Origin of the sequence: Lentzea sp. NPDC004782 (genome assembly GCF_040609115.1) — a bacterium.
Taxonomy (GTDB): Bacteria; Actinomycetota; Actinomycetes; order Mycobacteriales; family Pseudonocardiaceae; genus Lentzea.
The window spans coordinates 109,723-165,773 of record NZ_JBEXJN010000014.1 but is presented as its reverse complement, the minus strand read 5'-3'; the positions used below and the strand labels follow the sequence as shown (position 1 = coordinate 165,773).

Annotated in this window: 62 protein-coding genes (2 of these 62 only partly in view); 10 read left to right on the top strand and 52 right to left on the bottom strand. The window is 69.3% G+C overall.

What is annotated here, in order from left to right; all coding sequences use genetic code 11:
• The 14 genes from ABZV40_RS16085 to ABZV40_RS16020 form a co-directional block, all read right to left on the bottom strand.
• Positions 1–1,019 carry the 5' portion of an NADH-quinone oxidoreductase subunit M gene (locus ABZV40_RS16085; protein ID WP_355441075.1) on the bottom strand. 550 nt of this gene lie to the left of the window's left edge, so 1,019 of the gene's 1,569 nt are visible here — the first part of the coding sequence; its start codon is at positions 1,017–1,019; the stop codon falls past the left edge of the window.
• Complete coding sequence (gene nuoL, locus ABZV40_RS16080) at positions 1,016–2,953, bottom strand: NADH-quinone oxidoreductase subunit L (protein WP_355441072.1); 1,938 nt, start codon at positions 2,951–2,953, stop codon at positions 1,016–1,018. Before nuoL ends, ABZV40_RS16085 begins: the two co-directional genes overlap by 4 nt.
• Positions 2,954–2,963: 10 nt before the next feature.
• The gene (nuoK, locus tag ABZV40_RS16075; RefSeq protein WP_030473209.1) at positions 2,964–3,263 is read right to left on the bottom strand and encodes an NADH-quinone oxidoreductase subunit NuoK; all 300 of its coding nucleotides are present in this window, start codon (positions 3,261–3,263) and stop codon (positions 2,964–2,966) included.
• Positions 3,260–4,090 carry an NADH-quinone oxidoreductase subunit J gene (locus ABZV40_RS16070; RefSeq protein ID WP_355441114.1) on the bottom strand — a complete coding sequence of 277 codons (831 nt, stop codon included), beginning with the start codon at positions 4,088–4,090 and terminating at the stop codon, positions 3,260–3,262. Before ABZV40_RS16070 ends, nuoK begins: the two co-directional genes overlap by 4 nt.
• A gap of 17 nt (positions 4,091–4,107) precedes the next feature.
• Entirely contained in the window at positions 4,108–4,623 is a 516-nt protein-coding gene (nuoI, locus tag ABZV40_RS16065; protein ID WP_355441069.1) for an NADH-quinone oxidoreductase subunit NuoI, read from the bottom strand.
• Between the two features lie 2 nt (positions 4,624–4,625).
• Entirely contained in the window at positions 4,626–5,921 is a 1,296-nt protein-coding gene (gene nuoH / locus ABZV40_RS16060) for an NADH-quinone oxidoreductase subunit NuoH (RefSeq protein ID WP_355441111.1), read from the bottom strand.
• 23 nt (positions 5,922–5,944) lie between these two features.
• The gene (locus ABZV40_RS16055; protein ID WP_355441066.1) at positions 5,945–8,392 is read right to left on the bottom strand and encodes an NADH-quinone oxidoreductase subunit G; all 2,448 of its coding nucleotides are present in this window, start codon (positions 8,390–8,392) and stop codon (positions 5,945–5,947) included.
• Complete coding sequence (gene nuoF / locus ABZV40_RS16050; protein ID WP_355441063.1) at positions 8,389–9,669, bottom strand: NADH-quinone oxidoreductase subunit NuoF; 1,281 nt, start codon at positions 9,667–9,669, stop codon at positions 8,389–8,391. The genes ABZV40_RS16055 and nuoF overlap by 4 nt, the downstream gene beginning before the upstream one ends.
• Positions 9,670–9,679: 10 nt before the next feature.
• Entirely contained in the window at positions 9,680–10,399 is a 720-nt protein-coding gene (gene nuoE, locus ABZV40_RS16045) for an NADH-quinone oxidoreductase subunit NuoE (RefSeq protein WP_355441060.1), read from the bottom strand.
• Positions 10,396–11,778, bottom strand: coding sequence for an NADH-quinone oxidoreductase subunit D (locus ABZV40_RS16040; protein WP_355441057.1), 1,383 nt, complete (start codon positions 11,776–11,778; stop codon positions 10,396–10,398). The genes nuoE and ABZV40_RS16040 overlap by 4 nt, the downstream gene beginning before the upstream one ends.
• The gene (locus tag ABZV40_RS16035; RefSeq protein ID WP_355441054.1) at positions 11,775–12,518 is read right to left on the bottom strand and encodes an NADH-quinone oxidoreductase subunit C; all 744 of its coding nucleotides are present in this window, start codon (positions 12,516–12,518) and stop codon (positions 11,775–11,777) included. Before ABZV40_RS16035 ends, ABZV40_RS16040 begins: the two co-directional genes overlap by 4 nt.
• Positions 12,515–13,066 carry an NADH-quinone oxidoreductase subunit B gene (locus ABZV40_RS16030; RefSeq protein ID WP_030473218.1) on the bottom strand — a complete coding sequence of 184 codons (552 nt, stop codon included), beginning with the start codon at positions 13,064–13,066 and terminating at the stop codon, positions 12,515–12,517. Before ABZV40_RS16030 ends, ABZV40_RS16035 begins: the two co-directional genes overlap by 4 nt.
• 7 nt (positions 13,067–13,073) lie before the next feature.
• Positions 13,074–13,439, bottom strand: coding sequence for an NADH-quinone oxidoreductase subunit A (locus ABZV40_RS16025; protein ID WP_045309716.1), 366 nt, complete (start codon positions 13,437–13,439; stop codon positions 13,074–13,076).
• Between the two features lie 266 nt (positions 13,440–13,705).
• Entirely contained in the window at positions 13,706–14,971 is a 1,266-nt protein-coding gene (locus ABZV40_RS16020; RefSeq protein WP_355441050.1) for a geranylgeranyl reductase family protein, read from the bottom strand.
• 137 nt (positions 14,972–15,108) lie between these two features.
• On the opposite strand from ABZV40_RS16020, the gene ABZV40_RS16015 reads away from it, so the two are divergent.
• Positions 15,109–16,152, top strand: a complete 1,044-nt coding sequence (locus ABZV40_RS16015) for a hypothetical protein (RefSeq protein WP_355441047.1) — start codon at positions 15,109–15,111, stop codon at positions 16,150–16,152.
• An 85-nt stretch (positions 16,153–16,237) separates the two neighbouring features.
• On the opposite strand, the gene ABZV40_RS16010 is transcribed toward ABZV40_RS16015, so the two are convergent.
• From ABZV40_RS16010 to ABZV40_RS16000, 3 genes are read right to left on the bottom strand one after another with little or no spacing between them, the layout of a single operon-like run.
• Entirely contained in the window at positions 16,238–16,957 is a 720-nt protein-coding gene (locus ABZV40_RS16010) for a demethylmenaquinone methyltransferase (RefSeq protein WP_355441044.1), read from the bottom strand.
• A gap of 35 nt (positions 16,958–16,992) precedes the next feature.
• A complete protein-coding gene (locus tag ABZV40_RS16005; RefSeq protein WP_355441041.1) occupies positions 16,993–18,090 on the bottom strand; it encodes a glycosyltransferase in 1,098 nt (365 codons plus the stop codon).
• Positions 18,087–19,160 (bottom strand): glycosyltransferase family 1 protein, encoded by a 1,074-nt coding sequence (locus ABZV40_RS16000; RefSeq protein ID WP_355441038.1) that lies wholly within the window; start codon positions 19,158–19,160, stop codon positions 18,087–18,089. The genes ABZV40_RS16005 and ABZV40_RS16000 overlap by 4 nt, the downstream gene beginning before the upstream one ends.
• Positions 19,161–19,305: 145 nt before the next feature.
• Here ABZV40_RS16000 and ABZV40_RS15995 point away from each other — a divergent pair, with 145 nt between their 5' ends.
• Complete coding sequence (locus ABZV40_RS15995; RefSeq protein WP_355441035.1) at positions 19,306–20,139, top strand: inositol monophosphatase; 834 nt, start codon at positions 19,306–19,308, stop codon at positions 20,137–20,139.
• On the opposite strand, the gene ABZV40_RS15990 is transcribed toward ABZV40_RS15995, so the two are convergent.
• From ABZV40_RS15990 to ABZV40_RS15960, 7 genes are all read right to left on the bottom strand, one after another.
• Positions 20,124–20,744: a hypothetical protein gene (locus ABZV40_RS15990; protein WP_355441033.1), complete on the bottom strand. Its 621-nt coding sequence runs from the start codon at positions 20,742–20,744 to the stop codon at positions 20,124–20,126. The two genes, ABZV40_RS15995 and ABZV40_RS15990, sit on opposite strands and share 16 nt — an antisense overlap.
• A 122-nt stretch (positions 20,745–20,866) precedes the next feature.
• Positions 20,867–21,907, bottom strand: coding sequence for a 1,2-phenylacetyl-CoA epoxidase subunit PaaE (gene paaE, locus ABZV40_RS15985; protein WP_355441030.1), 1,041 nt, complete (start codon positions 21,905–21,907; stop codon positions 20,867–20,869).
• Positions 21,908–22,399: a 1,2-phenylacetyl-CoA epoxidase subunit PaaD gene (paaD, locus tag ABZV40_RS15980; protein ID WP_355441028.1), complete on the bottom strand. Its 492-nt coding sequence runs from the start codon at positions 22,397–22,399 to the stop codon at positions 21,908–21,910.
• Positions 22,396–23,280 (bottom strand): 1,2-phenylacetyl-CoA epoxidase subunit PaaC, encoded by an 885-nt coding sequence (paaC, locus tag ABZV40_RS15975; RefSeq protein WP_355441025.1) that lies wholly within the window; start codon positions 23,278–23,280, stop codon positions 22,396–22,398. Before paaC ends, paaD begins: the two co-directional genes overlap by 4 nt.
• Positions 23,277–23,561 carry a 1,2-phenylacetyl-CoA epoxidase subunit PaaB gene (gene paaB, locus ABZV40_RS15970; protein WP_030473230.1) on the bottom strand — a complete coding sequence of 95 codons (285 nt, stop codon included), beginning with the start codon at positions 23,559–23,561 and terminating at the stop codon, positions 23,277–23,279. The genes paaC and paaB overlap by 4 nt, the downstream gene beginning before the upstream one ends.
• Positions 23,558–24,496: a 1,2-phenylacetyl-CoA epoxidase subunit PaaA gene (paaA, locus tag ABZV40_RS15965; protein WP_355441022.1), complete on the bottom strand. Its 939-nt coding sequence runs from the start codon at positions 24,494–24,496 to the stop codon at positions 23,558–23,560. Before paaA ends, paaB begins: the two co-directional genes overlap by 4 nt.
• Before the next feature lie 9 nt (positions 24,497–24,505).
• The gene (locus tag ABZV40_RS15960; protein ID WP_355441109.1) at positions 24,506–24,898 is read right to left on the bottom strand and encodes a DUF3592 domain-containing protein; all 393 of its coding nucleotides are present in this window, start codon (positions 24,896–24,898) and stop codon (positions 24,506–24,508) included.
• A 117-nt stretch (positions 24,899–25,015) separates the two neighbouring features.
• Between ABZV40_RS15960 and ABZV40_RS15955 the strand changes: the two genes are divergently transcribed.
• The gene (locus ABZV40_RS15955) at positions 25,016–26,248 is read left to right on the top strand and encodes an isochorismate synthase (RefSeq protein WP_355441018.1); all 1,233 of its coding nucleotides are present in this window, start codon (positions 25,016–25,018) and stop codon (positions 26,246–26,248) included.
• Here the strand turns inward: ABZV40_RS15955 and ABZV40_RS15950 are convergent.
• From ABZV40_RS15950 to menD, 4 genes are all read right to left on the bottom strand, one after another.
• Positions 26,234–26,764, bottom strand: coding sequence for a GrpB family protein (locus ABZV40_RS15950; protein WP_355441015.1), 531 nt, complete (start codon positions 26,762–26,764; stop codon positions 26,234–26,236). The two genes, ABZV40_RS15955 and ABZV40_RS15950, sit on opposite strands and share 15 nt — an antisense overlap.
• A 25-nt stretch (positions 26,765–26,789) precedes the next feature.
• Positions 26,790–26,978, bottom strand: coding sequence for a DUF397 domain-containing protein (locus ABZV40_RS15945; protein ID WP_355441012.1), 189 nt, complete (start codon positions 26,976–26,978; stop codon positions 26,790–26,792).
• Positions 26,979–27,182: 204 nt separating this feature from the next.
• Positions 27,183–28,697: a M1 family metallopeptidase gene (locus ABZV40_RS15940; RefSeq protein ID WP_355441009.1), complete on the bottom strand. Its 1,515-nt coding sequence runs from the start codon at positions 28,695–28,697 to the stop codon at positions 27,183–27,185.
• Positions 28,698–28,752: 55 nt separating this feature from the next.
• On the bottom strand, positions 28,753–30,324 hold the full coding sequence (gene menD, locus ABZV40_RS15935) for a 2-succinyl-5-enolpyruvyl-6-hydroxy-3-cyclohexene-1-carboxylic-acid synthase (protein ID WP_355441007.1): 1,572 nt from the start codon (positions 30,322–30,324) through the stop codon (positions 28,753–28,755).
• Here menD and ABZV40_RS15930 point away from each other — a divergent pair.
• From ABZV40_RS15930 to ABZV40_RS15915, 4 genes are all read left to right on the top strand, one after another.
• On the top strand, positions 30,323–31,246 hold the full coding sequence (locus tag ABZV40_RS15930; RefSeq protein ID WP_355441004.1) for a 1,4-dihydroxy-2-naphthoyl-CoA synthase: 924 nt from the start codon (positions 30,323–30,325) through the stop codon (positions 31,244–31,246). The genes menD and ABZV40_RS15930 overlap by 2 nt on opposite strands.
• On the top strand, positions 31,246–32,277 hold the full coding sequence (gene menE, locus ABZV40_RS15925) for an o-succinylbenzoate--CoA ligase (RefSeq protein ID WP_355441001.1): 1,032 nt from the start codon (positions 31,246–31,248) through the stop codon (positions 32,275–32,277). The genes ABZV40_RS15930 and menE overlap by 1 nt, the downstream gene beginning before the upstream one ends.
• Positions 32,278–32,353: 76 nt before the next feature.
• Entirely contained in the window at positions 32,354–33,442 is a 1,089-nt protein-coding gene (locus ABZV40_RS15920; protein ID WP_355440999.1) for an SH3 domain-containing protein, read from the top strand.
• Positions 33,443–33,488: 46 nt separating this feature from the next.
• Positions 33,489–34,361, top strand: a complete 873-nt coding sequence (locus tag ABZV40_RS15915) for a 1,4-dihydroxy-2-naphthoate polyprenyltransferase (RefSeq protein WP_355440996.1) — start codon at positions 33,489–33,491, stop codon at positions 34,359–34,361.
• Between the two features lie 6 nt (positions 34,362–34,367).
• Here ABZV40_RS15915 and ABZV40_RS15910 read toward each other — a convergent pair whose 3' ends face one another.
• From ABZV40_RS15910 to ABZV40_RS15870, 9 genes are all read right to left on the bottom strand, one after another.
• Positions 34,368–34,769 (bottom strand): hypothetical protein, encoded by a 402-nt coding sequence (locus ABZV40_RS15910; protein ID WP_355440994.1) that lies wholly within the window; start codon positions 34,767–34,769, stop codon positions 34,368–34,370.
• Positions 34,769–35,218, bottom strand: coding sequence for a hypothetical protein (locus tag ABZV40_RS15905; RefSeq protein ID WP_355440992.1), 450 nt, complete (start codon positions 35,216–35,218; stop codon positions 34,769–34,771). Before ABZV40_RS15905 ends, ABZV40_RS15910 begins: the two co-directional genes overlap by 1 nt.
• A gap of 10 nt (positions 35,219–35,228) precedes the next feature.
• The gene (locus ABZV40_RS15900; protein ID WP_355440990.1) at positions 35,229–36,197 is read right to left on the bottom strand and encodes a hypothetical protein; all 969 of its coding nucleotides are present in this window, start codon (positions 36,195–36,197) and stop codon (positions 35,229–35,231) included.
• Positions 36,194–36,613, bottom strand: a complete 420-nt coding sequence (locus ABZV40_RS15895) for a hypothetical protein (protein ID WP_355440987.1) — start codon at positions 36,611–36,613, stop codon at positions 36,194–36,196. Before ABZV40_RS15895 ends, ABZV40_RS15900 begins: the two co-directional genes overlap by 4 nt.
• Entirely contained in the window at positions 36,589–39,564 is a 2,976-nt protein-coding gene (locus tag ABZV40_RS15890) for a hypothetical protein (RefSeq protein ID WP_355440983.1), read from the bottom strand. The genes ABZV40_RS15895 and ABZV40_RS15890 overlap by 25 nt, the downstream gene beginning before the upstream one ends.
• Positions 39,561–39,866, bottom strand: coding sequence for a hypothetical protein (locus ABZV40_RS15885; RefSeq protein ID WP_355440980.1), 306 nt, complete (start codon positions 39,864–39,866; stop codon positions 39,561–39,563). The genes ABZV40_RS15890 and ABZV40_RS15885 overlap by 4 nt, the downstream gene beginning before the upstream one ends.
• Positions 39,867–39,919: 53 nt before the next feature.
• Entirely contained in the window at positions 39,920–40,963 is a 1,044-nt protein-coding gene (locus ABZV40_RS15880; protein ID WP_355440977.1) for a PLP-dependent cysteine synthase family protein, read from the bottom strand.
• Between the two features lie 71 nt (positions 40,964–41,034).
• The gene (locus ABZV40_RS15875; protein WP_355440974.1) at positions 41,035–41,304 is read right to left on the bottom strand and encodes a DUF4229 domain-containing protein; all 270 of its coding nucleotides are present in this window, start codon (positions 41,302–41,304) and stop codon (positions 41,035–41,037) included.
• A 4-nt stretch (positions 41,305–41,308) separates the two neighbouring features.
• Entirely contained in the window at positions 41,309–41,773 is a 465-nt protein-coding gene (locus tag ABZV40_RS15870; protein ID WP_355440971.1) for an Lrp/AsnC family transcriptional regulator, read from the bottom strand.
• 197 nt (positions 41,774–41,970) lie between these two features.
• Between ABZV40_RS15870 and ABZV40_RS15865 the strand changes: the two genes are divergently transcribed.
• Together ABZV40_RS15865 and ABZV40_RS15860 are read left to right on the top strand one after the other, a co-directional pair.
• Positions 41,971–42,177: a BldC family transcriptional regulator gene (locus tag ABZV40_RS15865; RefSeq protein ID WP_030473853.1), complete on the top strand. Its 207-nt coding sequence runs from the start codon at positions 41,971–41,973 to the stop codon at positions 42,175–42,177.
• A 58-nt stretch (positions 42,178–42,235) separates the two neighbouring features.
• Positions 42,236–42,403 (top strand): hypothetical protein, encoded by a 168-nt coding sequence (locus ABZV40_RS15860; RefSeq protein WP_355440968.1) that lies wholly within the window; start codon positions 42,236–42,238, stop codon positions 42,401–42,403.
• Positions 42,404–42,465: 62 nt separating this feature from the next.
• Here the strand turns inward: ABZV40_RS15860 and ABZV40_RS15855 are convergent, their stop codons facing one another.
• The 4 genes from ABZV40_RS15855 to ABZV40_RS15840 form a co-directional block, all read right to left on the bottom strand.
• Complete coding sequence (locus tag ABZV40_RS15855; RefSeq protein WP_355441106.1) at positions 42,466–43,698, bottom strand: MinD/ParA family protein; 1,233 nt, start codon at positions 43,696–43,698, stop codon at positions 42,466–42,468.
• A gap of 205 nt (positions 43,699–43,903) precedes the next feature.
• Positions 43,904–44,836, bottom strand: coding sequence for a c-type cytochrome biogenesis protein CcsB (ccsB, locus tag ABZV40_RS15850; RefSeq protein WP_355440966.1), 933 nt, complete (start codon positions 44,834–44,836; stop codon positions 43,904–43,906).
• Positions 44,836–46,326: a cytochrome c biogenesis protein ResB gene (locus ABZV40_RS15845; RefSeq protein WP_355441103.1), complete on the bottom strand. Its 1,491-nt coding sequence runs from the start codon at positions 46,324–46,326 to the stop codon at positions 44,836–44,838. The genes ccsB and ABZV40_RS15845 overlap by 1 nt, the downstream gene beginning before the upstream one ends.
• A 41-nt stretch (positions 46,327–46,367) precedes the next feature.
• Positions 46,368–47,144 carry a cytochrome c biogenesis CcdA family protein gene (locus tag ABZV40_RS15840; RefSeq protein ID WP_355440963.1) on the bottom strand — a complete coding sequence of 259 codons (777 nt, stop codon included), beginning with the start codon at positions 47,142–47,144 and terminating at the stop codon, positions 46,368–46,370.
• Positions 47,145–47,273: 129 nt separating this feature from the next.
• Here ABZV40_RS15840 and ABZV40_RS15835 point away from each other — a divergent pair, with 129 nt between their 5' ends.
• Positions 47,274–48,272, top strand: coding sequence for a M64 family metallopeptidase (locus tag ABZV40_RS15835; protein WP_355440960.1), 999 nt, complete (start codon positions 47,274–47,276; stop codon positions 48,270–48,272).
• A gap of 75 nt (positions 48,273–48,347) precedes the next feature.
• On the opposite strand, the gene ABZV40_RS15830 is transcribed toward ABZV40_RS15835, so the two are convergent.
• The 11 genes from ABZV40_RS15830 to ABZV40_RS15780 form a co-directional block, all read right to left on the bottom strand.
• Positions 48,348–48,905 (bottom strand): TlpA disulfide reductase family protein, encoded by a 558-nt coding sequence (locus tag ABZV40_RS15830; RefSeq protein WP_355440957.1) that lies wholly within the window; start codon positions 48,903–48,905, stop codon positions 48,348–48,350.
• Complete coding sequence (locus ABZV40_RS15825) at positions 48,902–49,531, bottom strand: histidine phosphatase family protein (protein WP_355440954.1); 630 nt, start codon at positions 49,529–49,531, stop codon at positions 48,902–48,904. Before ABZV40_RS15825 ends, ABZV40_RS15830 begins: the two co-directional genes overlap by 4 nt.
• Entirely contained in the window at positions 49,528–50,823 is a 1,296-nt protein-coding gene (gene hemL / locus ABZV40_RS15820; RefSeq protein ID WP_355440951.1) for a glutamate-1-semialdehyde 2,1-aminomutase, read from the bottom strand. Before hemL ends, ABZV40_RS15825 begins: the two co-directional genes overlap by 4 nt.
• Positions 50,824–50,834: 11 nt before the next feature.
• Positions 50,835–51,188, bottom strand: a complete 354-nt coding sequence (locus ABZV40_RS15815) for a hypothetical protein (RefSeq protein ID WP_355440948.1) — start codon at positions 51,186–51,188, stop codon at positions 50,835–50,837.
• 5 nt (positions 51,189–51,193) lie between these two features.
• The gene (locus ABZV40_RS15810) at positions 51,194–51,613 is read right to left on the bottom strand and encodes a DUF3093 family protein (RefSeq protein ID WP_355440945.1); all 420 of its coding nucleotides are present in this window, start codon (positions 51,611–51,613) and stop codon (positions 51,194–51,196) included.
• The gene (locus ABZV40_RS15805; RefSeq protein WP_355440943.1) at positions 51,613–52,254 is read right to left on the bottom strand and encodes a hypothetical protein; all 642 of its coding nucleotides are present in this window, start codon (positions 52,252–52,254) and stop codon (positions 51,613–51,615) included. The genes ABZV40_RS15810 and ABZV40_RS15805 overlap by 1 nt, the downstream gene beginning before the upstream one ends.
• The gene (locus ABZV40_RS15800; protein WP_355440940.1) at positions 52,251–52,649 is read right to left on the bottom strand and encodes a hypothetical protein; all 399 of its coding nucleotides are present in this window, start codon (positions 52,647–52,649) and stop codon (positions 52,251–52,253) included. Before ABZV40_RS15800 ends, ABZV40_RS15805 begins: the two co-directional genes overlap by 4 nt.
• Positions 52,646–53,089: a hypothetical protein gene (locus ABZV40_RS15795; protein WP_355440937.1), complete on the bottom strand. Its 444-nt coding sequence runs from the start codon at positions 53,087–53,089 to the stop codon at positions 52,646–52,648. The genes ABZV40_RS15800 and ABZV40_RS15795 overlap by 4 nt, the downstream gene beginning before the upstream one ends.
• A 9-nt stretch (positions 53,090–53,098) precedes the next feature.
• Positions 53,099–53,611 (bottom strand): hypothetical protein, encoded by a 513-nt coding sequence (locus tag ABZV40_RS15790; RefSeq protein ID WP_355440935.1) that lies wholly within the window; start codon positions 53,609–53,611, stop codon positions 53,099–53,101.
• Positions 53,596–54,570, bottom strand: a complete 975-nt coding sequence (gene hemB / locus ABZV40_RS15785; protein ID WP_355440932.1) for a porphobilinogen synthase — start codon at positions 54,568–54,570, stop codon at positions 53,596–53,598. The genes ABZV40_RS15790 and hemB overlap by 16 nt, the downstream gene beginning before the upstream one ends.
• 76 nt (positions 54,571–54,646) lie before the next feature.
• Positions 54,647–56,051: the 3' portion of a bifunctional uroporphyrinogen-III C-methyltransferase/uroporphyrinogen-III synthase gene (locus tag ABZV40_RS15780; protein ID WP_355440929.1), read on the bottom strand. 128 nt of this gene lie beyond the right edge of the window; only the last 1,405 of its 1,533 coding nucleotides appear in the window; its start codon lies off the right edge, out of view; the stop codon is at positions 54,647–54,649.

The window sequence follows — 56,051 nt, the reverse complement described above, 5'->3', positions numbered from 1 at the left end:
ATGTACGACACCGAGCCCACGCCCGCCTGCGACGTGAACGAGAAGATGCCGAGCGCGATGAAGCCGAAGTGGGCGATCGACACGTAGGCGAGGAACCGCTTCATGTCCCGCTGCCCCGTGGCGAGCAACGATCCGTAGAGGACACCGGCGACCGCGAGCACGAGCACCAGCGGCGCGAGGTTCTTCGACGCCGTCGGGAACATCGGCAGCAGGTAGCGCAGCATGCCGAACGTGCCGACCTTGTCCAGGATGCCGACGACGATCACCGTGACGCCGATGGGCGCCTCGGCGGCCGCGTCGGGCAGCCAGGTGTGGAACGGCACGAGCGGCGCCTTGATCGCGAACGCCAGGAAGAAGCCGAGGAACAGCCAGGTCTGCGTCGTCGCGTCGGCGTCGCTGACCACCTTCACCAGCGTCGCCCAGTCGAACGTGCCCTTGCCCAGCTCGTCCGACGCCATCGCGTAGGCGCCGATCGCGGAGGCCAGCATGATCAGGCCGCCGAGGAACGAGTAGAGGAAGAACTTGACCGCCGCGTACTGCCTGCGCGCGCCGCCGTAGCCGCCGATCAGGAAGTACATCGGGATCAGCATGACCTCGAACAGCACGTAGAACAGGAAGACGTCGGTGGCGGCGAACACCGCGACCGTCACGGCCTCCTGCACCAGGATCAGCGCGAGGTACCCGCCCTGGGAACGGCCGGCGGGCAGCTTCTCCGTCCAGCCGGCCCCGATCACCAGCGGGATCAGCAGCGCGATCACCGCGATCATCACCAGCGCGATGCCGTCGATGCCGAACGACAGCCGCACGCCGAACGCGGCGATCCAGTCCACGCCCGCGGCGAGCTGGATGCGGTCGCCGCCCGGCTTGTACGCGGTCCACAGCAGAACCGCGAGCACGAGCTCGACGAGCGAGAACGCCAGGGCGACGAGCTTGGCCTTCGAGTCGTCCTTGCGCAGGAACGTCACCACCAGCGCGCCGACGAGCGGCACGACCAGCAGCGCGATCAGAACCCAGGTCACGAGAACCTCACCACCAGGAGCGCCCCGAGCACGAAGATCGAGCCCAGCAGCATGGACAGTGCGTAGGAGCGGACGAACCCGGTCTGCAGCCTGCGCAACCGGCCGGAGCTACCGCCGAGCAGCGCCGCGGTGCCGTTCACCAGACCGTCGACGCCCTTCAGGTCGAGGAACACCAGCGCACGGGTGAGCCAGGTGCCCGGCCGCGCGAAGAGTGCCTCGTTCAGTGCGTTGCCGTAGAGGTCCGCACGGGCCGCGCGCACCGGGAACGACACCCGCTCCGGCCGCTCGACCGGCTGCGTGCCGCGGCCGAAGAGCAGGAACGCGATCGCCGCACCGAGCACCGCGAGCACGACGGTCAGGATCCCGACCATGCCGTGCGAGAGCACGCCGTGCTCTTCCTTGAGCTCGCCCAGCGAGGGCTCCAGCCAGCCGGACAGACGTCCGCCGGACGAGAGGAACCAGCCACCGCCGACCGAGCCGACCGCGAGGATGATCATCGGGATGGTCATCGTCAGCGGGGACTCGTGCGGGTGGTACTCGCGGCCGTCGTCGGACTTCAGTTCCTTCCAACGGGGCTGGCCGAGGAACACGAGGATCAGCAGGCGGGTCATGTAGAACGCGGTCAGCCCGGCACCGAGCAGCGCCACCCCGCCGAAGACGTACCCGCGCCAGCCCTCCCCGGTGAACGCCGCCGCGATGATGGCGTCCTTGGAGAAGTAGCCGGCGAACGGCGGGATGCCGATCAGCGCGAGGTAACCGAGCGTCCAGGTGACGAACGTGATCGGCAGGTACTTCGCCAGTCCGCCCATCCGCCGGATGTTGCCCTCGTCGTTCATGCCGTGCATGACCGAACCGGCACCGAGGAACAGGCCCGCCTTGAAGAAGCCGTGCGTCAGCAGGTGCATGATGCCCAGCGCGTAACCGACCGGGCCGAGACCCACCGCCAGGATCATGTAACCGATCTGCGAAACCGTCGAGTACGCCAGGACTTTCTTGAAGTCGTCGTAGGCGCAACCGATGATGCAACCGATCAGCAGCGTGACGCCACCGATGATCATCACGACCAGGCGGCCGTCGGCGGACAGGTCGTAGATCGGGTGCGAGCGGGCGATCAGGTACACACCCGCGGTGACCATCGTCGCCGCGTGGATCAGGGCGGACACCGGGGTCGGGCCGGCCATGGCGTCCGGCAACCAGGCCTGCAGCGGGAACTGACCCGACTTGCCGCAGGCGCCGAGGAGCAGCAGCAGCGTGATCGCGAGGATCTCGGCGCTGGAGAACTCCTTCACCCGGCTGAAGACCTCGGTGTACTGGGTGGTCCCGAGCCGGTTGAACATCAGGAAGATCGCGATCGCGAGCCCGAGGTCACCGACGCGGTTCATCAGGAAGGCCTTCTTGGCCGCCGACGCCGCTTCCGGCTTGTACTGGTACCAGCCGATCAGCAGGTACGAGGCGAGACCGACGCCCTCCCAGCCGAAGTACAGGGTCACGAAACCGTTGCCCAGCACCAGCAGGAGCATCGCGGCGACGAAGAGGTTCAGGTAGGCGAAGAACTTCCGCCTGCCTTCCTCGTGCGCCATGTAGCCGATCGAGTAGATGTGGATCAGCGAACCCACGCCGGTGATCAGCAGCACGAACGTGAGCGACAGCGGGTCGAGCCGCAGTCCGAAGTCGACGGTCAGCGCGTTGATGTGCACCCAGTCGAACAGGTGCAGGTTCTGCACCCGCTGCTCCGGGTTCTCGATGCCGACCGTGGAGAAGAACAGCGCGAGCCCGTAGCCGAACGCGCCGAGGATCGTGGCGCAGCCGAGCAGATGACCCCACTTGTCGGTGCGCTTGCCACCGACCAGCAGCACCGCCGCGCCGAACGCGGGCAGCGCCAACAGAAGCCAGGCGAGAGAAGCGATCCCGCTGGCGGCAACTGGTTCCGTCACCGGTGACCCCTCAGTACTTCAGCAGGTTCGAGTCGTCGACCGAGGCCGAGCGACGCGTCCGGAAGATGGACATGATGATCGCGAGGCCGACGACGACCTCCGCCGCGGCGACGACCATCACGAAGAACGCCATCACCTGACCGTCGAGCGAGCCGTTGATCCGCGCGAACGTCACGAGGCTCAGGTTGACCGCGTTGAGCATGAGCTCGACGCACATGAAGACCACGATGGCGTTGCGGCGCACGAGCACACCGACGGCGCCGATGCTGAACAGCAGTGCCGACAGCAGCAGGTAGTACGTGGGAGTCACGACTCACTTCCCTTGAGCGCGTGCGGGTCCGGCTGGTGACCGGTGCCCGCGACCTCGGCGACGTCGTCCGTCAGCGCGGACTTGTCGGTCGCCTCGATGAGCTCGAACAGCGACTCCTCCGCCACGCTGCCGTCGGGCAGCAGTGCGGGGGTGGCCACCGAGTTCGCGGTGGCGAAGACACCGGGACCGGGGATGGACCCGACCCGCTTGCCGGACTGGAAGCGCTCCTCGACGAGTTCCTTCTGCGTCTTGCGGGCGGGCTTCCCGTCGCGGCCGACGAACGCCAGGATCATCGCGCCGAGCGCCGCGGTGATCAGCAGCGCCGAGGTGAGCTCGAACGGGAACAGGTAGTCCGTGAAGAGCTTCTGGCCGATGTTGCCGACGTTGCCGCCGTTGGTGGTGTTCGCCTCCTTCAGGCCGATGGCGTCGACCGAGGTGAGCGCGCGGGCCACGGAACCGACCATCAGCACGGCGAACCCGATGCCGAGCAACGCGGCCGCGAGCCGTTGTCCGCGAAGGACCTCGACCACGGAGTCCGAACTGTCGCGGCCGACCATCATGAGCACGAACAGGAACAGCATCATGATCGCGCCGGTGTAGACGATGATCTGCACGAAGCCGAGGAACGGCGCCTGCTGGACCATGTACAGCACACCGAGGCTGAGCATCGTCACCACGAGCCACAGCGCGGAGTGAACGGCGTTGCGCGCGAAGAGCATGCCGAGCGCACCGGCCAGCGCGAGCGGGCCGAGGACCCAGAACGCGATGGCCTCGCCGGTGGTGACCTTGTCGACCACCTGCTGCACGGGCTCCGGCTGCTGGGCCAGGAGGCTGACGAGGAAACTCACTTCTGAGCCTCCTTCGCGAGCTGCGGGCCGTTCACGTAGTAGTCCTGCTCGTTGTCGCCCAACCGCATCGGGTGCGGCGGCTGCTCCATGCCGGGCAGCAGCGGCGCCAGCAGGTCCTCCTTGGTGAAGATGAGGTCCTGGCGGTTGTCGTCGGCGAGCTCGTACTCGTTCGTCATCGTGAGCGAACGGGTCGGGCACGCCTCGATGCACAGGCCGCAGCCGATGCACCGCAGGTAGTTGATCTGGTAGTCCTTGCCGTAGCGCTCACCGGGCGAGTAGCGCTCGTCCTCGGTGTTGTCGCCACCCTCGACGAAGATCGCGTCCGCCGGGCAGGCCCACGCGCACAGCTCGCAGCCGACGCACTTCTCCAGCCCGTCCGGGTGCCGGTTCAGCTGGTGACGGCCGTGGAACCGCGGCGCGGTCACCTTCTTGACCTCGGGGTACTCCTCCGTCACCACCTTCTTGAACATGGTGCCGAAGGTGACGCCGAAGCCTTTGAGGGACTCGAACATCCCTACTCAGCCTCCTTACCGGTGGTGACGGCTGCCTTGTCCCTGGGGATGTTGGCGACCTTGACCTTGCGCTTGGGCGCTGACTTGGGGACCGCGAGGTCGAGCGGCGGCACCGGGAAGCCGGAACCCGCGAGCGGAACTCCCTTGGTGTCCTGGACCTTCTTGTCCGGCAGCAGGAACGAGACCAGCAGCACGAGGCCGACGACCACGCCGAGCGCGATGAGCCGCTGCCCCGTGGAGAGCTGCTGGATCGCACCGGTGCGGATGACCGCGACGGCCATGATCCAGACGAGGCTGGTCGGGACCAGCACCTTCCAGCCGAGCTTCATGAACTGGTCGTAGCGCAGGCGGGGAAGCGTGCCGCGCAGCCAGATGAAGAGGAAGAGGAACGCCAGCGTCTTGATGATGAACCAGAGCAGGCCCCACCAGCCGGTGTTCATGAACTCGCCGCTCCACGGGGCGTGGTAGCCGCCGAGGAAGAGCGTGGTCGCGAGCGCCGAGACGGTGACCATGTTGACGTACTCGGCGAGGAAGAACAGCGCGAACTTGAGCGAGCTGTACTCGGTGTGGAAACCACCGACCAGCTCCGACTCGGCCTCGGGGAGGTCGAACGGCGCGCGGTTGGTCTCGCCGACCATCGACACCACGTAGATCACGAAGCTGGGGAACAGCAGGAAGCCGAACCAGCCGGGGAACGCGCCGAGGACCGTGCTCGCCTGCGCGTTGACGATGTCACCGGTCGACATCGAACCGGTGAACATGATCACCGCGACGATCGACAGGCCCATCGCGATCTCGTAGGAGATCACCTGCGCGGCACTGCGCAGGGCACCCAGCAGCGGGTACGGCGAGCCGGAGGCCCAGCCGGACAGCACGATGCCGTAGACGCCGAGCGAGGAGCAGGCCAGCACCACCAGCACGCCGACCGGGAGGTCGACGAGCTGCAGCGCGGTCTGCTGGCCGAACAGGTTGACCTCGCCGGCGAGCGGGATCACCGAGAACGCGAGGAACGCGGGGATGCAGGAGATCACCGGCGCGAGGAAGAAGACCCACTTGTCCGCGAGGACCGGGCGGATGTCCTCCTTGAACGCGAGCTTCAGACCGTCCGCCAGCGACTGCAGCCAGCCGTTGGGGCCCACGCGGTTGGGGCCGGGACGGTGCTGCATGCGTGCGACGACCTTGCGCTCCCAGTTGATCATGAACAGGGTCATGACCACGAGGAACGCGAAGATCCCGACGACCTTGATCAGGACCAGCCAGATCGGGTCGTCCGCCAGGAGCTTGGCGGTGTCGCCGATCTCCGCTGCGACGAACTGCTGGGTCATGACTTCCCTCCGCTGACGGAGACGATCGAGCCGTGGCCCGCGCCGAGCGTGGCCCGGACGGTCACGTCACCCGAGTTGGTGGGCAGCCAGATGACGCCCTCGGGCAGGTCGTCGGTCTCGACCGGCAGCGTGATCGCGCCGCGGTCGGTGGAGACCGTCACGTAGCCTCCGGTCTCCAGACCGAACTGCCTCGCGGTGGCCTCCGCGACCTTCGCGACGACCGGGCGGGCCGTGCCGGCCAGGTGCGGTTCGTCGACCTGCAGCGAGCCGTTGCCGATCAGCCGGTGCCACGTGGCGAGGACCGCCTTGCCGGGGCCGGCCGGGGACTGCAGCGGCGCGGCGACGTCGAGCGAGGAACCGCTCGACGCGCCCTCGCCGAGGCGGGCCAGGTCGGCGGCCGCGGCGGCGGGCGTCTGCGTGAACAGGTCCGCGTCCATCTCCACCGCGAGGGTGTCGAGCACGCGGCAGTCCGGCAGCGCGCCGGTGCCCTCCAGCGTGGTGCCGAACTCGCGGCGGCGGCCCTCCCAGTTGAGGTAGCTGCCGGACTTCTCGACCGCGGGGGCGATCGGGAGCACGACGTCGGCGTGCGCGGTGACCGCGCTGGGACGCAGCTCCAGGCTCACGACGAAGCCGACCATGCCCAGCGCCCGTTCCGCGAGCGCGGGGTCCGGCAGGTCGAACGGGTCGACGCCGCCGATCACCAGGCCGGACAGACCACCGCTGGCGGCCGCGATGAGGATTCCGTTGGTGTCACGGCCCGGCGTCGCGGGCAGCGAGCCCTCCTCGACGCCCCAGGTCCGTTCGACCTCGGTGCGCGCCGCCGCGTTCGCGACGTGGCGTCCACCGGGCAGCAGGTTCGGGACGGCGCCGACGGCGAGCGCACCGCGCTCACCGGCACGGCGCGGGATCCACGCGACCTTGGCTCCGGTGCGCTCGGCCAGCTTCGCGACCGCGGTGAACGCGCCGGGGATCTCGGCGGCGCGCTCGCCGACCAGGATCACCGCGCCGGGCTTGCTCAGCAGCTCGACGACGTCGGAAGCGTGCTCCGGCAACGCGTTCAGCGCGTTCGCCTCGGCACCGGGCACGCAGGCGAGCAGCGTGCCGAACGTCTTCTCCACGGCCGGGGTGGTGAACTGGCCGAGGTGGAAGACCTTCGTGGTGCCCTTGCGCGCGGCCTTGCGCAGGCGCAGGAAGACGATCGGCGCTTCCTCCTCCGGCTCGAACGCGACCAGCAGCGCGGCCGGTGCTTTCTCGATGCCCTGGAAGGTGACGCCGTTGTCCGGGTTGGTGAACACCGTCGTGCCGGACAGGAACTCCAGCTCCTCGGCGCTGTGCGGCCGGGCGCGGAAGTCGATGTCGTTGGTGCGCAACGCGATCCGGGCGAACTTCGAGTACGCGTAGGCGTCCTCGACGGTCAGGCGGCCACCGGTCAGCACACCGACGCCGTTCGCGTCCCGCGCCGCCGTCAGACCCTCGGCCGCGACCTGGAGCGCCTCGGTCCACGAGGACTCGCGCAGCTCACCGGTCTCGGTGTCGCGGACCAACGGCCGCGTGATGCGGTCGTCGGTCGTGGCGTAGCGGAAGGCGAACCTGCCCTTGTCGCAGATCCACTCCTCGTTGACCTGCGGGTCGTCGCCGGCGAGCTTGCGCTGCACCTTGCCGCGCCGCCAGTCGGTGCGCTCGGCGCAGCCGGACGAGCAGTGCTCGCAGATGCTCGGCGTCGACACGAGGTCGAACGGCCGGGCGCGGAACCGGTAGGCGGCTGACGTGAGCGCACCGACCGGGCAGATCTGGATGGTGTTGCCGGAGAAGTACGACTGGAACGGCTTCTCCTTCGCCACACCGATCTGCTGCTGCGCGCCGCGTTCCAGCAGCTCGATGAACGGGTCGCCGGCGATCTGCGCGGAGAACCGGGTGCAGCGCTGGCAGAGCACGCAGCGTTCGCGGTCGAGCAGCACCTGCGTGGAGATGTTGATCGGCTTCGGGAACGTCCGCTTGTGCTCGTGGAAGCGGGAGTCGCTGCGGCCGTGGGCGATCGCCTGGTTCTGCAGCGGGCACTCGCCGCCCTTGTCGCAGATCGGGCAGTCCAGCGGGTGGTTGATGAGCAGCAGCTCCATCACACCCTGCTGGGCCTTGTCCGCGACCGGCGAGGTCAGCTGGGTCTTCACGACCATGCCGTCCGCGACCGTCATCGTGCAGGAGGCCTGCGGCTTCGGCATCGGCCGGCCGCCCATCTCGACCTCGACGAGGCACTGGCGGCAGGCGCCCGCGGGCTCCAGCAGCGGGTGGTCGCAGAAGCGCGGGATGACCGTGCCGAGGCGCTCGGCCGTGCGGATCAGCAGCTCACCCTTGGGCGCGATGACCTCGACGCCGTCGATGATGAGCTTGACGTGCCCCTCGGGGACCGCGACCTCTGCGGTGGACTTGTCAGGCGCGATGGTCATGCGTTCGCTCCAGCCAGGACCTTCGAGTTCTGGTCGCACAGGGCGAGGAACTCGTCCTTGAAGTACTTGATGCCACTGGTGATCGGGCTGACGGCGCCGTCACCGAGCGCGCAGAACGAGCGGCCGAGGATGTTGTCGCAGACGTCGAGCAACGTGTCGATGTCGCTCGCCGTGCCGTTGCCCGCCACCATCCGCTGCAGGATCTGCACGAGCCAGTACGTGCCCTCGCGGCACGGCGTGCACTTGCCGCACGACTCGTGCTTGTAGAACTCCGTCCACTTCATGACGGCCCACGGCACGGACACGGTCTCGTTGAAGATCTGCAACGCCGTCGTGCCGAGCATCGAACCGGCCTCGGCGGCACCCTCGAAGTCCAGCGGCACGTCGAGGTGCTCCGCGGTGAACAGCGGCGTGGACGAACCACCCGGCGTCCAGAACTTCAGCGGGATGCCGTCCTTCATGCCACCGGCCATGTCCAGCAGCTGCCGCAGCGTGGTGCCCATCGGCGCCTCGTACTGGCCGGGGTTCGTGACGTGGCCCGACAGCGAGTAGATCTTCGGACCCGGCGAGCGGTCGCGGCCCATCTCGCGGAACCAGTCCGAGCCGCCGTTCACGATGAACGGCACGGACGCGATCGTCTCGACGTTGTTCACCACGGTCGGCGACGCGTAGAGGCCCGAGGTCGCGGGGAACGGCGGCTTGAGCCGGGGCTGGCCGCGACGGCCCTCCAGCGAGTCGAGCAGTGCCGTTTCCTCACCGCAGATGTACGCGCCGGCACCGGCGTGCACCACGACGTCGAGGTCGAACCCGCTGCCGAGGATGTCCTTGCCCAGGTAGCCCTTGGCGTACGCCTCGCGCACGGCCGCGTTGAGGCGGCGGATGCAGTGCAGGACCTCGCCGCGGACGTAGATCGCCGCGAAGTTCGCGCGGATCGCGTACGACGTGATGATCACGCCCTCGATCAGCGAGTGCGGGTCCGCCATCATCAGCGGGATGTCCTTGCAGGTGCCCGGTTCGCCCTCGTCGGCGTTGATGACGAGGTAGTGCGGCTTGCCGTCGCCCTGCGGGATGAAGCCCCACTTCATGCCGGTGGGGAAGCCCGCGCCGCCGCGGCCGCGCAGCCCGGAGTCCTTGCACTGCTGGATGAGCTGGTCCGGGTGGGCCTTCAACGCCTTGGGCAGGGCGGTGTAGCCACCGGTGCGCTCGTAGGTCTCGATGGTCCAGGACCTGGGCTCGGTCCAGCGCTTGGTGAGAACGGGAGTCAGCGGGTCAACCATTGGTGTTCCCCTACTTCTTTTCCGGCAGGGCAGGGAACTCGACGCTGGACGGCACCTGCGGTGCGTCCCAGCCGCGTTCCTGCGCGATCTTGGCTCCGCGCAACGTCTCCGGCGCCGCCGACGGGCCGTCGAGATCGGCCTCGCGGCCCTCGAAGAACCCGGCGAGCTGGAGCTCGGCCTGCTTGAAGTCGGTCAGCGGGGCACCGCGGGTCGGGGCCGGCTTCTCCCCGTTCTGCAGCGCCTTCACCAGGCCCAGCGCCTTCTCCGGCGTCTGGTTGTCGTAGAACTCGTAGTTCACCTGGAGAACCGGGCCGAGGTCGCACGCGGCGAGGCACTCGGCGTGCTCCAGCGTGATCGAGCCCGGCGTGCCCGGCTCGCCCGCGGTCTCCTCGTGGCCCACGCCGAGGTGGCTCTTGAGCGTCGAGTAGATGTCGTCGCCACCCAGCGCCGCGCACAGCGTGTTCGTGCAGACGCTCACGAGGTGCTCACCGCACGGGCGGCGCTTGTACATCGTGTAGAACGTCGCGACCGCGCTGACCTCGGCCTCGGTCAGGTCGAGCTGCCCGGCGCAGAACCGGATCCCGTCCTGGCTGACGTACCCCTCGACCGACTGCACCAGGTGCAGCATCGGCAGCAGCGCACTGCGGGACTGCGGGTAGCGGGCGATGATCGCCTGCGCGCGGTCCGCGGTGGACTGGTCGAAAGCGGTGTTCTCTGGAGCCTGAGTCATCGGTCGCAACCACCCATCACCGGGTCGATCGAGGCGACGGCGGCGATCACGTCGGCGACCATGCCGCCCTCGCACATCGCGGGCATCGACTGGAGGTTCACGAAGCTTGGTTCGCGGACGTGCACGCGCATCGGCCTCGTGCCGCCGTCGGAGACGAGGTGGTAGCCCAGCTCGCCGCGCGGCGACTCGACCGGCACGTACACCTGGCCCGCCGGCACCTTGAAGCCCTCGGTCACCAGCTTGAAGTGGTGGATCAGGGACTCCATGGACTGGCCCATGATCTTGCGGACGTGCTCGAGCGAGTTGCCCATGCCGTCGCTGCCGATCGTGAGCTGCGCCGGCCACGCGATCTTGGCGTCCTCGACCATGACCGGACCCGTCGGCAGGCTCTTCACGACCTGCTTGATGATCTTCAGCGACTGGTGCATCTCCTCGAGACGCAGCAGGTACCGCGCGAAGCAGTCCGCCGCGTTCGAGGTCGGCACGTCGAACTCGTAGTTCTCGTAGCCGCTGTACGGGTCGATCTTGCGCAGGTCCCAGGCGAGGCCGGCGGACCGCAGGATCGGACCGGTGATGCCGAGCGCGAGGCACGCGTCGACGGGCAGGTAGCCCACGTTCGCGAGGCGGTTGCGCCAGATCGGCTGACCGGTGAGCAGCTTGTCGTAGTCCGGCAGCCGCTTTTCCATGATCTTGACGAACGCGTTGACCTTCTCGACCGCGTCGGCCGGCAGGTCCTGCGCGAGACCGCCGGGGCGGATGAACGCGTGGTTCATGCGCAGGCCGGTGAGGTGCTCCAGCAGGTGCAGCACTTCCTCGCGCTCGCGGAAGCCGGAGGTCATGCCCGTCAGCGCGCCGAGCTCCATGCCGCCGGTGGCGAGCGCGACGAGGTGCGAGCTGATCCGGTTGAGCTCCATCAGCAGCACGCGGATGGCCTGCGCCTTGTCCGGGACCGTGATGCCGAGCAGCTTCTCGACACCCATGCAGTACGCCGCTTCGTGGTGCAGCGGCGCCAGGTAGTCGGTGCGCGTGATGAACGTGACGCCCTGGACCCAGGTCCGGTACTCGCAGTTCTTCTCGATCCCCGTGTGCAGGTAACCGATGACGCTGCGGGCGTGCGTGACGGTCTCGCCCTCGAGCTCCAGCACCAGGCGGAGCACGCCGTGCGTCGACGGGTGCTGCGGGCCGAGGTTCATGACGATGCGCTCGTCGTGGACCGCGTCCGCGAGCACCTCGTCCCAGTCGCCGCCGGTCACCGTGTAGACGGTGCCCTCGGTGGTCTGCCTGCTCGGCGCGACTTCGGTGTGCGTGTCGTCCGTGCTGTCGCTGCCGGTCGCGCTGGTGTCGGTCCCGGTGGTGACGTCGGAAAGCCGCTCGGTCATGAGTACGACCGCCTCTGGTCCGGCGGAGGAATCTCCGCGCCCTTGTACTCGACGGGGATGCCGCCCAGCGGGTAGTCCTTGCGCTGCGGGTGACCGTCCCAGTCGTCCGGCATGAGGATCCGGGTCAGTCCGGGGTGACCGTCGTAGACGATCCCGAACATGTCCCAGGCCTCGCGCTCCTGCCAGTCCGCCGTCGGGTAGACCTCGACGAGGCTCGGCACGTGCGGGTGCTCGACGTCGACCGCGACCTCCAGCCGGATGCGGCGGCGGTACGTCATCGACGTGAGGTGGGTGACCGAGTGAAGGCGCTGCGGCACGTCCGCGCCGTAGTCCACACCGGACACCGAGCTGCAGAGCTCGAAGCGCAGCGACGGCGTGTCGCGGCAGATGCGCGCGACCTCCAGCAACGTCTCCGGCTTGAGGTAGAAGGTGATCTCACCGCGGTCGACGGTCACCTGCTGCACCGTGTCGGCGGGCAGGCCCTTGTCGCTGATCGCGGCGAACAGCTCGTCGGCGACCTCGTCGAACCAGCCGCCGAACGGGCGCTCGGACGGAGCGGCCACGTGGGCGGGCAGGCGCAGGCCACCGAAGCCGGACGTGTCACCGGAGCCGGTGACGCCGAAGAGGCCCTTGCGCTCCTTGCCCGCGAAGATCGGCGCTTTCGCTTCGGCGCCGTTGGTCTTTTCGAGGCCCTCCCCCGCGCGGTCGGCGCTGGAGTGCTCTCCCCCTGGCTCGGTCACTTCTTCCTCGCAAAACGCTCGGACGACGGGATGAGATCGGTGCGGTAGCCCGAGTCGGCGAGTGCCTTGGCGCGCACGGCGTTCAGCGGCTCGTCCATGATCTTGGCGTGGATCTTGAGGATCGCGTCCATCAGCATCTCCGGCCGCGGCGGGCAGCCCGGCAGGTACATGTCGACGGGCACGACGTGGTCGACGCCCTGCACCACCGCGTAGTTGTTGAACATGCCGCCGCTGCTGGCGCACACGCCCATCGCCAGCACCCAGCGCGGTTCGGGCATCTGGTCGTAGATCTGCCGCAGCACCGGCGCCATCTTGTTGGTGACGCGGCCCGCGACGATCATCAGGTCGGCCTGGCGCGGTGACGCGCGGAAGACCTCCATGCCGAAGCGGGCGAGGTCGTAGCGCGGACCACCCGTCGTCATCATCTCGATGGCGCAGCAGGCCAGGCCGAAGGTGGCAGGCCACAGCGAGGACTTGCGGGTCCAGTTGACCAGCTTCTCGACGCTGGTCAGCAGGATGCCGTTCGGGAGCTTCTCCTCGAGACCCATGACTTCCTCAGTTCCAGTCGAGGCCGCCGCGACGCCACACGTAGACGTACGCGAAGCCGAGCGTGGCGACGAACAGGACGATCTCCACCAGCCCGAACAGCCCGAGCTTGTCGGCAGCGACGGCGAACGGGTAGAGGAAGACCATTTCGATGTCGAACAAGATGAAGAGCATCGCCGTCAGGTAGTAGGCGACGGGCATGCGCCCACCACCCACGACCGGCTGCGGGCTCGGCTCGATGCCGCACTCGTACGCGTCGAGCTTGGCGCGGTTGTAGCGGCGGGGTCCGATGTAGGGCGCTGCGGTCACCGAGAACAGCGCGAACGCCCCGGCGAGCGCGAACATCAATACGAGGGGGAGGTAAGGGTCAAGCACGCTCCGTCGTCCTTTCCTCGCGGTCGAGGCGCACCCTATGGGTGTTCTTGCACTGCCCGTTTGTTAGGCGGACCTAACAAACGCTTGTGAAACAGTTCACAAGCCTGTTCAGACTGTTGTGAAGTGATTCACAAGGTCGATCGCCAGTGTAAACCGCCTGTAAATGACCTAGGTCACAGGGTCTGACCTGGGGCTTTAACGCACCGGACACAAACGAAACGGCACCGGCTCGTATTGAGCCGGTGCCGTCACCTATTCGGAGTAATTTACGCCGTTGGGGCTAGCTTCGTAGCGGCCACGATCAGGCGGTCCATTGCGTCGCCGTCCTTGGGGTCGTAGAGGCCCGCAAGCAGCTTGAGCACGAGTTTCATCAGACGCTTTCGCGGCATTCCGTACTTCGTTGCGGTCCGCATGACCGCCGGGTTCCCGATGAGCTTCGAGAAGACGTTCCCGAGCCGGTAGTAACTGCCGAGCGCCTGTTCGATCCGAACGGGGTAACCGTGCAGCGCGTGTTCACGGTTGACGCCGGTCCGCGCAAGCGCCTGGACGACACTTTCGGACGCGATCCTGGCCGACTCCATGGCGTAGCCGATGCCCTCGCCGTTGAACGGGTTGACCATGCCACCGGCGTCGCCGACGAGCACGAGACCGCTCTTGTAGTGCGGCTTGCGGTTGAGCCCCATCGGCAGCGCGGCCCCGCCGATGCGGCTGGTCGCGTTCTCCTCCCGGAAGCCCCACTCCTCCGGCGTGCCGTCGAGCCAGCTGCGCAGAAGTGCCCGGTAGTCCGTGGTGCCGTAGGCCTTCGAGGTGCTGAGGATGCCGAGGCCGACGTTCACGCTGCCGTCACCCATGCCGAAGATCCAGCCGTAACCGGGCAGCAGCTGGCCGTCCGGCGCCCACAGCTCCAGGTGCGACTCCAGGTAGTCGTCCTTGGTGCGCGGGCTCGCGTAGTAACGCCGGACCGCGACGCCCATGGGCTTGTTGTCGTCCTTCTGCAAGCCTGCCGACAGCGCGAGTCGCGCTGACACGCCGTCGCACGCGATGGTGATGGGTGCCTTGTACGTGACCGGGTTCTTCTCCGGCCCCTGCTTGGCCTCGACGCCGACGACCCGGCCGTTCTCGATGACGGCCTTGGTGACCGTGGTGTTCTCGTGCATGCGCGCGCCGGCCGCCTTCGCCGTGTTCGCGAGCATCTCGTCGAAGTCCATGCGCGGCCGCACCACGCCGTAGTTGGGGAACGTGGCCAGCTCGGGCCAGTCGAGCTCCAGCGTGACGCCACCGCCGACGACCCGCAGCCCCTTGTTGTGCAGCCAGCCGTTCTCCTCGCGGGTGTCGATGCCCAGGTCGATCAGCTGCTTGACGCCGCGCGGGGTGAGCCCGTCGCCGCAGACCTTCTCCCTCGGGAAGGAGCTCTTCTCCAGCAGCAGCACGTCGAGGCCCGCCCTGGCGAGGTAGGTCGCCGCGGTCGAGCCCGCCGGTCCCGCCCCCACCACGATGACGTCGGCGTCCTCGTTGATCCCGCGCCTGCTCATCCAGACTCCCTACGCATGTACCCGTCAGCCTCTCCGCGACTCTAACCGCCTCCCCCTGAGACCCACCCCGCCAACTCCTGCTGCCGGACGGCACGCGGGGCCCTTTCGCACGCTCCATGCGAACGAAAGCTCCCCGCGTGCACTCGAAGATCGCGAGTTGTCCACATGTCGATCAGTGGCTGGTTGATCGCAGACGCCGGATGCTGATGATTGGTCGAATGACAAAGGTCCGCTCGATCGACTACGGGCTGCTCGCCGAGGCGTTCGAGGACGGGGTTGCTGTCCGAAGGCACCTTCTCGAACTCGGGTTCAGCAGCGCCACCTTGGCCAAGAAGTGCCGACCAGGGGGTGGCTGGACGCGGCTGTTCCTCGGTGTCTACCTGCTCACCGGCGGGTTGCCGAGCCGACGGCAACTGGTCAGAGGAGCACTGCTCCGCGCAGGCCCCCTGACGTTCCTCACCGGCATAGAGGCTGCCCGCAGGCACGGCGTACGTCGGCTACCAGCCGATGCGCGAATCCACGTCCTGGTGCCTCACGGACGCCGTATCGCCAGCCAGGGCACCATGCTCGTCGAGCGAACCAACCGGCCGTGGACCGGCACGCTGATCGACGGGTTTCCCGTGGTGACGCTTGCACGTGCACTTATCGACGCGGCTCGTAAGGAGAGCGGTCTCGATGTGATACGCGCGTTCATCGCGGACGCCGTGCAGCGGCAGCTTTGCAGTCCCGAAGCGCTCGTCGAGGAGCTCAAGAATCTGCGGCTCGGCGGCACGTCGCTACCGAGGCGGGTGCTGGCCGAGGTCAGTGAGGGTGTCCGCTCGGCCGCTGAAGCGTGGTCGCGTTCGTTGATCCACCGGTCTTCGCTGCCAGCACCACAGTGGAACGTGCTCATCAGAGCTGCGTCCGGCGAACAGCTCGCTGTCGTGGACGGCTGGTGGGACGAGGTGGGACTCGCATGGCAGATCGACTCGTTGGAGTTCCACCTTGCGCCGGATGACTACGCACGGACAATGGCGCAGCACTCCGCACTCTTGGCCAACGGTGTGATGACCGTCCACACCGTTCCATCACGGTTGAAGAAGGATCCGGCGAGCGTCATCAACGAACTGCAGGGCGCCTACCGTGCCGCAGCGCAACGTTCCAGGCCTCGTGTCTCAGCGACGCTGTGGCGGCCGATTTGAGTGCACGCGGGGAGCTTTCGTTCGCGAGAAGCGCACGAGAGGGCCCCGCGTGCTGTCCAGCAGCAGGGTGGAAGGTTGGTGCGGGTCAGGGGCGTGGCTCGGTGGGCTCGGTGTTTGGGGTGGGCTTGGTCGCGCGGTGCAGGGCCACCATGCCGCCGGTCAGGTTGAACCAGGCCACGTCCTCCCAGCCGGCCTTGGCGATGAGCTCGCCGAGCGCGCGCTGGTCGGGCCACGTGGCCATGGATTCGGCCAGGTAGGAGTAGGCGGCCGGGTTCGACGACACGAACTTCGCGATGAACGGCAGCAGCTTGAGCAGGTACCGCATGTAGACGAAGCGGAACGGCTTCCAGACCGGCGTGGAGACCTCGCAGATCACCATCCGGCCGCCCGGCTTGGTGACGCGGGCCATCTCCCGCAGGGCCAGGACCGTGTCGTTGAAGTTGCGGATGCCGAAGGACACCGTCACCGCGTCGAAGGAGTTGTCCTTGAACGGCAGGCGCAGCGCGTCGGCGGCCACCTTCGGGACCCGGCGGTGGGCGCCGGAGGCCAGCATGCCCACCGAGAAGTCGGCCGCCACGCACCAGGCGCCGGACGCGGCGTACTCGACGGTGGAGACGGCGGTGCCCGCGGCGAGGTCGAGGACCTTCTCGCCGGGGCGGGCGTCGAGGACGCGCCTGCTCCACTCCCGCCAGCGGCGGTCGAAGCCCAGCGTCATGACCGAGTTCGTGCGGTCGTAGCCCTTGGCCACGCCGTCGAACATCTCGGCGACCTCGCGGGGGTTCTTGTCCAAACCGGCTCGCGACATGCCATGAGACTAGGTCAGCGACGCTGAGATCATCTTCAGGGCACCTTCAGCGCAGTCAGCATGCCGTCGACGGCGGCCTGCCAGGGGTACTCCTCCGCCCTCGCCCGCGCGGCCTCGCGGGAGCCCGACGCGAGCAGGTGCCGGGCGGCCGCGGCGAAGGCCGTGGCGTGGTCGTCGACCGCCGCGCCGCACGACGGCTGGACGATCTCCTTCAGGGCACTGCTCTGGCTGACGACGACCGGTGTGCCGCTCGCCAGCGCTTCCAGGGCGGCCAGTCCGAACGTCTCGTGCGGGCCCGGCGCGAGCGACAGGTCGGCCGACGCCAGCAGCGAGGCGACCTCCAGACGTGACTTCACGAAGCCCAGGAACGTCACCGGCAGGCCGGACGCGCGCTTCTCCAGGAACGAGCGGCGCGGGCCGTCGCCGGCGATCACCAGACGCGCGGAGTGGCCCTGCTCGTGCAGCTCGGCCAGCGTGTCGACGGAGCGTTCCACGTGCTTCTCGGGCGAGAGCCGTCCACAGTGGATGAGCAGGTTCTCCTCGCCCTGCAACAGATCCCGGCGCAGGTCGGCCGAGTGGCGGCGCGGGGTGAACGTGGTCAGGTCGACGCCGAGCGGCACCTGGGTGACGTTGCGGGCGCCGATGCGGTCGAACTCCTCGCGCGCGAACGCCGTCGTGCAGACCACCGTGTCGTACGACGCGGCCATGCGGCGGTTCGCCCAGTCCGCGCCGCGCACGGCCGGACCGGAAGGCAGCACGAACTGCAGCAGCCGGTCGAGGCGTTCGTGGGAGATCACGACGTTCGGGATGTCGCGTTCACTCGCCCAGGCGCCCATTCCGCGCAACGTCAGCCGGTCCGACACCTCCAGCCGGTCGGGCCTGAGGTGGTCCATCAGGGACTTGACCCGCCACGGGTCCACGACGCGGTAACCACCGGTGTACGGGATCTTCACCGCGGGCAGGGTGATGCGCCGGACACCTCCCGGCAGGACCTCGTCGGCACGGTGGTCGCCCGGCACGACGAGCACCACCTCGTGGCCCGCCTGCACGTAGCCGGTGCCGAGGTGGTGCAGTGCCGTGCGGAGCCCGCCCGACTTCGGTCCGTAGAAGTTGGCCAGCTGGACGATCCTCAAGCGGCCGCCTGGTGGGTGAGTCCCATCACCGCAGCGTAGTGGCCCATCAGCTCGTCGCAGATCGCAGGCCAGGTGCGGGTGAGCACCGACTTGCGGGCTGCCAGCCCGAACCGCTTGCGCCGCAGCGGGTCGCGCAGAAGTTCGACGTACTGCGCGATGTCGTCCTCGAAGAGATACCCGGTCCGGCCGTGCGCGACCAGGTCGCGCGGGCCGCCGGCGTTCGGCGCGAGCACCGGCAGGCCGGTCGCGAGCGCCTCCTGCACGGCCTGGCAGAAGGTCTCGTGCGGTCCGGTGTGGACGAAGACGTCCAACGACGCGTAGGCCTCGGCGAGCGCCTCACCGGTGCGGAACCCGAGGAACTCGGCACGCGGCAGGTCCCGTTCGAGCTGCTCGCGATCAGGGCCGTCACCGACGATCCGCAGCTTCACGCCCGGCAGGTCGTGGATCTCCTTGAGCCGGTGCACCTGTTTCTCCGGCGCGAGACGTCCGACGTAGCCCACGGTGAGCTCGTCGTTGTGCTTGTGGCGCGGGTGGAAGAGGTCGATGTCGACGCCGCGGCCCCAACGGTGCACGCGCGGCACCCCGTGCTGCTCCAGCGCCTCGACCGCCGAGCTCGACGGCGCCAGCGTGCGGTCGGCCAGCGTGTGCAGCCGCTTGGTCCACCGCCAGGCCGCCCGCTTGGTCAGCCCGAGGCCGTAGTTGCCGGCGAACCCGGCGACGTCGGTCTGGTAGACCGCGACCGTCGGCACGTCGATCTTGCGCGCGGCTCTGAGCCCGTACGCGCCCAGCACGAACGGCGACGCGAGGTGCACGACGTCGGGCCGGAAGCCGGCCAGTTCGTGCAGCACTCGGGGGCTCGGGACCCCGATCGGCAGGCTGGTCACCATGGGCACGTCGACGGCGGAGACTCTGACGACGGGCGTGCCGTGGTGTTCGTCGGCGCCGGCACCCGGCGCGACCACCATCGCCTGGTGGCCGCCCCGCCTCAGGTGTTCCAGCACGCGGAGAACGGAGTTGGTCACGCCGTTCACCTGGGGCAGGAAGCTCTCGGTCACGATCGCTACGCGCACAGGGGCCACCCTGTAGTGCCCGCGTGAAGTCCGCGTGACACCAAATTTGACGCGGTCAGAACACCTCACGTCGTGGCCAGGTGATCGTCGATTCGTCATCTTGGCGTCGGTTGCCGGTCACCAGACGCGGTGAAACTAGGCCAGCATGACCGTCTTGTCGTCCCGCCCCGCGCATCCGGTCGACCCGGGACTGGTGTCGATAGCGCTGGAAGTGGCCGGTCGCCTGGCGAACGACGCCTCGGACGTCATCATGGCCACCGCCGGCCGCGGCGTGCGTCCCGACTCCGGCGAGTCGCCGTTCGACTGGGTCACCGACACCGACCGCACCCTCGAACGCCACACGCGGCGCGTCCTGACCGCGGAGTTCCCCTCGATTCCGGTCTTCTGCGAGAACTCCGACGCGGACGTGCCCGGCGGTTCCGAGTTCCGCTGGGTGGTCGACCCGGTCGACGGGACCGCCAACTACACCGCGGGCATGCCGTGGTGCGCCTACAGCCTCGCCCTGGTGGACCGCTGGGGCCCGGTCGTGGGCGTGGTCGCCGACCCGTACCGCTCCCAGATCTACGCCGCCGCCCGAGGCCGCGGCATGCGCGCGAACGGCACGCCGGTCCGCCTGACCGAACGCCAGGGCGACTCGCTGGTCGTGTGCACCGAGATGACCCGGACCGGCCCGTGGCCCGGGATGGGTGAGTTCATCTCGACCGCCGCCATCGCCGGCACGGGCGTGCGCGTCCTGGGTTCGAAGTGCCTGGCGGTCGCACAGGTGGCCCTTGGTCACGTCGCCGCCGCCGTGCTGCACGGCTACCACGAGTGGGACGTCGCCGGTGCAGTCTCTCTGGCCGTGGAGTCCGGTGCGGTCGTGCTGGACAGACGCGGCGCCGGTGCCCAACTGCCCGTGGACGGGCTTCTGGTGGCCGCGCCCGACGCGGCCGACGAGGTGCTGGGCTGGTGGCAGTCCGCGCTTCAGGCCGACAGCTGAGGCAGCTGCTTCTCCAGCAGTTCGAGGTGCGTGCGCGCCTCGTCCAGCTCGGGGTGGTCGAACATCTGCAGCGCGACCCGGCCGACCTGGTTCTCGAACTGCTTGAAGTCGTGGGCGGCCTTGAGCAGCCGCTGGTAGACGGGGTGCTGCGAGTCGACCGCGCCGAGCGCCCTGCCCAGCTGCGCGATGCCCCTGACGTCGTCGAGCTCCTTGGTGAGCTGCTCACTGATCCGCTGCAGCCAGTCCTTGGCCGCCGACGCGGGCACGGTCTGCACGGCCGCGTTGACCCGGCGCGCCGACTCCGCGCAGCGTTCGACCTGCTCGGACCACATGTCGTAGGGGTGTTGCGGAACCATCGGGAACGCCGGCGCCGGCTGACTGGAGCGCTTGATCGAACGACGGATCAGGCCGACGACCAGGCCGATCAGGGAACCGGGGATTCCGCCCAGCAGCACGCCGGAGATGATGATCACCACGACGGTCAGGGGTACGGAGTCGTTGTAGGTGTTGCCCGGTGCGGCGGTCGCGCCGATGGTCATGAAGCCACCCATCAGCACGAAGCCGATCCCGGATCCCCAGAGCACTGAACGAACGACGACACCCATGACTGGTGATCGTGCCACTTTCACCGCGTGTTAGTCGGGTCATCCGACATCACGGGCTGAGTCTCAGATGCTCGTAGGTGAACGGCTCGTCGACCTTCTCCAGTGCCGTGCCTCTACTTCTATCAGGCGTCGAAGTCGACCGTCACGCATTCGCTCGTTGGCAGCGCCTGACACGTCAACACGAACCCGGCCGCCACCTCGGACTCGTCGAGCGCGTAGTTGCGGCGCATCTCCACCGAACCCTCCGTGACCAACGCCCGGCACGTGCCGCACACCCCGCCCTTGCACGCGAACGGCAAATCCGCGCGCACCCGCTGAGCGGCGTCCAGGATCGGCTCGTCGGCCGGCAGCGGCAGGGTCGTCGACTTGCCGTCCAGGATCACCGTCACGGAGGCGGCGGAGTCCACCACGGCCTCGGCACGGCGGGGCGGAGGCGGGGGCTCGTCGACGTAGAAGAGCTCGTGGTGCACGCGGTCGGCGGGAACGTCTCGTTCGCACAGCACGGCGGTGGCGTCCTGGACCATCTCGTACGGACCGCAGAGCCACCACTCGTCGATGCTGTCGAACGGCACGACGGTGGCGAACAGGGCCGTGAGCTTGTCGGCGTCGAGGCGGCCGGAGAACAGCTCCACGTCGCGCGGTTCGCGGGACAGGACGTGGATCAGCTGGAAGGTCGCCGGGTAGCGGTCCTTCAGGTCGGCCAGCTCGTCGGCGAACATCACCGTGTCGGTGCGGCGGTTGCCGTACAGCAGCGTCACGCGCGCGCCGGTGGCGAGGACCGTCGCGGCGATCGACAGGGCCGGGGTGATGCCGGAACCCGCGACCACCAGGCCGTGGTGGGTGCCCGCCCCGGACGGCGTGAACTTGCCCAGCGGCGGCAGCACTTCGATCACGTCACCCGGAGAGACCCGGTCGACGAGCCACGTGGAGAACTGGCCGCCGTCGACGCGGCGCACGCCGATGCGCGGTGAGGCACCTGCCGGGGCGCAGATCGAGTACGAGCGGCGTTCGTCGCCCTGGCGCAGGGTCAGGTACTGGCCGGCCGTGAACGCGAACTCGTCGGCCAGGTCGGCGGGCACGTCGAACGTGACGGCCACGGCGTCGTCGCAGAGGCGGTCGACGCGGGAGACCGTCAGCTTGTGGAAGGCAGCGCGGCGGGCCACTCAGATCTCCTTGACGTGCTCGAAGGGTTCGGCGCAGGCGTGGCAGCGGCGCAGGGCCTTGCAGGCGGTCGAACCGAACCGCGAGATCTCCGAGGTGTTGGGCGAACCGCACTGCGGGCACGCCACCTGACGTGACGGCGGCACCAGGTTCAGCGGCACCGGGCCTGCCGCGACCGGGCCGATCCGCGCGGGAGGCGCGATGCCCGCGGCCGCCAGCTTCGAGCGGCCTTCGGCGCTGATCCAGTCCGTGGTCCAGGCCGGCGACAGCGACAGGCGCACCTCGACCTCGGAGAAGCCCGCGGCGAGCAGCGAACGGCGCAGGTCGGCGCCCATCTCGTCGATCGCGGGACAGCCCGAGTAGGTCGGGGTGATGGTGACGACGACGCGACCGTCCTCTTCGGACACGTCGCGCAGCACGCCGAGGTCGGCCAGCGTGAGGACCGGGAGCTCCGGGTCCCGCACGGCCGACGCGACCTCCAGTGCCGTCGTCACCACACCGCTCCCGGCAGCGAGCGGTGCAGGTGCTGCATCTCGGCGAGCAGGTAACCCATGGCCTCGGTGTGCACGCCGTCGCGGCCCGCCATGCCCGCGACCCGAGCCGCGCGCGTGTCGGCCGGACGGGACAGCTTCGCGGCGGACAGCACCGCGTCCAGCACACCGTCCACTTCGGACCGCAACGACGCCGGATCGACCGCGACGCCGGTCAGGCGTGCTTCGACGGCGTGCGTGGCGAACAGCTCGTCCACGAACGGCCACACGCGCTCCAGACCGGCCTGCATGCGGCGGTGCGACTCCTCGGTGCCGTCGCCGAGCCGGACGGTCCACTGCGCGGCGTGGTCGCGGTGGTACGCGAGCTCCTTCAGGCCCTTCTCGGCCACGGCGGCGAGCACCGGGTCGGCGGAGCCGCGCAGACGCGAGAACAGAGCCAGGCGCCACGACGAGAACACCAGCAGGCGCGCGATCGTCGTGCCGAAGTCACCGCCGGGGCCGGGACCGCAGTCGATCTCGGCCAGGTGCACGTTGCGGAACTCTCGTTCGTCGCGCAGGTACGCCAGCTCGTCTTCCGACTTCCCGAGCACCTCACCGGCGCGGCTGAGCAGCAGGCGGGCCTGGCCGAGCAGGTCCAGCGCGATGTTGGCGAGCGCGATGTCCTCTTCGAGCTCCGGCGCGCGCGAGCACCACTCCGAAAGCCGCTGCGAGAAGATCAGCGCGTCGTCGCCGAGCATCAGGCAGTACGCCGCCAGATCAGCGGTGTCGACGCCCGCCGGGAACTCGCGGTTCACACCGGCGAGGGCCTCGGAGAAGCCCGTCCCGAACGCCCAGTGCGAGTCATCGTGACCCAGCAACGACTCGTAGGCATTGTCGAAGCTCATAGGTGCGGCACGTCCTCTGGAATCGCGTAGAACGTCGGGTGCCGGTAGACCTTGTCGCCGGACGGCGCGAAGAACGGGTCCTTCTCGTCCGGCGAGGACGCCGTGATCGCGGCCGCGGGCACCACCCAGATCGACACGCCCTCGTTGCGGCGCGTGTAGACGTCACGGGCGTTGCGCAGCGCCATCTCCGCGTCCGGCGCGTGCAGCGAACCGACGTGCACGTGGTTCAGGCCGCGCTTGCCCCGCACGAACACTTCCCACAGCGGCCAAGACGTGCTCACGCGGCACCTTCCTTCTGTGCGTGCTTCTGAGCGTGCGCGGCCGCGGCCTCGCGGACCCAGGCGCCGTCCTCGTGGGCCTTGCGGCGGTGGGCGATGCGCTGCGCGTTGCAGACACCGCCACCCTTGACGACCTGCCAGAACTCGTCCCAGTCCGGCGAACCGAAGTCGTACTGCCCGCGCTCGGGGTTCCACCTGAGCTCGGGGTCGGGGAACGTCACGCCGAGCGCCTCGGCCTGCGGCACGCTCATGTTCACGAACTTCTGCCGCAGCTCGTCGTTGGTGTCGCGCTTGATCCGCCACGCCATGGACTGCTCCGTGTTCGCGGACTCCGAGTCCGGCGGGCCGAACATCATCAGCGCCGGCCACCACCAGCGGTTCACCGAGTCCTGCACCATGTCGCGCTGCTGCTGCGTGCCGCGCATCATCGTCATGAGCAGCTCGTAGCCCTGACGCTGGTGGAACGACTCTTCCTTGCAGATGCGGATCATGGCGCGCGCATACGGTCCATAGGACGTGCGGCACAACGGCACCTGGTTGCAGATCGCGGCGCCGTCGACGAGCCAGCCGATCACGCCGACGTCGGCGAACGTCAGCGTCGGGTAGTTGAAGATCGAGGAGTACTTCTGGCGGCCCTCGATGAGCTTGGTCGTCAGGTCCTCGCGGTCGGCGCCGAGCGTCTCGGTCGCCGAGTACAGGTACAGACCGTGCCCGGCCTCGTCCTGGACCTTCGCCAGCAGGATCGCCTTGCGCCGCAGCGAGGGCGCGCGGGAGATCCAGTTGCCCTCCGGCTGCATGCCGATGATCTCGGAGTGCGCGTGCTGGGCGATCTGCCTGATCAGGGTCTTGCGGTAGCCGTCGGGCATCCAGTCGCGCGGCTCGATGCGCGCGTCGGCCTGCACGGTGCGCTCGAAGCGCAGCTCCAGGTCATCCGCCATGCACCGATGTTACACCTGGGTGCCGAATCTGCGTAGAACTGTCACAACCGCGGCGATGGCGATCCAGACGGCCACGAGGAAGGTGCCGACGGGCAGCAGGCTGAGCACCGCGGTGCGACCGGCCACGCGCGTCAGCTCCGGGTTGGTCTGGTCGTACTCGACCCGCACGTTGTCGCCGACCTTGAGCCCCGACGGGTACAGGACGCCCTGCGACGGGATGATCACGCGACCGTCCGGTGTGGCGTACCGCACAACCGTCCTGTTGAAAGCCACGGAGTCGACCTGCGCGACCGCCTGCCCCAGGTGCCGCTCGATGGCCGTGTCGTCCCGCCAGCACGCGATCGGCAACAGCACGCAAACGAGCGTGACCACCCCTCCGACCACCAGCAAGACGCGACTCACCGCACGGCGGACACGCACCCCGAGCGCCGGCTTGGTCACTGCGTTGTCCACCACAACTGAGAAGTCTAGGGCCGGGCGGGTGCCGCGCTTTCAGGTTCAGGTCCATACAGTCGGAGCGTGACCTCAGCACCGACATCGCGAGCAGGGCAGCGGATCCGCGTCCGTTCGAGGCGGGACACCGCCGGTGACCTGCTCGGACTGCTGCCAGACCCGGAGCACGCACTCGCCTGGGTGCGCGACGGGTCCGGCCTGGTCGGCTGGGGCGAGGCCGCACGGCTGGAGGTCAGCGGCCCCGACCGCTTCGCGCAGGCTGACAAGTGGTGGCAAGAGTTCGTCGCGGGCCTCGACGTCGACGACGAGCTGGACGTACCGGGCAGCGGCCCAGTGGCGTTCGTCTCGATGGCCTTCGCGGACTCGCCGGGCGACTCGGTGCTGATCGTCCCCGAGGTCGTGGTCGGCAGGCGCAACGGCCGGCAGTGGATCACCACCATCGGCGCCGCGGACACCACCCCGGACGTGGCACCGCTGTCCCGCCCGTCGACCGTCCGCTACTCGAACGGCCAGCTGCCGGTCACGCAGTACCGCGAGGCCGTGCGTTCGGCCGTGGCGCGCATGCGTTCCGGCGAACTGGACAAGGTCGTGCTCGCACACGACCTCGTGGCGTCCACCGACCGGCAGCTCGACCAGCGCTTCGTGCTGCAGGGCCTGGCGCGCCGGTATCCGGAGTGCTGGGCGTACGCGGTGGACGGTCTGGTCGGCGCCACACCCGAACTGCTGCTGCGGCGCACCGGATCGGTCGTGGACTCGCGCGTGCTGGCCGGCACGACCTGGCCGCACGACGGGGTTTCCGACGAGGAGCTCGCTTCGGCGTTGATGGCGTCGGAGAAGAACCTCGAAGAGCACGACTACGCGATCACTTCTCTCGCGGACACGCTTCGACCCTTTTGCACCACGATGTCGGTGGAGGGACCCTCGGTTCTGCGGCTGCCCAACGTGTCGCACCTGTCCAGCGACGTGATCGGAACGCTCGAATCTTCGGTGTCGTTGCTGCACCTCGGCGAGGCCGTGCACCCGACGGCGGCGGTGGGCGGCACGCCTCGGCTGGACGCGACGACGTTGATCTCGCAGCTGGAGGGCATGGACCGCGGGCGCTACGCCGGGCCGGTCGGGTGGATCGACGGGAACGGCGACGGGGAGCTCGGGATCGCGTTGCGGTGCGCGCAGATTTCCGGGTCCACGGCCCGGTTGTTCGCCGGGTGCGGGTTGGTCGCCGACTCGGATCCGGACATCGAGGTGCAGGAGGCGCACGCCAAGATGCGGCCCATGCGTGAGGCTCTAGAAGGCCTTTAGCACGCTCGCGACGAACGCCGCCTTGCCTTCCGTGTACGCCTCGCGGTCGTGGCCTGCGGTTTGGGCCAGGTGCCGTTTCAGCGCCTCGTACTGCTGGGCTTTGGCCGGGTCGTCGCGGAGGGCGTCGCGGAACCTGAGCTGGTCGGTCCACCGGTGGTGTCCGGCCTGGATGAGGTGCAGGTGGGCTTCGCGTCGCTGGCCGGACGGATCCGGTTTCACGAAGAAGCGGCGCCAGGGGCGTTGGTCGAGCTCCGGCGGTACGTAGGCCCAACCGTTGGCGCGGAGGATCTCGGACGCTCCGGTCACGACGGTGTCCAGGCTGGTCACGGAGGCTTGGAGGTCCACGATCGGCTTCGCGGCCAGGCCTGGGATCGCGGTGGAGCCGACGTGCTCGATGCCGTCGACCAGCCAGGGGCCGAGGAGCTCGTGGAGCTGGTCGCGCTCGGCCTGGGCTCTGATGGCCCAGCTCGGGTCGTGCGGACGGACTTCTGCTCGCTCGTACGCCCAGGCGGGCACTTCCTCGCTCAGACCTCAACCCCGTTCAGGATGCGCGCCAGGCCGAGGTGCTGAAGGTCAGCACCTCGCCGGCCACGTTCTTCGAGTCACGGACACGCGCGTCGCGGGTGAGCGAGACCTCGACGCAGTCTAAAAGCCGCCTGGTCCGCGCGATGGCGCCTCGATCCTGCACGAAAACCCGGGTCAGATCGGTCTCGCAGCGGGCGACCGGCATGGGCCCCCTGAGCTGGGATGAAGGGCTCCTTCCTCGACCTCAGGTGGATGAATGAGCCCTTCATCCACCTCCCGAACCGACTGAAACGGGCGCATCGGGCGCAGCCGCGGACGTTCGCGAGTCAGCGTCCTTGCGGACGCCCGGCGGCGCAGGGCGGGGCGCGCCAAAGCTCGCCCCGCCCTGGTCACGAGTCAGGTCACCGGACTACTTGTGCGCGCCCAGCAGCTCGTGCGTCAGCTGGATCTTGGCGCGCGACTTGGGCTCAGCAGCCGGAGCCGACGCAACGGACAGCGACTTGGCCGCCGCGTCCGCGGTGCGACCCGGAGCCTGGGCCGGCTTGCCCTTCGTGAAGAGCCACGTCTGGAACAGCTGGTCGAGCTGCTGGCCCGACACGCGCTCCGCCAGCGCGATGAACTCCTCGATCGTGGCGTCGGAGTACTTCTTCTCCGCGGTCCACGTGCGGAGGATCTCGAAGAACTTCTCGTCACCGACGGCCACGCGCAGGGCGTGCAGGGTCAGCGCACCCCGGTCGTAGACGGCGTTGTCGAAGACCTTGTCCGAGCCCGGGTCGCCGGGCAGGACCTGCCAGAACGGGTTGTCGGCCGCGTACAGGTCGTAGGTGTAGTCGGAGTTCTGCTGGGCCGTGCCCTCACCGATGTGCTCGGACCACAGCCACTCCAGGTAGGAGGCGAAGCCCTCGTTCAGCCAGATGTCGCGCCAGTGGTGCACCGACACCGAGTCGCCGAACCACTGGTGGCCGAGCTCGTGGGCGATGACGTAGGTGTTGGCGCCGCGGCGGAAGAACGCCGTGTCGTAGTTCGGGCGCGTCTGGTTCTCCAGCGCGTAGCCGAGGCCCGGCGTGGCGATGCCGCCCTGCGCTTCGAACGGGTACGGGCCCACGTTCTGCGACAGGAACTCGATGACCTCCGGCGTGCGTTCGATGCTGGCCTTCGCGGCGTCGGCGTTGTCGCCGAGGCGCTCGGAGTACGCGTTGACGTACGGCTGGCCGGAGGGCGTGGTGCCCTGGCGGATCTCGAACTTGCCGATCGTGAGGAACGTCAGGTAGGTCGCCTGAGGCTTGGTGCTGCGCCAGTTCCAGCGGGTCCAGCCGTTGATCTGGTGGGTCTGGCCGACGAAGGTGCCGTTCGAGATCGCCTGGACGCCGTTCGGGACGGCGACGTTGACGTCGAAGGTGGCCTTGTCGGTCGGGTGGTCGTTGGACGGGAACCACCAGGAGGCGATTTCCGGCTCACCGATGGCCAGCGCGCCGTCCGGGGTCTTCGTCCACGCCGTGAAACCGTTGCGGTCCTTCACGGTCGAGGGCGAGTCCGCGTAGGTGACGACGATGGTGAGGTCCTGGCCCTTCCGCACGCCGCCGCGGGGCGTGAGGATCAGCTCGCCGTTGTCGGAGACGAACGTGGTCGGCACGTTGTTCACCCGGACCGACTTCACCTTGAGCAGGAAGTCGAGGTCGAACTGCGTGAGGTCCTCGGTGGCCTTGGCCAGGATCGTCGTGGTGCCCGACAGCTGGTCGCCGTCCGGGTTGTAGTTGAGCCGGATGTCGTAGTGGGAGACGTCGTAGCCGCCGTTGCCGTACGTCGGGAAGTACGGGTCACCGGCGCCCGGTGCACCAGGGGACGCCGCGAGCGCCGTCCCCGCGAAGAGGGTCATCGCGGCCACGGACGCGACCGCGGCCGTCGCCTTGGATCTGATCGACATGCGCGCGACGCTATCCACACATTTGCGGAGCCAACCACCGACTTACGTATGTTTCCTATCTGCTGAAAACGTTTGACACAGTCGACTTGAGACGTTGGTGCAACCCGCGCAGTTCGTCTCGTTTTGCCTGCACTTCCACCACACGGAGGCCTTTCGGTCGCGCAAGTGCGCTACGGAACTCCTCCTGATCGTCCACTGTGGAGTGCGGAATTCGGTAGCCCGCGCACAAAGCGGTCAGATCCGTCCCGTGCGGCGTGCCGAAAATCCTTTCGAAACTGCCGCCGTACTCCGGTGCGCCTTGTTCCAGCAACGAAAAGATCCCACCGCCGTCGTCGTTGAGGACGACGATCGTGAGGTCCGGCCGGTGGTCGGCGAGCAGGCCGTTGCTGTCGTGCAGGAACGTCAGGTCGCCCATCAGCGCGTATGCCGGCCCTTGATGCTCCACGGCGAGACCGATGGCCGTGGACACGCTGCCGTCGATGCCCGCGGCACCCCGGTTCGCGTGGATCGTGATGTCCGAACGGCGTTCGCCCGCGAAGTCCACGTCGCGGATCGGGTTGGACGAGCCGACGAACAGCATCGCGCCCGACGGCATCGCCTGCGTGAGGTCACGCGCCACGTGCAACCCGGTCGGCCACGCGACAGCGTCCAAGAGATCGTCGACGGCCACGCTGACGTTCTTCACCGCGCTCTGCCACGCCTGCAACCACTCCCCGTCGTGCTCGGCGGGTTCCGGCAGCCAGGTCGACGCCCGCGTCGCGGTGAACGGCACGTCCGGCCACTGCGCCTGCTCGCCGACGGCATGCACGACCGGTGTGCCTTTCAGCAACGCCTGCTGGCCGCGCGACAGCGTCACCCGGCCGACGACGAGCACCGCGTCCGGCTGCAGGTGCGCGGGCAGACCGGCGTTGAGCAGCAACGATCCGTGCCGCAGGCCGCCGGGGGCGGTCGGCTCGGCGATCACCGGCCAGCCGAGCTCGGAGGCCTTCCGCAGCCGTTCCGGACGGTCGTCGCCGAGCAGCACGAGCGTGCGGGGCGGGAGTTCCGACGGCCGGGTCCCGACGGTGAACGTGCGGTCCGTGGCGGTCCACGGAGTGCGACCGGAGTCCGGCCACGCGGAGTCGTCCGGGGTGAGCGGTGGCCGGAACGGCACGTTGACGTGCGTCGGGCCGTGGGTCGCGATCGCCCGGCAGATCAACGAGCGCGTCGTCGGCTCGTCGGCGGCCTCCGGCAGGTGCAGGGTGGGGATGCCGAGGACGTCGTACTGGTTGATCGTCTGGCTGGCGCCGGTGCGGTAGAGGTCGACCGGGCGGTCGGCGGTCAGCGCGATCAACGGCACGCCGGTCAGCTGGGCCTCGACCACGGCGGGGTGCAGGTTCACCACGGCCGTGCCGCTCGTGCAGGTGACGACGGCGGGCGTGCCGGTCTTGGCCAGGCCGAGCGCGAGGAACCCCCCGCTGCGCTCGTCGATCCGCACGTGCAGCGTGAGCAGGCCTTTCTGCTCGGCCTGGTGCAGTGCGAACGACAGCGGGGCGTTGCGCGAACCGGGGCACAGCACGACGTGGCGGACGCCGTTGCGGACCAGTTCGTCGACGATCACCCTCGCCTGCGCCGTGGACGGATTCATGCGCCTAGAGTCTCAGACCGTGGCAGATCAGGAGCTCTTCGACCCGTCGCTGTGGAAGCCGATTGAAGGCTTCGACTTCACCGACATCACCTACCACCGGGCACTCGACCAGGGCACGGTCCGCATCGCGTTCAACCGGCCCGAGGTGCGCAACGCGTTCCGGCCGCACACCGTGGACGAGCTGTACCGGGCGCTCGACCACGCGCGGATGTCGTCCGACGTCGGTTGTGTGCTGCTGACCGGCAACGGCCCCAGCCCCAAAGACGGTGGCTGGGCCTTCTGCAGTGGCGGTGACCAGCGGATTCGCGGCCGGAGCGGCTACCAGTACGCCTCCGGTGAGACGGCGGACACGGTGGACCCGGCGCGGGCGGGGCGGCTGCACGTCCTGGAGTGCCAGCGACTGATCAGGTTCATGCCGAAGGTCGTCATCGCGGTCGTGCCCGGCTGGGCGGCCGGCGGTGGCCACAGCCTGCACGTGGTGTGCGATCTCACCATCGCGAGCGAGGAGCACGCCAAGTTCAAGCAGACCGACGCGGACGTCGGCTCGTTCGACGGCGGCTACGGCTCGGCGTACCTGGCGCGGCAGGTCGGGCAGAAGTTCGCGCGCGAGATCTTCTTCCTCGGCCGCACGTACTCCGCCGAGGAGATGCACAAGATGGGCGCGGTCAACGCCGTCGTGCCGCACGCCGAGCTGGAGACCACGGCGCTGCAGTGGGCACGCGAGATCAACGGCAAGTCGCCGACCGCCCAGCGGATGCTCAAGTACGCGTTCAACCTGATCGATGACGGTCTGGTGGGACAGCAGCTGTTCGCCGGTGAGACGACCCGGCTCGCGTACATGACCGACGAGGCCGTCGAGGGCCGTGACGCGTTCCTGGAGAAGCGCGACCCCGACTGGTCGAACTACCCGTACTACTTCTGATGATCGACGAGCTGCGCTCGGCGCTCAACGGCGGAGATCCGCTGGTCGACGGCCCGCTTCACGGCTGGGAGAAGCGGGCCGTGCTCGGCGTGCCCACCTCCGGGTCGACGGGCGAGCCGAAGACGGTGCTGCTCGACGCCGCCGCGCTGACGACGTCGGCGGAGGCCACCCACGAACGCCTCGGCGGTCCCGGCACGTGGCTGCTGGCGTTGCCCACCAGCCACATCGCCGGGATCCAGGTGCTCGTGCGGTCGATCGTCGCCGGCACCACGCCCGGTGAGCTCGACCTGTCGAAGGGCTTCCGGGCCATGGGGTTCGCGCAGGCCGCCGGGCCGGTGCTGGACCAGCCGGGACGCCACTACACCGCGCTGGTGCCGACGCAGCTGTCCCGGCTCGTCGCAGGCGAGGGGCCGGGGCTCGCGGCGCTGCGGCAGTTCGACGGCGTGCTGATCGGCGGGGCCGCCACCCCGCCGAAGCTGCTGGAGCAGGCGCGCGCGCTCGGTGTGCAGGTCGTCACTACGTACGGCATGAGCGAGACGGCCGGTGGGTGTGTGTACGACGGTGAGCCGCTGCGGGACGTGTCAGTGCGCACCGACGACGTGATCGAGATCAGCGGACCGGTGCTGGCGCTCGGGTATCGCGGCAGCGCGGAACCGTTCGGCGAGTGGTTCCGCACCGGCGATCTCGGGCGGTTGCGCGACGGGCGGCTGGAGGTGCTGGGGCGCGCGGACGACGTGATCGTCACGGGCGGCGAGAAGGTACCTCCGGTGCTGGTCGAACGCGCCCTGGCGACCGTTGAGGGCGTGCTGGAGGCATGTGTCGTCGGCGTGCCGGACGACGAGTGGGGCCAGGTCGTCGCGGCGGCGGTCGTCGTGCGCGGCTCCGAGCCTTCGCCGGCCGAGCTGAAGGCCGCGGTCGCACAGGCCGTGGGCAGGGCCGCGGTGCCGAAGCTGGTCCAGTTCGTGCACGAGCTGCCGTTGCGCGGACCGGGCAAAGTCGACAGAACAGCTGTTCTCGACTCTTTTAGGTGAACCTTTACCGCTGAGGACAACTCTCCCCGCGAAGCGCGCGGACCCAGCCGCGCGCGTTGGCGATGGGGGTTTTCTCATGCGCTACCTGTTACCGCTGGTCGCCGGAGCCGCCTTGGTGGCCGGACTGGCGTCTCCTGCCCAGGCGGCAACCGGCAACGAGTGGTCCGCCGACCTGCACCACAGATCCGTCTCGTGGGGCGGCTCCCCGCGGATGGGCCTGGTCGAGCTGGAACCGCACACGCTCGCCCGTCCCGCCAACACGGTCACGGCGGTGGTGACCGGCGATGGCGTCGCCGACGTGCGCGGTCTGCGCCCGGACGGTCAGTGGACCGAGTGGATGGAAGCGCCGGCCACGTTGCCGGTGACCACCTCGACCGTGCAGACGCGCGTGGTTTTGAACAGTGGCAAGGCAGAACGCGTACAGCTGACCGCCACCAACACTCCCGCCGCGGCTGACGTTTCCGTTGCTGCCGCTGGACGTGCGTACCGCGTCTACGCGACGCGCGAGGGTCTTGTCGGTGCCACGACGGCGAACGGCCACACGATCCGTTCACGCGACCACTTCGTCGCGCTGCCGTCACGGCGTGGCTTGGCGCCCAACAACTCCGGCAGCTACAGCGTGCAGTTGTGCGCGTCGAACGGCCGTTGCGAGTGGGCGCCGGTGTGGGACGTCGGCCCGTGGAACACCAAGGACGACTACTGGAACCCGTCCTCGACTCGGGAGATGTGGAAGGACCTGCCGCAGGGCAAGCCCGAGGCGCAGGCCGCGTACGAGGACGGCTACAACGGCGGCAAGGACCAGTCCGGCCGCAGGGTCGCGAACCCCGCCGGCATCGACCTGGCCGACGGCACGTTCCTGGACGGCCTCAAGCTGACCACGAACTCGTGGGTGACCGTGACGTACCTGTGGACCGGCTCCGGTCCTGTCGGGACGGTCCGCACGTCCGCGGCCAACGGCACGGTGAACGTCCGCAGCGCCGCGAACTCCGATTCCTCGCAGGTCGGTCTGGCCGCGAACTACGCCCAGGTCAGGGTGACCTGCCAGCTGACGGGCGAGTCCGTGACGGGTACGCAGGGCACGTCGAACGTCTGGTACCGCATCGCGTCCGGCAAGCACATCGCCAAGGCGTACGTCGCCGGCGTGAGCGGAGCGACCAGCTGCTGATGCACCCCTCGGCGGGTCCTCAGCGGCCGTGACGGAGGATGGAGGCATGGCCTCAGCCGTCCAGTGGATCCAGGGGACCCGCCCCCGCACGCTGCCGAACTCGATCGCGCCTGTCATCGTCGGTGCGGCGGCGGCGCACCACATCGACGAGTTCAACGCGCTCTACACCGTGCTGGCGCTGGTGGTCTCGGTCGCGCTGCAGATCGGTGTGAACTACGCCAACGACTACTCCGACGGCATTCGCGGCACCGACGACAACCGGGTGGGGCCGTTCCGGCTCACCGGTTCCGGTGCCGCGACGCCCGCCTCGGTCCGGTTGGCGGCGTTCGTCTCGCTCGGGGTCGGCGCACTGGCCGGGATCGCGCTGGTGGCGCTGTCCGGACACTGGTGGATGATCGCGTTCGGCGCCGTGTGCATTGCCGGGGCGTGGTTCTACACGGGCGGCAAACGTCCGTACGGCTACGCGGGGCTCGGCGAGATCGCGGTGTTCCTGTTCTTCGGCCCGGCCGCGGTGCTGGGCACGATGTACGTGCAGACGGGTGAGATCACCGGGATCGGCATCGGCGCCTCGATCGCGATGGGGTCGATCTCGGCCGCGGTGCTGGTGGCGAACAACCTGCGCGACATCCCGACGGACGCGGTGGCGGGCAAGCGGACCCTGGCCGTCGTGCTGGGCGACAAGGACACCCGCAGGCTCTACCTCGCGCTGGTGGCCGTGCCGTTCGTGATCGCGCTCGGGATGACCGTGCGGGTGCCCTACGCGTTGCTCGGATTCCTCGCGGCACCGGTGTTGCTGCCCGCCGTGCGCCGGGTGGCGGCCGGACGCGGTGGTCGCGAGCTGATCCCGGTGCTGCAGTTCACCGGGATCGCGATGCTGGCGTGGTCGGTGCTCGTCAGCGTCGGGCTGGTTCTCGGCTGACCGCGGTCACCACGCGTCCTCGGTGAACTGGGTCGGCGGTTCGTCGTCCCGCCGCACGGGCCTGCGGGGAGGCGGCGGAGGGGCCGTCTCGCCCTTGATCAGCTCGTCGAGCCTGGCGCGGTCGGCGTCGAGTGCCTGGCGCACAAGGGGATCGTGGCTCGCCTCGCCGGTGAGCACCTGACGCCAGCTGAGCCCGGCGCCGCGGGCGATGCGGTCGGCCAGCTGGCGCATCGCCGGCGAGGCGTCGCCCGACCTGGCGAACTGCATCACCCTCCGCACGTCCTCAGTGGACGGTTCCTTGCCCTTGAGGCCCTGCTGGGCGGACCGCATCGCGCGGTCGGACTCGGCGACAGCGCTCGTCAGGAAGTCCTCCGCGGCCAGGACGTCCGGTGTCCGCCAGACCGTCATCACCACTTGTCCTCCGCGAACACGTCGGGGTCGGTCTCGTCGCCGTCGTCACCCCGGCCTCTGCGCGGGCCCTGCGCGTTCATGATCTCGTCGACGGTCATGCCCTCCTGCAGCATCTGGAACGCCTGCTTCATCTTCTTGACGTTCTCCTGCTGCACGGCCTGCACGTCCGGGTCGTCCGCCGCCTTGCCGGAGACGACGTCCTCCCACGTGAACTCGCCCGCGTCGACCTTGCGCTTCAACGCCTTCAACTGCTCGGGCGCGTCCCGTTCCTGCGCGGCCCGCTCGACCTGCTGGGCGATCGCCTTGAAGTCCACCGGCGGAATCGGCGGCAGCGGCGTGTCCTTGAGCCGGTTGGCGAGGTCCTGCGCCTCCTTGAAGCGCGCGTCGACCTGCGCCTCGGCCGCGCGCAGCTCCGGCGTCTTCCAGCTGTCGTTGGGCGTGGTCATCGTTTCTCCATCAGTTCGACCCGAAAAGCCCGCGCCGGATCGGCCGGATCTCGTCGCGGACGTCCGCGAGCTCACCACGCGGCACGACCGTGCGCCACTGCCGGAAGTCCACTTCGGTCAGTCCGAGCTGCTGCGCGATCTCGTAGTTCTCGCCCAGGAAGTGCAGCACCGCCTGGTCGCCCTGGATGCCGATCACCTCGAACTCCGCACCGCGGAACGTGCAGAGCAAGCGCTGGTGACCGAGCTCCTCGACGGCGGCGTCCGGCACCTCCAGCACGCCCTCGACGAAGTCCTGCGGCGCCGGCTGACCGGCGAGCGGGTGCAGCACCAGCACGCCGGGCCGCTGCCCGAAGTCGACGTCGAAGCTCTGGCCGCGGAACGTCGCGACCAGTCCACGCCGGACGGTCGGCCGCAGCGCGACCGGGGCCTGCCAGAACCTCCCCGGCCCGAAGCCCACGTCGCCGATCGGGTACCAGCCGATCTGGCGGTGGATGTACTTGCCGACGCTGCGCCCTTCACCGTTCGGCTCGAACCGCCACAGCTCGGTGCCCGCGGGCAGCTCGGCGAGCTCCATGACGTACTCGGGAATCGGCTGGGCGCTCGGCGTGTAACCGGTGCCGGTGAACGGCACGGGGTAGACGCGGGTGGTGCCCATCTTCTGCGCGCCTTCGAGCGTGGGACCGCCGAAGCTGGTGTCGAAGAGCTGCGTGGTGTGCGCCAGGAACCGCAGCACGTACTGCGTGCCCTTGGGCCAGCCCTCGACCTTGTCGACGCCGAACGTCTCGGCGAACTGGTCGGCGGTGCCCTGCGGGAAGTCCTGCCCGCGCGTGACGAACCCGGCGGTGCGGTGCGGCTCGAACCGGCCGGGGACCACGACGTTGCCCAGGTAGAGCTGCGCGACCGCGGGGTGCACGATCTTCTGCAGGATCGTCTCCGGCCCGATGCCGGCCGCCTTCTGCACGGCCTGTGGGGTGCTCATCCCGGGTTCTTCTCCTTCCACCGCGCCAGGTGGTCGGTGCGGTCGACCTGCACGTCCTCGAGCTCGTCGGGGTCGAGAACCTTGTGGTAGCCGTTGTACGGGTCGCCGTCCAGACCGTTGTCCTCGGCCCAGACCTGCGACGGCCCGACGTAGTCCGCCCCCATCGTGCCGTCCCGGTTCGGGTGCAGGACGAACGGCTGGCCACGCCACTTCCCCGTGAACTCGTCGCGGTACCAGGCGTCGAGCTCGCTGATCGGCACCAGCTTCCGCCGGATCTCCTCCCGCTGCTCGAAGCCCTCGTCGTTCGCGTAGGTCTCGCCGGGGATCTGGACGATCCAGATCTTGTCCTGTTCCCTGGCGCCCGCGAAGTACGTCTCGCCCCGGTACTCGATCACTTCACGGGTGTGCTGGACCACGACGCCTCATCCTCCTTCAGCTGGTACCAGCCGAGACCCTTCTCGTACACGGCGTGCAGGCGTTCCTTGCCGTCCCGCACCTCCCAGATCTCCGCGCGGTCCGGCAGGTCGGCGGGCTTGGCGACCCACTCCGGCACCCCGCCGCCGGTGTACCCGGTGCCCGTGAACGGATCCCTGCCGCGCTTGGGCTCGGCCGCTCCACCGGCATCGGCCATCTGCTTGGCCGACGCGTCGTAGTGCGCCTTCTCCTGCGGCGACTGGTACTCGCGGTGCTCCTGACCGGGAGTGGGCGGCCGGCTGAAGTCGCGATCCGACTTCTCCGGCCCGCCGAAGGGGATCGCGGCCTTCGCGGCCTGGTCGTCGGTGAGGTGGTAGCGCAGCTGCATCGCGGACTCGGCCTTGTCCTTGATCGGCGTCCAGCCCTCGCCCTTGTCGTCCAGCGCCAGCCCCTCGCGCAACGCCATCGGCTTGTTGATGTCGTGCACGTCCTCGGCCCTGGCGATCGACCCGGCCACCATCCCCTGCCGGCGTGCCGCGTCGGTGGTGGGGTCGTCGTGCTGCTTCAGGTAGCCGTCGACCGCGTTCTGGTGCAGCACCTTGGTGACCAGGTCACCGGACTCGACCTTGATCTGGTTGCGGACGTGGGCCACCTCCTGCGCCTCGCTCGGGCTCAGGTCGGTGGACAGCCGCTTGCTCAGCTCGACGTACCGGTCGCGGTCCGCCTGGTTCGGGTAGATCTGCTCGAGCTGGTGGTGGTAGCCCTCACCCGACGCCGCCATGGCCGCGTGGTCGAAGGCGGGCGTGAGGTCGTGCCCCTTGGGCGACCGCGGGGTGTCGTCGCCGCCCTGGCCGCCGTCGTGCCCGTCGTGGGTTTCGTGGCCGCTCTGGGTTTCGTGGTTGGTGTGGGCGTCATGGTTGGGCTGGTCGTGCTTGGGGTCCACGTCGTGACCGGCCGGGGTGGGGTCCGGGTGGTCTTCGTGGTGCTTGGCGTCGCTGGGGTTGGTGTCGTGGTCTTTGCCGTCGGTGTCGTGGTGGCCGCCGTCGTGCGGGGTGGTGTCGTGAGGCTTCGGATCGTGCGGATGCGAGGTGGACGGGTCGTGCGGCGTGCCGCCTGAGCCGTTGGACGTGGTGTGGTCCGGACCCGCGCTGGGACTCGGGTGTCCCGGAGGCGACGGCAGACCGCCACCCGTGCTCGGGCCGGGGTGTCCGGGCGGCGACGGCAGGCCGCCGCCGGAGTGCGGGGCTGGGGCCGTTGCCGTGCCTGAGCCGGCGCTCGGGTGGCCGGGAGGGGTGGGCAGGCCGTTGCCGGAACCACCCGGCGCCGGGTGGCTGCCCGAGTTCGGAGGCGTCGGCAGGCCGTTGCCCGAGCCCGGTGCCGGATGCGTGCCCGTCGAGCCTGGAGCGGGGTGCGTGCCACCCGAGCCCGATGTCGGGTGAGTGCCCGCCGAACCTGGCGTCGCGTGCGCGCCAGCCGCGCCTGAACCGGACGGCGGCGTGGGCAGCCCCGAGCCGCCAGGGCGCGAACCTCCAGCGCCGGAAGGCGTGTTGGCGTGGCCCGGCGGGGTCGGCAAGCCCGAACCCGCGCCGCCGTGGCCGGGAGGCGAGGGCAGGCCGCCGGCCGACGGCTTCGCCTGACCCGACGGGGTGCTGGACGAGCCGGTCGGCCACGCCGAGCCGGCGGAGGAGCCGGGGCGGGAGCCCGAGCTGCGGGTGGAGTCGCCACCGCCGCCTGCCATCGGAGGCGCACCCATCGGCATCCCGCCGACGACCGGGGTCGACTGGTGCGACGGTGGGGCGGTCGCGGTGGCCGCGCTCGCGGCATGGGTGGTGTCGACGTGCGGGGTGGCAGCTGGGGAGCCGTGGCCGCCGCTGGGAACACCCGGAACACCGCCAGAGCTGCCGTGCACGGCAGCCGGCACAGCGCCCGAGCCACCGGAACCAGAGCCCGAGCCCAGCGTCGGCGGCGCGGACACCGCGGGACCGGTGGCTGCGGCGGCGTGGGTGGCAGGGGCGTCGGCGCCGTGCACGACGGGCGGGGCCGACACGGGCGCGCCGCCCGGTGCGACGGAGGTGACGGCCGCCGGCTTGGTCTCGTCGGCGGTACCGGGTGGGGTGTAGACCTCGCGGACCTTCGAGCCGATGTCGTGGCCGCGGTCGGCGATCTCGGTGGCCGAGTCCTTGATGGACGTCATGTCGTCGCGGATGTCGTTGACCGAGTTGCGGACGTCGCGGCCCGCCTCGGCCACCTCCTGGGTGGCGTTCATGGCCTCGGCGAGGGAGTTGGCGTCCTTCAGCTTGCCGATGGCGGAGAAGACGCGGCCCACGGCGTCGAAGAGCGACTTCACGTCGGCGATGAGCTTGTGGACCGTGTCGATGATGTCCATGACACGGCGGTAGATCTGGTAGGCGTTCCAGACCATCTCGGCGGCCTTGATCCAGCCGGCCAGGGGGATCCAGACGGTGGCCGCGGCTTCCAGCAGCTTGTTGACCAGGTAGTCCAGCAGGCGGGCGGCCTGCTTGCCCAGCGCCTCCGCGCCCGAGGCGACGGTGTCGAAGCCCTTCGCGATGAGCTGGGTGACGCCCATCTCGGCGAACAGGGCGGCCTTCCAGCCGAGGGCGATGTACTTCTCGTGGGCGCGGGCGGCGTCACCGTCCCAGTGCGCGCGCACCTTGCCGACGGCGTCGGTGAGGTTGTACGAGACGTCGTTCATGGCGTTGCCGACCATGCGCCACGCGTCGCCGTCGGCGCGGATCTTCGTCCAGTCGCCGGTGATCGGCGTGATGATCGTGGCGACCAGGGACTCGCCGGTGACGGCCTCGAAGACCCAGTTGACCGCCTGCACGCCCCAGCCCTGGTCGGCGAGGACGTCGTTCAGGGAGGCGCTGTTGACCTCGGGCTGCTTCAGGGACGCGGCGACCGGGCGCGGGTCCCGGTAGGTGGTCGCGCTCACTTCAGGATCCCGTTGAACATCGCGACGTGGGCCTGCTCGACGGCCTCGTAGACGTGTGCCGTCGCGTCCACCGCCGACGCCGTGCCCTCCAGCTTGGACTTGCCGAAGTCGAGCGTCTCGTCGAAGAGCGCGCGCACGACGTCCACGCCCGGCTGGAGCAACGTGAGCAGGCCGGTGAAGCCCGCCTTGTCGCACGCCGTGGCGTGGACGTACTTGCGGATCGTCTCGAACTCCTGCGCCTCGGTGCGCAGATAGTCGGCGTACGCGCGCAGCTCGGCGGCGTCGGTGAACAGCGACGACACGGGTCCCCCTGCGGACTCAGGTGCTCAGGTCACGCTGTGACGCAGGACGCTCGTCACCAGTTCCCCGTGCGGTGGAAGTTGTTCAGGCGGTCAAGACACGGGTCGAGATCCATGTCCTGTGCAGCTACCCATGAGTCGTCGTAGTAGGTGTTCGCGTAACGCTCGCCACCGTCGCACAACAGAGTCACCACGCTCCCGCGCGTGCGAGACTGCCTCATCTCGGCCACGATCTGGAACGCTCCCCAGAGATTCGTCCCGGTCGAACCGCCGACCCGCCGCCCGAGCAGTTCCTCCACGTACCGGATCGTCGCCACGGACGCCGCGTCCGGCACCTTGATCATCCGGTCGATCACCTGGCCGACGAACGACGGCTCCACCCGCGGCCGTCCGATGCCCTCGATCCGCGACCCGCGCGAGCCCACCAGCTCCGGCGCGCTGTCCCGCCAGGCGTCGAAGAACACCGAGAACTCGGGATCCACCACGGCCAGGCGCGTACCCAGCTTCTGGTAGTGGATGTACCGGCCGATGGTGGCCGACGTGCCGCCCGTGCCGGCGCCGACCACGATCCAGTCCGGCTCGGGCGAGGGCTCCAGCTTCATCTGGTCGAAGATCGACTCGGCGATGTTGTTGTTGCCGCGCCAGTCCGTCGCGCGCTCGGCGTGCGTGAACTGGTCCATGAAGTGACCGCCGAGCTCGGTCGCCAGCCGCCGCGACTCGTCGTAGATCGCCGACGGTTCGTCGACGAAGTGGCACTTGCCGCCCTGGCGCTCGATCAGCGCGACCTTCTCCGCGGACGTCGACCGCGGCATCACGGCGATGAACGGCAGCCCCAGCAACCGCGCGAAGTACGCCTCGGAAACCGCCGTCGACCCGGACGACGCCTCGATCACGGGGGTGCCGCCGGTGATCCAGCCGTTGCAGATCGCGTAGAGGAACAACGACCGGGCCAGCCGGTGCTTCAACGAACCCGTGGGGTGCGTCGACTCGTCCTTGAGGTAGAGGTCGATGCCCCAGTCGAGCGGGAGCGGGTAGCGCAGCAGGTGGGTGTCCGCACTGCGGTTCGCGTCCGCCTCGATGATCCCGACGGCCTCGCACACCCAGTGCCTGGTCCTGCTGCAACAACGGTCAAGAGAAGTACTCACAGCGGCACGATAACCGCAGGTGAAGGCTACCCCTGGGTAAGAGGACCTTCGTCACCACGCAGCTCGGCGCGCAGCTTGGCGCGCTCGGCCTGCCGCACCGCCTGCCGCTCGTTCAACCCGACCGCCACCCGCTGTCGCAGCCCCTTGAACAGGAACAACGACGCCGGCAGCGCCACGACCACGCCGACGGCCAGCGCCGGGAGCAAAGGAACCTTGAACAGCATGAGCGCGCCCGCCACCACCGCGACGAGACCGAGGCGGGCGAGGACGTAGAGCGTCACATCTCTGGCGAGCACCCGTTCAGGTTACGTCGCCCTCGTCGTCACCGGTGTTCGGCCGCCCCTCGAAGCGCGTGGACAGCACCACGGTCGTGCGCGTGCGGGCCACGCCGGGGATGCGCCGCAACCGCCCGAGAGAACGCTCCAGGTCGTCCACGGTGGCCACCCGGACCTTGACGACGAACGACTCGTCGCCGGCCACCCGGTAGCAGGACTCGACCTCGATGAGCTCGCTCAACGCGTCCGCGACCTCGTTGTCGTCCGCGATGTCGGTGGGGTGGATGCCGATCAGCGCCGTGACGCCCAGACCGACCGCGCTGGGGTCGACGACCGCGTGGTAGCCGACGATGACACCGCTGGACTCGAGCTTGCCGACGCGTTCGTGCACGGCGGAGGCGGACAGGCCGACCTGCCTGCCGAGCTCGGCGTACGTGGCCCGGCCGTTGGCGCGCAGTGCGGCGATGATCTGCCGATCAAGAGCATCCACCCGCGACACCCTATGCCTTGCCGCACGCGGGGCGCTCCCGTGCTCCAGGAGCGAACGAAAGCTCCCCGCGTGCACTCAAAGCATGTCCGGTTCGCCCTGGTCGTCCCTTACTACCTCTTTACCAAAAAACAAGCGTTCGAGTACCTGATGGGTCAGATGCCACGATCAGACCGGAACGTCTGATCTGAGGAGGACGAGTGACTGCAGCCACCGAGCGGCTCTTGACGCCTGGGGAAGTCGCCAATCTGTTCCGGGTCGACCCGAAGACCGTGACCCGATGGGCCACCGCCGGTCGCATCGGCTCGATTCGCACGCCAGGAGGACATCGCAGGTTCCGTGAGACCGAGGTGAAGGCTCTGCTGTCGGAGCTGACGACCGAGGCAACTGAACCCGTCCGCCACTGAAACCGTAGTTACCCCTAGTGCCGCGGGTAATCTCGTGGCAAAGGGAGGTGGCGACCAGATGATCTACCTGCTGGCGGTGATCGGCGCGCTCACCGTGGCTGTGCTGGTGTGGCGGGCCTTCGCCCCACAGCATTCGGAGTACACGCCGGGCCGCAAAGTGATCGCACCTGACGACGACCCGGAGTTCCTGCGCAAGCTCGACGAGCGGCGCAAGCGCGGTGAGTGACGGAGAAAAGGGGCCCTGACCTCAGGGCCCCTTTCGCCACGTGAGCAGTGCGAACAGCCCGGCTACGAGTTGGGGAAGTCGTCGGCGACGACCGCGCCGAGTTCCAGCAACGCGAGCCGGGTCTCCGGCGCGAGCCGGTCCAGCGCGATCTCCGCGCCTTCTTCGAGGTGCTCGTCGAACGGCAGCCGCACCACCGCGCGGCACCGCTGCTGGAAGTGCGCGGCGAGCTTGTCGAGGTCGACCTTGCCCGACTTCGGGCGCACCGAGTTGATCACGCAGACGGACTTCGCGACCAGGTCGCGGTAGCCGTGCGCCTCCAGCCAGTCCAGCGTCGCCGCGGACGTCTGCGCGCCGTCGACCGAGCCGGACGACACCAGCACCAGCTGGTCCGCCTCGTCCAGCACGCCCTTCATCGCGGAGTGCATCAGGCCGGTGCCGCAGTCGGTGAGCACGATGTTGTAGAAGTGCTCCAGCAGCGCCACGGTGCGGCGGTAGTCGTCCTCGCTGAACGCCTCCGACACGGCCGGGTCCTGCTCGGACGCCAGCACCTCCAGGCGAGCCGGCGACTGCGAGGTGTACGCGCGCACGTCGCTGTACTTGGTGATCCGCGGGGCGTCGCGCAGCAGGTGCCGCACGGTCGCCGTGGTCTCCCGCGGGATCTTCAGCGCCAGCGTGCCGCGGTCGGGGTTCGCGTCGACCGCGATCACCCGGTCGCCGCGCAACGACGAGAACGTCGAGCCCAGCGTGGTCGTCGTCGTGGTCTTGCCGACACCGCCCTTCAGGGACAGCATCGCGATCTTGTAGCACCCGCGCAGCGGCTGGTTGATCCGCGCGATCAGCTCGCGGCGGCGGATGTCGGCCGGGCTCTCGCCGAGGTTGACCACACCGCCGGTGACCGCGTGCAGCGACTTGCGCCAGCCGGAGGCCGGCGGCCGCTTCTCCTTCTTGATCAGCTGCTGCGACGAGACTTCCTGCGCCTGCGAGCGGTACGGCTGCTGCGGGAAGTTGTTCGGGTACTGGGAACCGGCGAACTGGCCGTACTGAGCCGTGTTCTGGGGCGCGTTGTGCGGTCCGGACTGGCCGCCGCCGACCGAGTAGTTACCCGACTGGCCGCCGCCGACCGAGTAAGCACCCGACTGGCCGCCGCCCACCTGGTACGGCCCGGAGCCCTCGACCGAGTACGCGCCGGACTGCGAACCGGGCACGTGGTAGGGGCCGGAAGCCTGGCCGGGCACCTGGTACGGGCCGGACTGGGGACCGCTCACGTTGTACGGGCCTGACTGACCGCCGCTCACGTGCTGCGGACCGGACTGCTGCGGGTCGAGGTAGGCCGCCGCTTGCGGGTCGACGTGCTGCGGGCCGGAGCCCTGTTCCTCACCCGGTGGTTGCCAATTCACCGCTGTGGCCCTCCCTGAGCAAGGAGGATCGAGCCTTCCCCGACCCCCAGGATGCGACGGTACGCAACCGATGCCGGTTCCATCGACCTGGGGGCTCAAGTCGTTAGAGACCCGCGTACGAATGCAACCCGCTGGTGACCAAGTTGATGAAGAAAAGGTTGAAGACGTTCAGCGCGAAGCCCACGACGTTGATCCAGGCGGCCCCGCGACCACGCCAACCGGCCGTCGCGCGCGCGTGCAGATACGCCGCGTACACCACCCATGAGACGAACGCCACGGTCTCCTTGGGGTCCCAGCCCCAGAACCGGCCCCAGGCGGCCTCCGCCCAGATCGCGCCGCAGATGATGCCCGCGGTGAACAGCGGGAACGCCAGCACGGTCGTCCGGTACGACATGCGGTCGAGCACGTCGGCGGACGGCAGCCTCGGGAAGCGGTCCGCGTAGGTGTCCTTGAGCAGGTAGAGCATCGACGTCACGCCGGGGATCAGCAGCACGCCGGACGAGATCGAGATCACCGAGACGTGGATCACCAGCCAGTACGACCGCAGCGCCGGCTGGACGGGCGCGGACTTCGCGTACAGGACGGTGCCGCCGAGGAACAGCAGGACCAGGATCGGCGTCAGCACGAACGCGCCGAGGCGGCGGATCGGGAACTTGGCCATCAGCACGATCCACGTCACCACCGCGGCGAGGCACAGCAGCGACATGTACTCGTACATGTTGCCCCAGGGCGCACGCCCGGCGGACAGTCCGCGCATGACCAGCGAGCTCAGGTGCAGCAACGCGCCGAGCACCGTCAGCGCGGCGCCCATGCGGCCGATGCGTTCCGGCTTCGACAGCTCGGTGCGGATCCCGGACGGCTCCGGCTCGATCGTGCCCGGCACCGGCGCACCGGCCCCGACCAGCGCTTCAGCCTTGCGCGGGGCGCGGGCGAAGGCCTGCTCCACCGCGTACAGCATGATCGCGAAGAGGTAGACGCCCAGCGCGCTGCGGTACAGCCAGTCGCTGAAGGTCGCGAGTGTCTCGTTGACCGGCATCAGGACTTCTCCCTGTCACTTTCCGCACTGCTCAGCACCGCGCGGGCGAGCCGCGTGAACTCCTCGCCGTATCCCGCCTGGTCGGTGCGGGCCAGGCCGCCGACCTCGACCAACGTACGCCCGTCGTCCTGACCGGTCGCACGCACCCACACCCGGCGGCGCTTGACGGTCAGCGAGACCCCCAGGCCCAGGATGATCAGGATGGCGAACACCAGCACGTACCCCTGGGTGGGGTCGTGCGAGACCTGCAACGACACCCAGTCGCTCACGGAGTCGAAGCGCACCTTGGTGCCGTCGTCGAGCGTGAGTTCCTCGCCCAGCGCGAGGTTCTTGCGCGCGACCTTCTGCAACCGGCCCTGCTCGACCATCTTCTGGTCGATCGAGAAGATCGACTGACCGCGCCCGTCGTCCACGCCCAGATCACCGCGGTACACGTCGACCGCGACCATCGGGTTGTTCAGCGCGGGGAACTTCGAGCTCAGGATGCTGCCGTGCAGCAACGGTGTCGGCGCCAGCAGACCGGTCACCGCGATCTGGCCCTTGCGGCGCTGCTCCGAGTCCGTCACGCCCGGCGGGTCGAACTTGGTCGCGCCCTCCGAGGCCAGCGTCAGCTGGTCGGTCGGCAGCCACTGGATGCCCTGCGTGCGCTTCTCGCCGTTCGGGAACGTCACCGTGAACGTCGGCGTGTAGCCGTGGCCGAGCAGGTAGAGCCGGTCGCCGTCGGTCCGCAACGGGTGGTTGACCTGCAGGTTGAAGGGCCGCCACGTGTTGGAGTCGAGGTCGGCGCCGGACTGGTAGCGGATGTCGGCCCGGTATCCGACGGGCTGACCGTTGTCGAGGTAGTCGGCGGTGAACTTGCCGATCTCGACGCAGAACGGCGTGAGGTCCGTGCCGTCGACGCGCAGCCCCGGCCGGAACTGGTCGTAGTTGAAGATGCCGCCGTTGCAGAACTGGCCGCCGTTGGCCTGGACGATGACCTGGCCCTCGTAGCTGAACATCTTGCCCAGCGCGAACGACACCAGCAGCCCGAGCAACGCGAAGTGGAAGACCAGGTTGCCGGTCTCGCGCAGATATCCGCGCTCGGCGCTGACCGTGTCGCCGCCCGCGTCCATCCGCCAGCCGCGCATGGCCTTCTTCGCCCGCCCGACCGCTTCTTCCGGCGTCACGTCGAGCACGGCCTGCGCGTGGTGCGGCAGCCGCGACAGGTTGCGCGGCGTCAGCACCGGACGCGCGCGCATCTGCTTGAAGTACTCCCACGTGCGCGGCAGCAGGCAGCCCACGAGCGAGGTGAACAACATCAGGTAGATCGCGGCGAACCACGGCGTCGCGTAGACCTCGAAGAACCCGAGCTTGAGCAGCAGCTCGCCCCACCAGCCGTGCTGGGCGACGTAGTCGTCGACCTTGGCCGAGTTCAACGACCGCTGCGGCAGCAACGCGCCGGGCATGGCCGCGAGCGCGAGCAGGAACAGCAGGGTCAGCGCGGTCCTCATCGAGGTGAGCCCGCGCCACGTGTTGCGGAGGAAGGCGATCACTAGAGCGGCAACTCCACGACGTCGACGAACGAGTAGCGCAGCCACCCGACGAACTCTGCCCACAGCCCGGTGACCAGCGCGATCCCGACACCGATCAGCAGCACGCCACCGAAGATCTGCACCTGCCGCGCGTGCGAGCGCAGCCACTTGGTCACGCCCAGCGCCCACCGCGCGCCGAGCGCGAGCACCACGAACGGCAACCCGAGCCCCAGGCAGTAGGCGAGCACCAGCACAGCACCACGCGCCGTGGAAGACCCGATCTCGGTGCTGCGCGCCACGGCCAGCACCCCGGCCAGCGTCGGCCCGAGACACGGCGTCCACCCGAGCGCGAACACCGCCCCGAGCAACGGGGCCCCGACCAGCCCGGCCTTCGGCTTGGCGTGGAACCGGACGTCCTTCTGCAGCGCGGGAACGAGCCCGATGAACACGAGTCCCATCAGGATCGTGACGACGCCGCCGATGCGCTGGAACAGATCAGCGTTGAGCAGCAACGCGTCCGAGGCCCCGAGGATGGTCATCGAGGCCAGGACGAAAACCACCGTGAACCCGAGCACGAACAGCAGCGAGGCCCCGGCCACCCGCCACCGCCCACGCTTGGCCGGTTCGTTCGCCTCGACCCGGGGCGCCTCGGCACCCACCAGCCCGGCCAGGTAGGCCAGATAGCCGGGCACCAGCGGAACCACGCACGGGGAGGCGAAGGAGATGAAACCAGCGAGCAGAGCAACCCCGGTGGCCAGCAGCAACGGCCCGGAGATCGCCAGATCGGTGGGGTTCACACACCTCAGAGTAGGTAGTTGCCCACATCACGCGCCCACCGGTGTCACCTTTTGCGTCCGCCACACCACCCCCGAAGTACCGACCAATGCCGCCTTGTGGGTGATCAGGCGCTTGCCTAGCGTCATCGCATGCAACGTTCCCGGCTGATCCTCCCTGCGCTCACCGCGACCGCGCTGGCCCTGTTCGCGCAGGTACCGACCGGTGGCGCTGCCCCGGCGATGGAGTGGCGCGAGGTCTTCAACGAAGACGGCTCCATCACCCAGGCCCTCACCCCGAAAGCACCAGCGGAAAGAACGACAACAGGCCTGAGATCCCTGGCCACCGCCAACGTCACCCAGATCGCGGGCGACGACCGCCCCTCCTCCGAACGCTTCGACCTCGTCTTCGTAGGCGACGGCTACACCGCGGACGACCTCGCGACCTACGCCGCCAACGTCCAGAGCAAGTGGGACGAGCTCTCCGCCGTGGAACCCTTCCGCGAGTACAAGTACCTCTTCAAGGTCTGGCGGGTCGACGTCATCTCCAACGAGTCCGGTGTGGACCACGACCCGACCAAGGGCGTCCTGAAGGACACCGCCCTGGACATGGGTTTCTGGTGCCAGGGCCGTGATCCCAACACCGAACGCCTCCTCTGCGTGAACGAGGCCAAGGCCAAGGAGTACGCCGCCCTGGCCCCGGAAGCCGACCAGGTGATCGCCCTCGGCAACACCTCGAAGTACGGCGGCGCGGGCGGCTCGGTGGCCACCGCGGCGGGTTCCAACGCCCAGTCGGGCCAGATCGCGGTCCACGAGCTCGGTCACTCCATCGGCGGCCTCGCCGACGAGTACGAATACCCGTACGCCACCTACACCGGCGCCGAACCGCGGGAAATCAACGTCACCGCGGACCCGACCGGCGCCAAATGGGGCACCTACCTGGGCCAGGACTCACCGGACGGCGGCGTGATCGCCCCGGTGGAAGGCGCCCGCTACTACAAGAACGGCCTGTACCGCCCGACCGCCAACTCGATCATGCGCACGCTGGGCAGGGAGTTCAACCTGATCGGCAGGGACGCCATGATCAAGGCCTTCAAGGCGAAGGTCCAGTCCCCAGCCACCGCAGCCGCACCGCCCGCCGCCGCTCGCTGACCCGCACGCGGGGCCCTTCCGTGCGCCAGGAGCGAACGAAAGCTCCCCGCGTGCTTTTTGAAGCACCCGTGTGGGTTACTCCTTGGCGAGGTCGTCCAGTACGGGCTGGACGTCGGAAGCCAGTACCGGAACCAGGAAGACCGCCGCCACCTTGTGGTCCTTGTCGACCACGAAGGTGGACGGCACGACGTTCGCCGGAACTCCCTTGAACACGTTCACGAAGCTGCGGGACGAAGCGTCGTAGATGGACGGGTAGGTGAGCGACCGGTCCTTCATGAAATCCCGGGGGTGGTCCTTGGCCGTCTCCTTGACGTCGACACCGATGACCTGGTGCCCCGCGGCGAACAGCTTCTGCATCTCGGGAGCCTCGGTCCGGCAGGGCCCGCACCAGGCTCCCCAGACGTTGATCACCACGGGCTTGCCGGCGTAGTCGGACAGCCGAATGATCTTGCCGTCCTCCATGAGGGACTCCCCTTCGAGCCCCGTCAACGGCTTGCGGTCGGCACCCGAGTACCGGATCTTGACCTGCCCACCCGGCGCCACGAGGTAGAAGTCCCCGCCGCCGACCTGAGTGGCGTCCTTCCCCACCGAACACCCGGAGACGAGCAACAACAAAACCAGCAGCCGCTTCATGCCCCGGTCACCCGAGGGTTGGTGGCGTCGACCGGTTCCGAGTAGGCGATTCGCACCAGCTGCTCACCCTCGAAGATCAACGACGTCAGGGACGCCAGCGAGCACTCCCGACGACGAGGGTCGTGCCACATCCGCTTGCCCTCCAGGAACCGGCGAACGGTCCAGATGGGCAGCTGGTGCGAGACGCAGACCGCCTCGTGCCCTTCCGCCTCGGCACGGGCCTTCTGCACGGCCCCGAGCATCCGGTGGGCGATGTCGATGTACGGCTCGCCCCACGACGGCTTGAACGGGTTGACGAGCTTGCCCCAGTGCTGAGGCGACCGCAGGGCACCGTCGCCGACCGCCACCTTCAAGCCCTCGAACTGGTTGTCGGCCTCGATCAGCCGCTCGTCGGTGGCCAGCTCCAGCCGGTGCGAGTCGGCGATCGGGGCGGCGGTCTGCTGGGCTCGCTCCAACGGCGAGGCGACCACGTGCACGATGTCGTGGTCGGCGAGGTGCTCGGCCACGGTCAGGGCCTGCTTCTGCCCGCGCTCGGACAGCTTGAAGCCCGGGATGCGGCCGTACAGGATGCCGGTCGGGTTGTGCACCTCACCATGGCGGAGCAGGTGGACGACGGTGCGGGTCACTGGCGGGCCTCCTTGGCGGCGCGGGCCGCGTGCGGCAGCGCGTCGGCGATCACGGCGAACTCCTCTTCACCCATGGCGGCGTTCACGAACCACGCCTCGTAGGCCGACGGCGGCGCGTAGACGCCTCGTTCCAGCAGAGCGTGGAAGAACGGCGGGAAGCGCCACGTCTCGGACGCCTGCGCGCCCGCGTAGTCCTTCACCTCGGAAGAACCGAAGAACACGCTCACCAGGTTCCCGGCGAACTGCACGCGGTGCTCGACGCCGGCCTCGGTGAGGGCGGCGGTGAACAGCGCGCCCAGCCTGGAAGCGTTGCGGTCCAACGCCGTGTAGACCTCGTCATCGGCCGCACGCAGGGTCGCGAGGCCCGCGGCCACCGCGACGGGGTTACCGGACAGCGTGCCCGCCTGGTACACCGGGCCGGAGGGGGCGAGCCGGGCCATCACGTCCGCGCGGCCGCCGAACGCCGCCGCGGGCAGGCCACCCGACATGACCTTGCCGAACGTGTAGAGGTCACCGCGCACGCGCTCCAGGCCGAACCAACCGGCGCGCGAGACGCGAAAGCCCGTCATGACCTCGTCCATGATGAGCAGCGCACCGGAGGCATTGCAGATCTCGCGCAGCGCGGCGTTGAAGTCGGGACCGGGTGCGACGGCGCCCATGTTGCCCGCCGCCGCCTCGGTGATGACGCAGGCGATCTCGCCGGGGTTCTCCGCGAACGCCTTCCGCACGGCCTCGATGTCGTTGTACGGCAGGACGAGCGTGTCGGCGGCCTGCGCGCCCGTGACGCCGGGCGAGGTCGGCAGGCCCAGGGTCGCGACGCCGGAGCCCGCCTGGGCGAGGAGCGCGTCGACGTGGCCGTGGTAGCAGCCGGCGAACTTGATGATCTTGCGACGCTCGGTGAAGCCGCGCGCGAGACGGATCGCGCTCATCGTGGCCTCGGTGCCCGAGTTGACCAGGCGGACCTGGCGGACCGGTTCGACCCGCTCGACGAGTTCGGCGGCGAGCTCGATCTCACCCTCGGTCGGCGTGCCGAACGACAGTCCCGACGCGGCCGCCTTCTGCACCGCCTCCACAACGGACGGATGGGCGTGCCCGAGGATCATCGGCCCCCACGAGGCCACCAGGTCGACGTACCGGTTGCCGTCCGCGTCCCACAGGTGCGGGCCCTCGCCGCGCACCATGAAGCGCGGGGTGCCGCCGACGGAGTGGAACGCCCGCACCGGAGAGTTGACCCCGCCGGGGGTCAGCGTCGACGCGCGCTCGAACAGGGCCTGGGATCGACTCGCAGTCACGTACCCCAGTCTCACACGTCGGGTTCGACGGCTTTCTGCGGCCGGGTGCGCACGGCCAGCACGACCTGCCGCACCACGTCGAGCGCGAGGATCACGGCCAGCGTGAGCGCGCCGACCGACGTGCCGATCCAGTTGCCGTGGTAGCGCGTGGAGATGAACGGCTCGTGGCCTTCGAGGAGGGGGTAGGCGAGCTTGACCACACCCCGGTTCCAGCACCACACGGCGAGCCACGCCAGCAGGACGATCGCGACGACCTCGCCCGCGGCGACGAGCCACCGCTTGGGCTGGTGCAGGCTCGCACCGGCGGGTGGCGCCGTCTCGGACTCCTCCACCGCGGTCTCCGGCTCAGTCACGGCCTCTGTCACGTTGCTCACCCTCTCACGACCCGGCGCAGGGCGGCGAGCAAGGCTTGCGGATCGCGTGCCCACGCCAGCACCACGGTGCCGTCGAGCAGGCGCAGCGGCACCGCCGTCGTCCCCTTCGGCACCGACCACCCGCCACCGAGCACCCGCGCGCCCGTAGGCGCACCGACGTCCCGGCAGGCCTCGATCATCGCCACCGGCAGCTTCTCCCGCCCGAACTGGGCCTCCTCGGCCGTGAGCGCGACGCTGCCGGTCTTGGCCCTGCCGTACACCCACAGGACCGCGCAGAGCGTCAGCCCGAGCCCCACGATCGTCCACAGGCCCGCGGACGCCGGTCCGGTGGCGAGCTCGACCAGGTAGCCCGCGACGGCGAACGCCGGTCCCCACAGGAGCGGCCACCAGCTGCTGCCGGACTCCCGGTACAGCACTACCGCACGAACTTGTTCGAGGCCGGCAGGAACTGCAGCACCACGGCCGCGACGATCAACCCGATCACGACGATGCTGATCGTCACCGCCGGCTGCCACACCTGTGCCGCCAGTGCGATCAACAGGACCGCGATCATCGTGAGGAACCCGAGCACACCGAGGATCGTCAGCAGGATCCGCGCCCAGTTCTGGCCGTTGCGCAGCACGATCGCGAACGCCACGTACGGCGCGGCGGCCACGAGCATCGCGAAACCGAACATCAGCGCCATGGCCCGCACGCCGAACTCGCCCGCCTTGCGGTCCTCCGCGCTGATGATCGAGCCGTCGTGGTTGAGGAAGTAGTCGGTGTTGCTCAGCAACATCACCGGGACCACCGCGACGGAGAGCACCGCGCCCGCGATCCAGATCCACATCGCGGCGGTGATCGTGGCCGGCCGCGCCGGCGCCAGCTCCTGCGGCAGCGCGGGTGCGAGCGGTGCCATCGCGAAGCTCGCCTGACCGACGTGGCTCACCTGGTACTGCCCCGTCGCCGGGTAGGCCGGGTAGGCCGGGTAGGCGCCGGCGGGGTTCTGCCACTGCACGTTCTGGTCCGGGCTCGCCCACGGGTTCGGGTCCTGGGGCGGGTTCTGGGGATCTGTCACTGCTCACGCACCTCCGCCAACCACTGTGCCGTAGCGGGCTGCCACGTGAAGATGACCGCGACGCAGATGAGCAGCAGAGTGACCAGGTTCGCCGCGCTGATGCCGAGGACCAGCAACCACAGCATGTGCCCGATCGCGACGAACGACAGCGAGATCCGCGCCCAGGCCCTGCGCCGCAGGAAGGTGCGGGTCAGCCAGGCGTAGAGCGCGGAGAAGAGCACCGCGACGACCGTCAGCGCCACCAGGAACGTCGTGACCTCACCGGACGCCCTGCCGCTCAACCGCTCGATCTCGCCGCGCTGGAACCACAGCCCGATGGCGGTGAACAACACGAACACCGCGATCGCAAGCCACAGACCGACCGCGATCCGGACCTGCTTCGGAGCGTCGTTCACGACGTCTGCTCGTGCTCGGCCAGGTAGTCGCTCGACTGGCGGAAGTAGAACAGCACCAGGCCCGCGATGGCGACCAGCGCGGTCACCACGCCGAGCGTGTTCGTGATCATCTGGAAGAACAGCCCGATCAGCAGCGCGATCGTCAGCCCGGTGCGGCTCTTGCGCAGACCGGCCTTCACCTTGCCCGCGAACCAGATGCCGAGCGCGGCGAGCACGACCGTCACGACGAGCGAGACGACCAGCAGGCCGTTGACCGTCGAGGCGATCATGTCCGGCGTGATCTTCGGGTCCTTGTTGCCCTGCACGGCCGCGTCGACCAGCTGCTGTTTGTTGAGCAGCACGTACAGGGCGGCCAGCACGCCGAGGGCGGAACCCGCCACGACGAGCCAGTAGCCCGCGGTGATCGTGCCGGGAGTGCCCGATTCCTTCGGAGACGTCACGGTCGGAACTTAGGACCGCGGGGAGTCGCTGTCCACCGTGACGCGCGTCCTGAAATGCGACGACACGCGATACATCAGCACCATCGCCGTGGTTTCCAGGACCAGCGTGACGAACGTGACGGCGAGGTCGACCGGCCGCATCTCCACCCCGAACCGCGCCGCGACGCCGCTGCCGAACAGCACCAGCCGGAACAGTCCGAACCCGACGGACGCGGCACCGAGCACCGTCAGCACGACCCTGGCCCAGTTGCGCCCGCGTGCCATCGCGTTCGCCAGCCGCGTGTACAGGACGAGAACCACGACCGCGATCAGCAGTCCGAACAGGATTCCGCCGTTCACGCCCGCGTCGATCTGGTCTTGGCCGAGCACGGGGTTCTGCCGGCGCGCCTCCGCCACCAACATCTCGCGGTCGAAGAGCTCCGCGACGAACCGCCCCATGCCGACGCACGCGCTGGTGATCCACAACCAGCGCGCGACGTTGATCAGCTCCGGAACAGGGGTCTTGGTTACCGGTCGAGCCACCGAGCGGCTTCCACTGCCCAGTACGTCAGCACGATGTCCGCGCCGGCCCGCCGGATGGACGTGAGCGACTCCAGGATCGAGCGCTCGCGGTCGATCCAGCCGTTCTGGGCGGCGGCCTCGATCATCGCGTACTCGCCGGAGATCTGGTACGCCGCAACGGGAACGTCCGAGACCTCGGCGACCGAGCGCAGCACGTCCAGGTACAGCAGCGCCGGCTTGACCATGACCATGTCCGCGCCTTCGGCGAGGTCCAGCTGCACCTCGCGGATCGCCTCACGGCCGTTCGCGGAGTCCTGCTGGTAGGTCTTGCGGTCGCCGGAGAGCTGCGACTCGACGGCGTCGCGGAACGGGCCGTAGAACGCGGAGGCGTATTTGACCGAGTAGGCGAGGATGCCGGTGTCCTGCAGGCCCGCCTCGTCCAGCGCGTTGCGGATGAAACCGATCTGGCCGTCCATCATGCCGCTGGGGCCGACGACGTGGGCACCGGCGCGTGCCTGGGCCACGGCCATCTCGCCGTAGACCTCCAGCGTCGCGTCGTTGTCCACAGTGCCGTCAGCGGCGAGCACGCCGCAGTGGCCGTGGTCGGTGAACTCGTCGAGGCAGCAGTCCGACATCAGCACGGTGCTGTCGCCCAGTTCCGCGCGGAGGTCGCCCAGCGCGGCGTTGAGGATGCCGTCCGGGTCGGTGGCGCCGGAACCGACGGCGTCGCGCTCGGCAGGGACACCGAACAGCATGATGCCGCCGACACCGGCCTGCACGGCCTCGACGGCGGCCTTGCGCAGCGACTCACGGGTGTGCTGCACGACGCCGGGCATGCTCGCGATCTCCGCGGGCTCGGCCAGGCCTTCCTTGACGAACATCGGCAGCACGAGCTGCCTCGGGCGCACCTCGGTCTCGCTGACCAGACGGCGCATGGCGGGCGTCGTGCGCAGACGCCTCGGCCGGTGAAGTGGGTACACGGCGGACTCCCTGTCGCGAGAGAGTCGAAGGGGCCACTCAAAGGATCTTGAGTGGCCCCGACGGCTTCACTTGATTCTAGCTGCGGCGCAGACGCTTGGTCTTGCGCGGAGGAGGCAGCGCTCCCTCGGCGCGCAACCGGGCTGCGTGTGCGGCCAGCGCGTCGACCAGCGCGGGCACGTTCGCCTCCTCGGGCTGCACGTCGACCCGGAGGCCGAACTCCCGCGCCGTCTCGGCGGTCTGCGGGCCGATGCACGCGACGAGCGTGCGGGCGTGCGGCTTGCCCGCGATGCCGACCAGGTTCCGCACGGTCGACGACGAGGTGAAGCACACCGCGTCGAAACCACCGGACTTGATCATCTCGCGGGTGTCGGCGGGCGGCGGGGCCGCACGCACGGTGCGGTACGCCGTCACGTCGTCGATCTCCCAGCCACGCTCGCGCAGGCCCGCGGCCAGCGTCTCGGTGGCGATGTCGGCCCGCGGCAGCAGCACGCGGTCGACCGGGTCCAGGATGTCGTCGTAGGGCGGGAAGTCGTTCAGCAGGCCCTCGGACGACTGCTCACCCGACGGCACGAGCTCGGGGATGATGCCGAACGAGCGGACCTTCGCGGCCGTGGCCTCGCCGACGCAGGCGATCTTCACGCCGGAGAACGCGCGGGCGTCCAGGCCGAACTCGCGGAACTTCTCCCACACCGCGCGGACGGCGTTGGTCGAGGTGAAGACGACCCACTGGTAGCGGCCGTCGACCAGGCCCTTGACCGAGCGCTCCATCTGCGCGGGGCTGCGCGGCGGCTCGACAGAGATGGTCGGCACCTCGACGGCGATCGCGCCGTGCGAGTGCAGCCGCTCGCTCATCGCGCCGGCCTGCTCCTTGGTCCGCGGGACCAGCACGCGCCAGCCGTACAGCGCCCGCGACTCCCACCAGGAGAGCTTCGAACGCGCGGCGGCGGCGGCACCGACCGTGACGACCAGCGGACCGTTCAGGTCACCGGCGTCCGCGGCGACGGACGCCAGCGTGGTGTCGATGGTGCGCTGCTGGAAGCCCGTGCCCTCGGCGGTCACGGCGACCGGCGTCTGCGGCGCGAGGCCGTTCTCGACCAGGTTCGACGCGGCCTCGGCGAGGTGCGAGCCCGTCGCGTGCAGCACGAGCGTGCCGGGCGAGGCGGCGAGGCCGGCCCAGTCGCTGACCGTGCGCACGTCGACCTCGGTGTGCACACCACCGAGCGCGACACCCGCGTAGGCCGGGACGGCGGTGCCCGACGGCACGCCGGGGACGACGTCGAACGGGATCGCCGACTTCGCGACGGCCTGCGCTTCCTTCACGACCGAGTCGAGCGTCAGCGGGTCACCCGCGACGAGGCGAACGACGGTGGCACCGTTGCGGGCCTCGTTCACCAGGTCCTTGGCCACGTCGGCGGACTCGCCGACAGCGGGGCGAACCTCGACTCCCTCGGCCACGGTCGCGAGGACGTCCGAGGGGACG

Bases quoted from the DNA above. Each gene is read 5' to 3' on its own strand.
- nuoI (WP_355441069.1), bottom strand. From the start codon at position 4,623: ATGTTCGAGTCCCTCAAAGGCTTCGGCGTCACCTTCGGCACCATGTTC.
- ABZV40_RS16055 (WP_355441066.1), bottom strand. From the start codon at position 8,392: ATGACCATCGCGCCTGACAAGTCCACCGCAGAGGTCGCGGTCCCCGAG.
- nuoF (WP_355441063.1), bottom strand. From the start codon at position 9,669: ATGGTTGACCCGCTGACTCCCGTTCTCACCAAGCGCTGGACCGAGCCC.
- nuoE (WP_355441060.1), bottom strand. From the start codon at position 10,399: ATGACTCAGGCTCCAGAGAACACCGCTTTCGACCAGTCCACCGCGGAC.
- ABZV40_RS16040 (WP_355441057.1), bottom strand. From the start codon at position 11,778: ATGACCGAGCGGCTTTCCGACGTCACCACCGGGACCGACACCAGCGCG.
- ABZV40_RS16030 (WP_030473218.1), bottom strand. From the start codon at position 13,066: ATGGGTCTCGAGGAGAAGCTCCCGAACGGCATCCTGCTGACCAGCGTC.
- ABZV40_RS16020 (WP_355441050.1), bottom strand. From the start codon at position 14,971: ATGAGCAGGCGCGGGATCAACGAGGACGCCGACGTCATCGTGGTGGGG.
- ABZV40_RS16010 (WP_355441044.1), bottom strand. From the start codon at position 16,957: ATGTCGCGAGCCGGTTTGGACAAGAACCCCCGCGAGGTCGCCGAGATG.
- ABZV40_RS15995 (WP_355441035.1), top strand. From the start codon at position 19,306: ATGACCGTCTTGTCGTCCCGCCCCGCGCATCCGGTCGACCCGGGACTG.
- ABZV40_RS15990 (WP_355441033.1), bottom strand. From the start codon at position 20,744: ATGGGTGTCGTCGTTCGTTCAGTGCTCTGGGGATCCGGGATCGGCTTC.
- paaC (WP_355441025.1), bottom strand. From the start codon at position 23,280: ATGAGCTTCGACAATGCCTACGAGTCGTTGCTGGGTCACGATGACTCG.
- paaA (WP_355441022.1), bottom strand. From the start codon at position 24,496: ATGGCGGATGACCTGGAGCTGCGCTTCGAGCGCACCGTGCAGGCCGAC.
- ABZV40_RS15945 (WP_355441012.1), bottom strand. From the start codon at position 26,978: ATGCCGGTCGCCCGCTGCGAGACCGATCTGACCCGGGTTTTCGTGCAG.
- ABZV40_RS15940 (WP_355441009.1), bottom strand. From the start codon at position 28,697: ATGTCGATCAGATCCAAGGCGACGGCCGCGGTCGCGTCCGTGGCCGCG.
- ABZV40_RS15930 (WP_355441004.1), top strand. From the start codon at position 30,323: ATGCGCCTAGAGTCTCAGACCGTGGCAGATCAGGAGCTCTTCGACCCG.
- menD (WP_355441007.1), bottom strand. From the start codon at position 30,324: ATGAATCCGTCCACGGCGCAGGCGAGGGTGATCGTCGACGAACTGGTC.
- menE (WP_355441001.1), top strand. From the start codon at position 31,246: ATGATCGACGAGCTGCGCTCGGCGCTCAACGGCGGAGATCCGCTGGTC.
- ABZV40_RS15920 (WP_355440999.1), top strand. From the start codon at position 32,354: ATGCGCTACCTGTTACCGCTGGTCGCCGGAGCCGCCTTGGTGGCCGGA.
- ABZV40_RS15915 (WP_355440996.1), top strand. From the start codon at position 33,489: ATGGCCTCAGCCGTCCAGTGGATCCAGGGGACCCGCCCCCGCACGCTG.
- ABZV40_RS15910 (WP_355440994.1), bottom strand. From the start codon at position 34,769: ATGACGGTCTGGCGGACACCGGACGTCCTGGCCGCGGAGGACTTCCTG.
- ABZV40_RS15905 (WP_355440992.1), bottom strand. From the start codon at position 35,218: ATGACCACGCCCAACGACAGCTGGAAGACGCCGGAGCTGCGCGCGGCC.
- ABZV40_RS15900 (WP_355440990.1), bottom strand. From the start codon at position 36,197: ATGAGCACCCCACAGGCCGTGCAGAAGGCGGCCGGCATCGGGCCGGAG.
- ABZV40_RS15860 (WP_355440968.1), top strand. From the start codon at position 42,236: ATGATCTACCTGCTGGCGGTGATCGGCGCGCTCACCGTGGCTGTGCTG.
- ccsB (WP_355440966.1), bottom strand. From the start codon at position 44,836: ATGCCGGTCAACGAGACACTCGCGACCTTCAGCGACTGGCTGTACCGC.
- ABZV40_RS15845 (WP_355441103.1), bottom strand. From the start codon at position 46,326: ATGAGGACCGCGCTGACCCTGCTGTTCCTGCTCGCGCTCGCGGCCATG.
- ABZV40_RS15835 (WP_355440960.1), top strand. From the start codon at position 47,274: ATGCAACGTTCCCGGCTGATCCTCCCTGCGCTCACCGCGACCGCGCTG.
- ABZV40_RS15830 (WP_355440957.1), bottom strand. From the start codon at position 48,905: ATGAAGCGGCTGCTGGTTTTGTTGTTGCTCGTCTCCGGGTGTTCGGTG.